General features: G+C 38.1%; 47 protein-coding genes, 2 rRNA genes and 2 riboswitches (1 of these 51 running past the window's edge). Of the genes, 36 read left to right on the plus strand and 13 right to left on the minus strand.

Annotated features, from left to right (window positions below; genetic code table 11):
* The 4 genes from F3D3_RS19515 to F3D3_RS19530 form a co-directional block, all read left to right on the plus strand.
* Nucleotides 1-305 (plus strand): 23S ribosomal RNA (locus F3D3_RS19515); the annotation flags it as partial.
* Nucleotides 306-552: 247 nt separating this feature from the next.
* A 5S ribosomal RNA gene (gene rrf, locus F3D3_RS19520) occupies nucleotides 553-669 on the plus strand.
* A gap of 1,237 nt (nucleotides 670-1,906) precedes the next feature.
* Nucleotides 1,907-3,037, plus strand: coding sequence for an ISAs1 family transposase (locus F3D3_RS19525; RefSeq protein WP_069872581.1), 1,131 nt, complete (start codon nucleotides 1,907-1,909; stop codon nucleotides 3,035-3,037).
* Nucleotides 3,038-3,334: 297 nt separating this feature from the next.
* On the plus strand, nucleotides 3,335-6,634 hold the full coding sequence (locus F3D3_RS19530) for a DEAD/DEAH box helicase (protein ID WP_069876120.1): 3,300 nt from the start codon (nucleotides 3,335-3,337) through the stop codon (nucleotides 6,632-6,634).
* Nucleotides 6,635-6,658: 24 nt separating this feature from the next.
* Here the strand turns inward: F3D3_RS19530 and F3D3_RS19535 are convergent, their stop codons facing one another.
* A complete protein-coding gene (locus F3D3_RS19535; RefSeq protein ID WP_069876121.1) occupies nucleotides 6,659-7,909 on the minus strand; it encodes an HD-GYP domain-containing protein in 1,251 nt (416 codons plus the stop codon).
* 195 nt (nucleotides 7,910-8,104) lie between these two features.
* Here F3D3_RS19535 and F3D3_RS19540 point away from each other — a divergent pair, with 195 nt between their 5' ends.
* The 8 genes from F3D3_RS19540 to F3D3_RS19575 all read left to right on the plus strand — a co-directional run bounded on the left by F3D3_RS19540 (nucleotide 8,105) and on the right by F3D3_RS19575 (nucleotide 19,073).
* The gene (locus F3D3_RS19540; RefSeq protein WP_069876122.1) at nucleotides 8,105-9,826 is read left to right on the plus strand and encodes a M3 family oligoendopeptidase; all 1,722 of its coding nucleotides are present in this window, start codon (nucleotides 8,105-8,107) and stop codon (nucleotides 9,824-9,826) included.
* Between the two features lie 206 nt (nucleotides 9,827-10,032).
* Nucleotides 10,033-10,141: riboswitch (glycine riboswitch) on the plus strand.
* Between the two features lie 169 nt (nucleotides 10,142-10,310).
* The gene (gcvT, locus tag F3D3_RS19545; RefSeq protein WP_069876123.1) at nucleotides 10,311-11,414 is read left to right on the plus strand and encodes a glycine cleavage system aminomethyltransferase GcvT; all 1,104 of its coding nucleotides are present in this window, start codon (nucleotides 10,311-10,313) and stop codon (nucleotides 11,412-11,414) included.
* An 86-nt stretch (nucleotides 11,415-11,500) separates the two neighbouring features.
* On the plus strand, nucleotides 11,501-11,884 hold the full coding sequence (gene gcvH / locus F3D3_RS19550) for a glycine cleavage system protein GcvH (RefSeq protein WP_069876124.1): 384 nt from the start codon (nucleotides 11,501-11,503) through the stop codon (nucleotides 11,882-11,884).
* Nucleotides 11,885-11,886: 2 nt separating this feature from the next.
* Nucleotides 11,887-13,233 (plus strand): aminomethyl-transferring glycine dehydrogenase subunit GcvPA, encoded by a 1,347-nt coding sequence (gene gcvPA, locus F3D3_RS19555; protein ID WP_069876125.1) that lies wholly within the window; start codon nucleotides 11,887-11,889, stop codon nucleotides 13,231-13,233.
* Nucleotides 13,227-14,687, plus strand: a complete 1,461-nt coding sequence (gene gcvPB, locus F3D3_RS19560; protein WP_069876126.1) for an aminomethyl-transferring glycine dehydrogenase subunit GcvPB — start codon at nucleotides 13,227-13,229, stop codon at nucleotides 14,685-14,687. Before gcvPA ends, gcvPB begins: the two co-directional genes overlap by 7 nt.
* Nucleotides 14,688-14,695: 8 nt before the next feature.
* On the plus strand, nucleotides 14,696-16,099 hold the full coding sequence (gene lpdA, locus F3D3_RS19565) for a dihydrolipoyl dehydrogenase (RefSeq protein ID WP_069876127.1): 1,404 nt from the start codon (nucleotides 14,696-14,698) through the stop codon (nucleotides 16,097-16,099).
* 19 nt (nucleotides 16,100-16,118) lie between these two features.
* A complete protein-coding gene (gene glyA / locus F3D3_RS19570; RefSeq protein WP_069876128.1) occupies nucleotides 16,119-17,354 on the plus strand; it encodes a serine hydroxymethyltransferase in 1,236 nt (411 codons plus the stop codon).
* Nucleotides 17,355-17,831: 477 nt separating this feature from the next.
* Nucleotides 17,832-19,073, plus strand: a complete 1,242-nt coding sequence (locus tag F3D3_RS19575; protein ID WP_069876129.1) for an MFS transporter — start codon at nucleotides 17,832-17,834, stop codon at nucleotides 19,071-19,073.
* A 114-nt stretch (nucleotides 19,074-19,187) separates the two neighbouring features.
* Here F3D3_RS19575 and F3D3_RS19580 read toward each other — a convergent pair whose 3' ends face one another.
* The 5 genes from F3D3_RS19580 to F3D3_RS19600 are packed head-to-tail and all read right to left on the minus strand — an operon-like array spanning nucleotide 19,188 to nucleotide 23,085.
* The gene (locus F3D3_RS19580) at nucleotides 19,188-20,297 is read right to left on the minus strand and encodes an NADH:ubiquinone reductase (Na(+)-transporting) subunit F (RefSeq protein WP_069876130.1); all 1,110 of its coding nucleotides are present in this window, start codon (nucleotides 20,295-20,297) and stop codon (nucleotides 19,188-19,190) included.
* Between the two features lie 11 nt (nucleotides 20,298-20,308).
* Nucleotides 20,309-20,899 (minus strand): NADH:ubiquinone reductase (Na(+)-transporting) subunit E, encoded by a 591-nt coding sequence (locus F3D3_RS19585; protein WP_175438433.1) that lies wholly within the window; start codon nucleotides 20,897-20,899, stop codon nucleotides 20,309-20,311.
* Nucleotides 20,896-21,513, minus strand: coding sequence for an NADH:ubiquinone reductase (Na(+)-transporting) subunit D (locus F3D3_RS19590; RefSeq protein ID WP_069876131.1), 618 nt, complete (start codon nucleotides 21,511-21,513; stop codon nucleotides 20,896-20,898). The genes F3D3_RS19585 and F3D3_RS19590 overlap by 4 nt, the downstream gene beginning before the upstream one ends.
* Nucleotides 21,506-22,114: an FMN-binding protein gene (locus tag F3D3_RS19595; protein ID WP_069876132.1), complete on the minus strand. Its 609-nt coding sequence runs from the start codon at nucleotides 22,112-22,114 to the stop codon at nucleotides 21,506-21,508. Before F3D3_RS19595 ends, F3D3_RS19590 begins: the two co-directional genes overlap by 8 nt.
* A complete protein-coding gene (locus tag F3D3_RS19600; RefSeq protein WP_242877175.1) occupies nucleotides 22,114-23,085 on the minus strand; it encodes an RnfABCDGE type electron transport complex subunit D in 972 nt (323 codons plus the stop codon). Before F3D3_RS19600 ends, F3D3_RS19595 begins: the two co-directional genes overlap by 1 nt.
* A 160-nt stretch (nucleotides 23,086-23,245) precedes the next feature.
* On the opposite strand from F3D3_RS19600, the gene F3D3_RS19605 reads away from it, so the two are divergent.
* The 5 genes from F3D3_RS19605 to F3D3_RS19625 all read left to right on the plus strand — a co-directional run bounded on the left by F3D3_RS19605 (nucleotide 23,246) and on the right by F3D3_RS19625 (nucleotide 27,564).
* The gene (locus F3D3_RS19605) at nucleotides 23,246-23,824 is read left to right on the plus strand and encodes a hypothetical protein (RefSeq protein ID WP_069876133.1); all 579 of its coding nucleotides are present in this window, start codon (nucleotides 23,246-23,248) and stop codon (nucleotides 23,822-23,824) included.
* Between the two features lie 117 nt (nucleotides 23,825-23,941).
* The gene (locus F3D3_RS19610; protein ID WP_069876134.1) at nucleotides 23,942-24,724 is read left to right on the plus strand and encodes a methyl-accepting chemotaxis protein; all 783 of its coding nucleotides are present in this window, start codon (nucleotides 23,942-23,944) and stop codon (nucleotides 24,722-24,724) included.
* 180 nt (nucleotides 24,725-24,904) lie between these two features.
* Nucleotides 24,905-26,137 (plus strand): aldo/keto reductase, encoded by a 1,233-nt coding sequence (locus F3D3_RS19615; protein WP_069876135.1) that lies wholly within the window; start codon nucleotides 24,905-24,907, stop codon nucleotides 26,135-26,137.
* Nucleotides 26,138-26,164: 27 nt separating this feature from the next.
* Entirely contained in the window at nucleotides 26,165-27,124 is a 960-nt protein-coding gene (locus F3D3_RS19620; RefSeq protein WP_069876136.1) for an aromatic acid exporter family protein, read from the plus strand.
* Nucleotides 27,125-27,150: 26 nt separating this feature from the next.
* On the plus strand, nucleotides 27,151-27,564 hold the full coding sequence (locus tag F3D3_RS19625) for a bacteriohemerythrin (protein ID WP_069876137.1): 414 nt from the start codon (nucleotides 27,151-27,153) through the stop codon (nucleotides 27,562-27,564).
* A gap of 2 nt (nucleotides 27,565-27,566) precedes the next feature.
* Here F3D3_RS19625 and F3D3_RS19630 read toward each other — a convergent pair whose 3' ends face one another.
* The 6 genes from F3D3_RS19630 to F3D3_RS19655 all read right to left on the minus strand — a co-directional run bounded on the left by F3D3_RS19630 (nucleotide 27,567) and on the right by F3D3_RS19655 (nucleotide 36,477).
* Nucleotides 27,567-29,765, minus strand: a complete 2,199-nt coding sequence (locus tag F3D3_RS19630) for an alpha-galactosidase (protein WP_069876138.1) — start codon at nucleotides 29,763-29,765, stop codon at nucleotides 27,567-27,569.
* Between the two features lie 35 nt (nucleotides 29,766-29,800).
* On the minus strand, nucleotides 29,801-30,667 hold the full coding sequence (locus tag F3D3_RS19635) for a carbohydrate ABC transporter permease (protein WP_242877176.1): 867 nt from the start codon (nucleotides 30,665-30,667) through the stop codon (nucleotides 29,801-29,803).
* A gap of 14 nt (nucleotides 30,668-30,681) precedes the next feature.
* Nucleotides 30,682-31,563, minus strand: coding sequence for a carbohydrate ABC transporter permease (locus tag F3D3_RS19640; RefSeq protein ID WP_069876139.1), 882 nt, complete (start codon nucleotides 31,561-31,563; stop codon nucleotides 30,682-30,684).
* 74 nt (nucleotides 31,564-31,637) lie between these two features.
* The gene (locus tag F3D3_RS19645) at nucleotides 31,638-32,990 is read right to left on the minus strand and encodes an ABC transporter substrate-binding protein (protein ID WP_069876140.1); all 1,353 of its coding nucleotides are present in this window, start codon (nucleotides 32,988-32,990) and stop codon (nucleotides 31,638-31,640) included.
* Between the two features lie 158 nt (nucleotides 32,991-33,148).
* The gene (locus F3D3_RS19650; RefSeq protein WP_069876141.1) at nucleotides 33,149-34,714 is read right to left on the minus strand and encodes a response regulator; all 1,566 of its coding nucleotides are present in this window, start codon (nucleotides 34,712-34,714) and stop codon (nucleotides 33,149-33,151) included.
* 14 nt (nucleotides 34,715-34,728) lie between these two features.
* Nucleotides 34,729-36,477: a sensor histidine kinase gene (locus F3D3_RS19655; protein ID WP_069876142.1), complete on the minus strand. Its 1,749-nt coding sequence runs from the start codon at nucleotides 36,475-36,477 to the stop codon at nucleotides 34,729-34,731.
* 42 nt (nucleotides 36,478-36,519) lie between these two features.
* Between F3D3_RS19655 and F3D3_RS19660 the strand changes: the two genes are divergently transcribed.
* Together F3D3_RS19660 and F3D3_RS19665 are read left to right on the plus strand one after the other, a co-directional pair.
* Entirely contained in the window at nucleotides 36,520-37,161 is a 642-nt protein-coding gene (locus tag F3D3_RS19660) for a YesL family protein (protein ID WP_069876143.1), read from the plus strand.
* Nucleotides 37,162-37,314: 153 nt separating this feature from the next.
* Nucleotides 37,315-38,646 (plus strand): FAD-dependent oxidoreductase, encoded by a 1,332-nt coding sequence (locus F3D3_RS19665; RefSeq protein ID WP_069876144.1) that lies wholly within the window; start codon nucleotides 37,315-37,317, stop codon nucleotides 38,644-38,646.
* A gap of 1 nt (nucleotide 38,647) precedes the next feature.
* Here the strand turns inward: F3D3_RS19665 and F3D3_RS19670 are convergent, their stop codons facing one another.
* Nucleotides 38,648-39,025, minus strand: a complete 378-nt coding sequence (locus F3D3_RS19670; RefSeq protein ID WP_069876145.1) for a hypothetical protein — start codon at nucleotides 39,023-39,025, stop codon at nucleotides 38,648-38,650.
* Between the two features lie 115 nt (nucleotides 39,026-39,140).
* Between F3D3_RS19670 and F3D3_RS19675 the strand changes: the two genes are divergently transcribed.
* The 17 genes from F3D3_RS19675 to F3D3_RS19755 form a co-directional block, all read left to right on the plus strand.
* Nucleotides 39,141-40,382, plus strand: coding sequence for a helix-turn-helix domain-containing protein (locus tag F3D3_RS19675; protein WP_069876146.1), 1,242 nt, complete (start codon nucleotides 39,141-39,143; stop codon nucleotides 40,380-40,382).
* Between the two features lie 93 nt (nucleotides 40,383-40,475).
* Nucleotides 40,476-41,267 (plus strand): A24 family peptidase, encoded by a 792-nt coding sequence (locus F3D3_RS19680; protein ID WP_069876147.1) that lies wholly within the window; start codon nucleotides 40,476-40,478, stop codon nucleotides 41,265-41,267.
* 129 nt (nucleotides 41,268-41,396) lie between these two features.
* Nucleotides 41,397-41,481, plus strand: a riboswitch (cyclic di-GMP riboswitch).
* A gap of 50 nt (nucleotides 41,482-41,531) precedes the next feature.
* On the plus strand, nucleotides 41,532-43,220 hold the full coding sequence (locus F3D3_RS19685) for a GspE/PulE family protein (protein WP_069876148.1): 1,689 nt from the start codon (nucleotides 41,532-41,534) through the stop codon (nucleotides 43,218-43,220).
* Between the two features lie 19 nt (nucleotides 43,221-43,239).
* Complete coding sequence (locus tag F3D3_RS19690; RefSeq protein WP_069876149.1) at nucleotides 43,240-44,298, plus strand: type IV pilus twitching motility protein PilT; 1,059 nt, start codon at nucleotides 43,240-43,242, stop codon at nucleotides 44,296-44,298.
* 11 nt (nucleotides 44,299-44,309) lie between these two features.
* Nucleotides 44,310-45,524, plus strand: a complete 1,215-nt coding sequence (locus tag F3D3_RS19695; RefSeq protein WP_069876150.1) for a type II secretion system F family protein — start codon at nucleotides 44,310-44,312, stop codon at nucleotides 45,522-45,524.
* Nucleotides 45,525-45,576: 52 nt separating this feature from the next.
* On the plus strand, nucleotides 45,577-45,963 hold the full coding sequence (locus tag F3D3_RS24765; protein ID WP_069876151.1) for a competence type IV pilus major pilin ComGC: 387 nt from the start codon (nucleotides 45,577-45,579) through the stop codon (nucleotides 45,961-45,963).
* Nucleotides 45,964-46,078: 115 nt separating this feature from the next.
* Entirely contained in the window at nucleotides 46,079-46,474 is a 396-nt protein-coding gene (locus tag F3D3_RS19705; protein WP_069876152.1) for a type II secretion system protein, read from the plus strand.
* A gap of 25 nt (nucleotides 46,475-46,499) precedes the next feature.
* Entirely contained in the window at nucleotides 46,500-46,952 is a 453-nt protein-coding gene (locus F3D3_RS19710) for a hypothetical protein (protein ID WP_069876153.1), read from the plus strand.
* Nucleotides 46,906-48,549 (plus strand): prepilin-type N-terminal cleavage/methylation domain-containing protein, encoded by a 1,644-nt coding sequence (locus F3D3_RS19715; protein ID WP_084389185.1) that lies wholly within the window; start codon nucleotides 46,906-46,908, stop codon nucleotides 48,547-48,549. Before F3D3_RS19710 ends, F3D3_RS19715 begins: the two co-directional genes overlap by 47 nt.
* A 21-nt stretch (nucleotides 48,550-48,570) precedes the next feature.
* On the plus strand, nucleotides 48,571-50,964 hold the full coding sequence (locus F3D3_RS19720) for a prepilin-type N-terminal cleavage/methylation domain-containing protein (RefSeq protein WP_069876155.1): 2,394 nt from the start codon (nucleotides 48,571-48,573) through the stop codon (nucleotides 50,962-50,964).
* Nucleotides 50,965-50,991: 27 nt separating this feature from the next.
* Nucleotides 50,992-52,092 (plus strand): type IV pilus assembly protein PilM, encoded by a 1,101-nt coding sequence (pilM, locus tag F3D3_RS19725; RefSeq protein WP_069876156.1) that lies wholly within the window; start codon nucleotides 50,992-50,994, stop codon nucleotides 52,090-52,092.
* A 9-nt stretch (nucleotides 52,093-52,101) separates the two neighbouring features.
* Nucleotides 52,102-52,665, plus strand: a complete 564-nt coding sequence (locus F3D3_RS19730; RefSeq protein WP_069876157.1) for a PilN domain-containing protein — start codon at nucleotides 52,102-52,104, stop codon at nucleotides 52,663-52,665.
* A complete protein-coding gene (locus tag F3D3_RS19735) occupies nucleotides 52,652-53,827 on the plus strand; it encodes a hypothetical protein (protein ID WP_069876158.1) in 1,176 nt (391 codons plus the stop codon). The genes F3D3_RS19730 and F3D3_RS19735 overlap by 14 nt, the downstream gene beginning before the upstream one ends.
* 8 nt (nucleotides 53,828-53,835) lie before the next feature.
* On the plus strand, nucleotides 53,836-55,425 hold the full coding sequence (locus F3D3_RS19740) for an S-layer homology domain-containing protein (RefSeq protein ID WP_069876159.1): 1,590 nt from the start codon (nucleotides 53,836-53,838) through the stop codon (nucleotides 55,423-55,425).
* Nucleotides 55,426-55,563: 138 nt separating this feature from the next.
* On the plus strand, nucleotides 55,564-56,199 hold the full coding sequence (locus F3D3_RS19745) for a prepilin peptidase (RefSeq protein ID WP_069876160.1): 636 nt from the start codon (nucleotides 55,564-55,566) through the stop codon (nucleotides 56,197-56,199).
* A 61-nt stretch (nucleotides 56,200-56,260) separates the two neighbouring features.
* Complete coding sequence (locus tag F3D3_RS19750) at nucleotides 56,261-57,325, plus strand: HD-GYP domain-containing protein (RefSeq protein WP_069876161.1); 1,065 nt, start codon at nucleotides 56,261-56,263, stop codon at nucleotides 57,323-57,325.
* An 18-nt stretch (nucleotides 57,326-57,343) separates the two neighbouring features.
* Nucleotides 57,344-57,671, plus strand: partial view of a PAS domain S-box protein gene (locus F3D3_RS19755; RefSeq protein WP_069876162.1) — the 5' end (the start) only. It continues 4,697 nt past the right edge of the window; 328 of the gene's 5,025 nt are visible here — the first part of the coding sequence; it begins with the start codon at nucleotides 57,344-57,346; the stop codon falls past the right edge of the window.

The raw sequence follows: 57,671 nt of genomic DNA on the forward strand, positions 1-57,671 counted from the left end.
TCGTGAGACAGTTCGGTCCCTATCTGCTGTGGGCGTAGGAAATTTGAGAGGAGCTGTCCTTAGTACGAGAGGACCGGGATGGACAAACCTCTGGTGTATCAGTTGWTCTGCCAAGAGCACTGCTGAGTAGCTAAGTTTGGAAGGGATAAGCGCTGAAGGCATCTAAGCGCGAAGCCCCCCTCAAGATGAGATTTCCCATCCTTTATGGAGTAAGATCCCATGTAGATAATATGGTAATAGGCCTGAGGTGTAAGTACAGTAATGTATTCAGCTGACAGGTACTAATAGATCGAGGACTTGACCAATGACAAGTTTTCACTTGTGAAAACGAGCAAGGTTTAAGACCACAAAAGAACAAATCGGTTAATCTGATATATGCAATTTTGAGTGTGCAAACATTGAGTTCTTGCTTGCAAGAATCTCAAGCCGACATAGCCTTTACGCAGTAAATGCAGGAGGCATGTCGGAGTGCTTAAACTCAATTAAATATCTGTTGACATAARCAAAGATATGTGATAAYATTATTCTTGCTTATGTAAATGAAAACATAAATCCAGTGATGAAGGCGGAGGGGCTACACCTGTTCCCATACCGAACACAGAAGTAAAGTCCTCCAGCGTCGATGGTACTTGGCGGGCAGCTGCCTGGGAGAGTAGAACGTTGCTGGTTACAAAGAGATCTGATTATCTAATAATCAGGTCTTTTTGCTTTTTTGCAGATAGTATGAGAGTAGAAGAAACATGAAAATGTAAGCTTTCTGTTAAACACAGCCTTCAAAATCATTTCTCACCACCCCATATAGCGTAATCTAGGCATCCGAGGACCAATCCGCAGGCATAGCCGAGGACTCTTGGTCTAAGGTTGCCTAGATGGAGCGAAACGTTGCTGGTTACAAAGAGATCTGATTATCTAATAATCAGGTCTTTTTGCTTTTTTGCAGATAGTATGAGAGTAGAAGAAACATGAAAATGTAAGCYTTCTGTTAAACACAGCCTTCAAAATCATTTCTCACCACCCTATATAGCGTAATCTAGGCATCCGAGGACCAATCCGCAGGCATAGCCGAGGACTCTTGGTCTAAGGTTGCCTAGATGGAGCGAAACGTTGCTGGTTACAAAGAGATCTGATTATCTAATAATCAGGTCTCTTTGCTTTTTTGCAGATAGTATGAGAGTAGAAGAAACATGAAAATGTAAGCCTTCTGTTAAACACAGCCTTCAAAATCWTTTCTCACCACCCYATATAGCGTAATCTAGGCATCCGAGGACCAATCCGCAGGCATAGCCGAGGACTCTTGGTCTAAGGTTGCCTAGATGGAGCGAAACGTTGCTGGTTACAAAGAGATCTGATTATCTAATAATCAGGTCTTTTTGCTTTTTTGCAGATAGTATGAGAGTAGAAGAAACATGAAAATGTAAGCCTTCTGTTAAACACAGCCTTCAAAATCATTTCTCACCACCCCTATATAGCGTAATCTAGGCATCCGAGGACCAATCCGCAGGCATAGCCGAGGACTCTTGGTCTAAGGTTGCCTAGATGGAGCGAAACGTTGCTGGTTACAAAGAGATCTGATTATCTAATAATCAGATCTCTTTGCTTTTTTGCAGATATAGGAGAATAGAAGAAACATGAAAATGTAAGCCTTCTGTTAAACACAGCCTTCAAAATCWTTTCTCACCACCCCATATAGCGTAATCTAGGCATCCGAGGACCAATCCGCAGGCACAGCCGAGGACTCTTGGTCTAAGGTTGCCTACACGGCTATCGCATGAAAAAAATGTAGAGTATTTTAGGAAAAGTGAATGCGAAAATGCAGAAGGAATAAATGGTAATAATTACAAAAAGGAATTAAAGAAGTAATGTCGAATTCAATACTAGAGGAAAAAAACTCTGGAGGAGAATTCATATGGACAAAACAATGTTTAAAAGTGCATTTGAAAATGTAAGCGATTTTAGACAAGAGTGGAAAGTAAAACATAAGCTGATAGAAATAATCTTTACAACAGTGATTGCAACGATTGCAAATGCGAATACCTGGATAGAAGTAGAATCCTTTGTAGAGGCAAAAAAAGAATGGTTTAAAAAATATGTGGATTTAGAGAATGGCGTACCTTCTCATGATACGTATAAACGCGTATTTGAAAATTTGGATAGTGATTCTTTTAATAGAGCCTTTATAAGCTGGACAAGCAAGCTATCGAATGAATCCGCTGGCAGAATAATCGCTGTAGATGGAAAAACATCAAGGGGATCACATACAGAAGATAGAAAGGCAATCCATCTGGTAAATGCGTGGGTAGAAGAAAATGATCTTTTGCTAGGACAATTGAAAACAGAAGAAAAGAGTAATGAAATTACAGCAATCCCCGAACTGTTGGATTTGCTATTTATAAAGGATAGCATAATCACAATAGACGCTATGGGTACACAAAAAAAGATAGTCGAAAAAATAATAGGAAAAGAAGCAGATTATGTACTCTCATTAAAAGGGAATCAAGGTAATTTTAATGAAGAAGTAAAAAGTTATTTTGAAGATGCAATTGAATCCAATTTTAGAGATTACCCAGTAAGTAGAAAAACAACTCTAGAAAAAGGTCATGGAAGAATTGAAAAAAGAGAGTATTATCAGACAAACGATATAGAATGGTATGTAGAAAAAGACAAATGGAAAAACTTATCAAGCATAGGTATGGTAAGGCGCACAGTGACCACAAAAGGAAAAGAAAGCGTAGAAGTGAGCTATTTCATATCCAGTTTAAAAACACCAGAAGAAGGACCATGTGAAGTGTTTGCAAAGGCCGTGAGATCACATTGGGGTGTAGAAAGTTGTCATTGGATACTTGATGTTGTTTTTAGAGAAGATCATAGCCGAGTAAGAATGAATAACGGTGCTGCAAATCAATCCATGTTGAAGAAGATAGCCATGAATATTTTAAAACAAGAGACCATCACGAAAAAGAAGACCAGTTTAAAGTTGAAGCGTTATAAAGCATCAATAGATGAGTCTTTTCTAACGAAAGTMGTATCTGAGCTGTAGAAAAAAGGCTGAGTTATACCATTCGTAGGGTAAGTCGGCTGTAGTGATACAAACGGTTTATTAGTTGTGCCCTCAAAACTGTAAAAAGGATTGAGCTCTGCATTAAAACATAAGTCATGCCACATAATCCAATAGCGCAATGCTATTTTTTTAAGACTTTGAATAAAAGCCTTGATTATGGTAGATTTTCATGCGATAGCCGTGGGACTCTTATCAGAGTCCTTTTTTAATTTGCATAAATAGGGTATAATTAATAGGTTAAGGGTGAGTAAGTTTAGTAATACACGAGGAGGCATCATGAAGTATAACTTAAGTCGATCTATCATTTTGAATTTAACAGGGAAGCCTCAGGTGTTTTCTGCGGGTTTGACTTTATATCAAAAAGAAAAGGTGTATATAACAGAAGGCGTTGGCGCTCAATCCATCGTCAGTATTGTTATGGAAGATCAGTCCTATGATGTAAAGCTCAAGTTTTCTAAACTCGGAGATCTATTGACTTCTAAATGCAGTTGTCATAAGACGTTAAAACCTTGTCGGCATATAGTGGCTTCTCTTTTACAACTCATGGATGATGGGGATTTGCTTGAACGTGTAGATACGATGGAGTTACCATGGCCGTTTAATGACAGTACAATTTATGATCAATCCAAAATAAAAATAAAGCGAGCGGATCCGACAGAAACAGCTGTTGTCAATGAAAGAAAATTTGACCAAACTCAGAATAAAGCAGAAATAAAAGTGATACACAGTGATTTTGATGGGATCATCAAGCGTTTTAGACAAAAAGGCAGCACCTCAAAAGCAGAAATTCAATTGATACCCTATCTTGAATTTACAGCGACGCATCACTCTAATGAATATCCTGTGAGAATGTCGTTTAAAATTGGTTCAGAATACCTTTATGTGATTAAAGATATTTTGCATTTTATGGAGGCTTATAATTCAGGAGAAAGCTTAAAATTTGGATCCCAGTTTACTTTGCAATCACAAGAAATGAAACTGTCCAGTGAGGGTCAGAATCTCATGGATTTGCTAGAACAATTTCATGAAGAACAAAAATTCTATGGCATTCCGGTCATAAAACATAGCGTGGTTCAACTCACACATCAAAATTTTATTAGAATTTTAGAAAACTGTAAATTGGATTATCACGATAAAAAATCGAATAAAAAGATCAAGATCAGAACACAATCGGATCTGTTTCAATTTGAACTTATTCAGAATGCATCGCATTTAGAGTGCAATATACTCAATCATGTGGATTTTAAACTTTTAGGGCATCATATAAACTATGTTCTAGTCCATCGAGAAAAACCGATTTTAATAAAGACCACAATAGAGCAACAAACCATTTTGAATACACTTTTTCCACAGAAAGTTGTCGTTCCTAAAATTGTATTCAACAGAACTCAACTTCAAAAATATGTGGACTTTATATTGCCTAATCTTGAAAAGATCGGTGTGGTTGAAATACATCCAGAACTTGAAAAACTTTTTATTCAAGGCGAGCTTGAGTTTGAAGTCTACTTGGATTATAATGGTGGCGCTATCCAAATTGAAGTTTTATTTAGGTATGGGGCGGTTAAAATCAATGGCTTAACAGAAGATAATCATCAATCAGACTGGATTGTTGGCCATAGAGATTATGCAAAAGAAACGGCTTTTATGGAACGCTTTGAGCGCTATCCCTATCATAGATTAGGCGATCACATCAAAGTCCTCAGAGATCACGAAATCTTTGAATTTTTAAAGACCGAGATTGTAGACCTTGAACAGAGTGCCACACTTTACAGAACCGAAAGATTTTCAAGGCGCCGGATCATAACAGGAGATAAAATTAAACAGAGTATCAAGACAAATGAATCCAGCAATTTGCTTGAATATGAAATTGAAATTGAAGGTTTTGAAAAAGAAGATGCCCTTAAGTTGCTCAGAGCGTATAGAGAAAAAAAGAAATATTATAAGCTCAGAAATGGCGATTTTTTAGCGCTTGAAGCAGGTCAATTTGAAACCATTGAGGAATTGACTCATTTATTCCAAACTAAAATGAACAAAAGCACTCAGATAATTGATTTGCCAAAGGCTTCCGTGTACTATCTTTCTCAACTTATGGATGAAGGTCGATTGGCCTTAATTGATGTGCCTGAGGACGTCTTGAGGCTTAACCATGAAAAAGCAACAGAGCCACTTGAAATCCCAGAACATTTGGTCAACATCTTGAGGCCTTATCAGAGCAAAGGTGTTTATTGGCTAAACCAATTGACCATGTACGGTTTTGGTGGCATTTTAGCAGACGATATGGGGCTTGGGAAAACACTTCAGATGTTGACTTTTATAAGGATTAGAAAAACCTTGGGATTTGGTAGAATTCTCATTGTGGCACCGACCTCGCTCATTTATAACTGGGCAAATGAAATCGTCAAGTTTACCGATTCGTTGACCTACGAAATTGTGGAAGGTGCAAAAGAAAATAGGGAAAAAATCATCAAAAGTAGCGATGCGCATATACTGATCACTTCCTATGGGGTGCTCAGAAAAGACCAAGAATTATACGGGCAATGCAATTTTGACATGATCGTACTCGATGAGGCACAACACATTAAAAACGAAGGCTCTTTAACTTCTAAAGTCGTGAAGCAAATTCCAGCAAAACATAAATTTGCACTGACAGGCACACCACTTGAAAATCACTTAGGAGAGCTTTGGTCTATTTTTGACTTTGTTATGCCGAGCTATTTGGGCACGAGATATCACTTTAGAGAAGAATTTGAAAAGAAATCAGAGTCCGAGGAAGATCAGATTCAAATGCATAAACTGAGACATCTGATTGAACCTTTTATGATGAGAAGAATCAAAAAAGATGTGCTTAAAGAATTGCCAGATAAGTTAGAAACGAACTTGATCGTGGGCATGACGGATGATCAGAAAAAGCTTTATACAGCCATGGTGGCTGAAATTAAAGGGGAATTTTTAGAGGATCAAGCTGAAAAACCCCTCGATGCGGACAAACGCATGCGGTTGTTGGTGGGTCTCATGAGACTTAGACAGATTTGTGCACACCCAAGTGCTTATCTTACCAATTATGAAGGGGGTAGTGGCAAACTTGAAGCCTTAGTGGAACTGCTCAGCGAACTTGAAGAGAGTGGACACAGAACCCTTGTTTTTTCACAATTTACATCTGTACTCAAATTGATTCAGAAGACAATCGGCACCAATTGTTTTTACTTGGATGGTGGTATGCCTGCTAAAGAGAGGATGCAAACTGTTGAACGCTTCAATCAAGGAGAGAAATCTGTTTTTCTCATATCCCTTAAAGCCGGTGGTAGTGGTCTCAATTTAACAGGTGCAGATACGGTGATTCACTTTGATCCTTGGTGGAATCCTGCAGTGGAAGATCAAGCCACAGATCGAGCACATCGCATTGGGCAAGAAAAACGCGTACATGTAATCAAGCTCATCACTCAAAACTCAATTGAAGAGAAAATTCTAGCACTTCAAGGGCGAAAAAAAGCCCTGTTTGATCAAATCATTCAACCAGGGGAAACTTTCTTAAACAAATTGACGATAGATGAAATTAAATCTTTATTTACCCTGTGATTTAAATCTCTCTTTGCAATCTGGTCAGGCACCTTTTGAAATGGCCTCTTGAAGATCAGAATATTGTTTTGCAGCAAGCGCTTGATAGTGATGATTAATCTGCGAGAGCTGTTCCATATGATCGATGACGATTTGAATGAGATTGAGATCCAATTTGCCATCGTTGCCTTCTGAGAGTAAAATTTCTTTTGCAAAAGCAATATTAGTATGACTGCGATAAGGACGTTCCTCTGTCAATGCAGAAAAAATATCTGCGATGCAGAGGATCATTTCTTTTTCGGTGAGATTAGAGCGCTTAAAAGGGTAACCCTTACCGTTGAGTTTTTCATGGTGACTTGATGCAATGGATTTTATTTCTTCAAAGCCTTTAATTTTGGACAGAATTTCCATCGTATAAAATGAATGTGATTTAATTTGAAGCATTTCATTTTTACTTAGGATACTTTTTTTGTCGAGCAATTCTTTGGAAAGTGCGAGCTTGCCAATGTCGTGAAAGTAGCCTGAAATCTCTAGAATATCTAAATTATCGTGATCGTATCCGAGGAGCTGCCCAATAGCGCGCGCGACTTTTGAAACGCCTATACTATGAGATGCCGTGTAAGATGATCTGAAATCAATAGCCAAGATAAAGAGTTTTGAAATGTCAAAGAGTGCATTGATATCTCTAATAAAGGCATCTGGTTTTAAAACGGTCATGATGATTTCTTTATGTCTGTCCGTTGTTAAATTGAGCCAAAATTCCTCTTGCCTTGAAAGAGACAAAAAGGCGTTTACATATTCTCCCATGTATTTTACATCTTGATCAGAAGTGATTCTGTATTTAATCTGATCGACCTGGTTGAGTATAAATTCGGATTTGTCTATTAAAACGGCAATGCGATCTGCTAAAAAAATCAAATTGGAGTAGAGGTTGTATTCTGGTTTTTCAATGAGGTTTGGATAATCATCGTGATGATAGCGCACCAATAGTGCGATTTTGTCAAAACCTGTAAGCGACATCAACAGTTGATAGCCAATTTCGCCATGATTTGTGATATCTTCAAAGGCATAATCCGTTAATTTCACACGATCATCAGCAGTGAAGACCCCAATATCGTGAATCAATGAAGCAATGGTGATTTCTTTTATATCTTTCTGACTTAAATCTAGGGCAGATGCAAGCTTCAATGCTATATAGGCAACGTCATTGTGATGATTGTAAATGCGACGATCAATTAAATCAAGGGATTCGCTAAAAGCGTGAAAGATTTCATTTTGTGATACTTGAATGGACATAAGACCCTCCTAAGTTTAATTTATTGCGACTTCAATAAGATGTATAGTTTATTTACCCACCGTTTTAAAAATGACACAGAATACTATTTAAATTTTGTTTACCCCGTATAAAAATAATTATACGGGATTGTTTTTTTGTGATACACTTATAAAAAGAACATGCGCCAATCAATAAGCACACAGTAGGAGGCAGCTATGAAGTTTACAGAATTTAAATATGAACGCCCTCAAATGGACGTTTTTAAAACCAATATGGATGCACTGATTGAAAGGTTCAAAAGAGCACATTCAGGACAAGAACAAATTGAAATACTACATGAAATATCGGGGCTCAGAAATCATATTGAAACAGCAGCGACTCTTGTGAATATTAGACACACCATAAACACAGAGGATGCTTTTTATGATGCCGAAAATGATTTTATAGATGATGCAATGCCGTCATACGAAGAAATGATCGATAGACTTTATAATGCACTGGATCAATCTCAATTTAAGACCGCATTAATGGCAGAATTTGGAGCGCATTTATTTAATATTGTGAGTGTCAAAATGAAGACTTTCAAGCCCGAAATTTTAGAGGATTTGAAACGTGAAAATAGCCTATCCTCTCAGTATACCAAACTCAGAACCTCTGCTAAAATTATGTTCGCAGGTGAAGAGCGCAATTTGGCTCAGATGGTGCCTTTTTACGAATCCACAGATCGAGCGGTTAGAAAAAGTGCCCAAGAAGCTGCGACAGAATTCTTTGAAGCGCATGAAAAGGCATTTGACGACCTTTACGACGAACTCGTTAAAGTGCGTCATGGGATTGCTAAAAAATTAGGCTTCGATAACTTTGTAGAACTGGGTTATTTAAGACTTACTAGAACCGATTATGATCACAGAATGGTGAAGACGTATAGAGATCAAGTCCTAAATGATCTGGTACCTATTGCGACTAAATTAAGAGAAAGACAGAAAAAAAGATTGGGTTTAGAAACTTTAACATATTATGATGAGCCAATCGCATTTATATCTGGTAATGCAACGCCTAAAGGAACGCCTGAGTGGATACTCCAAAAGGGCAAACAAATGTATGAGGCATTATCCAAAGAAACAGGTGAATTCTTTAACTTTATGCTAGAGAATGCACTTTTAGATTTAGAAGCTAAAAAAGGCAAAGCGGGCGGTGGCTATTGCACATTCATAAACGATTACAAATCACCGTTTATCTTTTCCAATTTCAATGGAACTTCTGGCGATATCGATGTTTTAACCCATGAAGCGGGTCATGCCTTCCAAGTCTATCAGAGCCGAAATTATGAGATTCCAGAATACATTTGGCCGACGTATGAAGCTTGTGAGATTCACTCTATGAGCATGGAATTTTTAACATGGCCATGGATGAAAAACTTCTTTAATGAAGATACTGAGAAATATCACTTTAATCATTTAAGTGAAGCATTACTCTTTATTCCATACGGTGTCCTCGTGGATGAATTTCAGCACTATGTCTATGAAAATCCAGACGTAACGCCTACAGAGCGCAAATCCAAATGGGCAGAACTGGAATCCAAATATTTACCCCATAGAATCTATGAAGACAACGATTTCCTTAAAAGAGGTGGCTACTGGTTTAGACAAGGGCATATTTTTAATGATCCGTTTTATTATATTGATTACACCCTTGCACAAGTTTGTGCATTTCAATTCTTTGTCAAGGCAGAGGCGAATCGTGAAAGCGCATGGGCGGATTATATCAGACTATGTAATAAAGGGGGAAGCTTACCATTTTTAGAATTGTTAAAGGTGGCTCATTTGGAAAATCCGTTTGAATTGGGCTCTTTAAAACGCATATTACCTGCTATTGAATCGTGGTTAGAGGGCGTGGACGATCGTAAACTGGATACTCAAATTGTTAAGAAAATAAAATAATTTAGAAGATTTAAAAAAAAGGTTGAAATTGACGTTCATATGCAATAAAATTATTTTGAGCGTGGGACGTTTTTTGAGACCACATCATCTGTTTATATGGATCCCAGTTGAAGATAATGCGAGATACCTTAAGAGGGTAGCCGAAGGAGCAATGATTAAAAATAGCCGTTTTTAATTTGAAACTCTCAGGCAACAGAAGTGTTATTGGATGGATCTCTGGAGAGACCGAAAGGCACCGAAGGAGGAAGTGTTAAAGTGAGGTTACTTAATCTCCTTTGGCGAGAAACTCTCAGGTAAAAATACAGAGGTATATAATGGCGACTAGCATTGCTACGTCCATTATATACCTCTTTTTGTCTTTAAAAAAAACAAATTCAAAGTGTGCATAAAAATGTGCATAAAAGGTATAACTATAAAAGAGAGCGCCTGGTGAGGCACTTAAGTTAAAGCAAATCACTGGGCGATACACGAAGGAGGAAGCAGGATGGATTCAGTTAAAAAAACAGCACTTTTTGATGTTCACGAAAAACTTGGAGGGAAGGTCATTGACTTTGCGGGTTGGGCATTACCGGTTCAATACGAAGGCATTATTGAAGAGCATGAAGCTGTGAGAAATGCAGCGGGTATGTTCGATGTTTCACACATGGGTGAAGTTGAAGTAAAGGGCAAAGATGCTTTTGCTTTTGTTCAAAATCTGGTGACAAATGATGTGGCAACGCTTGAAGATCATCAAATTCTTTACGGCATGATGTGCTATGAAGAGGGGGGTGTCGTGGATGATCTCTTGGTGTATAAATTGAATTCAGAATCCTTCTACCTCGTGATCAATGCAAGTAATGTCGATAAGGATTATGCTTGGATGGTTGAACAGTCAAAGGGCTATCATTTAACCCTTGAAAATGTTTCGGATCGCATTTCAGAAGTGGCATTGCAAGGCCCTGTTGCACAAGAAATCCTTCAAAAGGTAGTGGATGTCGATTTAGCGGAAATTAAATTTTTCTACTGTAATCCAAATGTGACCATCGCAGGTGCAAAATGCTTGGTGTCCAGAACCGGTTATACGGGCGAAGATGGCTTTGAAGTGTACACCGAGAATGAAAATATCGTCAAAGTATGGGAAACCATTATGGAAGCAGGTAAGGGCAAAGGGTTAAAACCAGCGGGATTAGGCTGTAGAGATACCTTGAGATTCGAAGCAGCATTACCGCTTTACGGTAATGAAATTTCTAAGGAGATTACACCTCTTGAAGCAGGACTGGGTTTCTTTGTAAAATTGGGTAAAGATAACTTTATTGGGAAAGATGCACTTGTGACTCAAAAAGAAGCTGGACTTCCAAGAAAAACAGTCGGTTTTGAAATGGAAAAGGGAATCCCAAGACATGGTTATGACGTCGTTGTTGACGATAAAGTGGTGGGCGTAGTAACCACAGGGTATTTCTCACCAACACTCAAAAAAAATATAGGACTTGCACTTGTTGAATCGGCCTATGCGGAAATGGGTGGGGCGCTTGGCATACAAGTTAGAAAAAAAGTTTTTCCTGCTACAATTTGCAGTAAAAGATTTTATCAAAAGAATTATAAAAAATAGTGAAAGTAAGGTATAATTTATTCAAAGAACCAAAGGGTTCACAGCAATAGGCTGAAATTAGGATGAATATTCAGGAGGTAATGAAGATGAAAGTTTTAAGCGGTTTGTATTATACAAAAGATCATGAGTGGGTAAAAGTTAAAGGTAATGTTGCATCTGTTGGTGTGACAGATTTTGCACAAAATTCGTTAGGATCAATCGTTTATGTTGAATTACCAGAAATTGATGAAGCATTCGAAGCTGAAGATAGTTTTGGCACAATTGAATCTGTAAAAGCAGCGTCAGATATGCTCATGCCTGTATCAGGTACAATTACAGAAGTAAATGATGAACTTGAAAATGATCCTTCACTTGTCAACTCTGAACCTTATGAAAATTGGATCATTAAAGTAACGCTTTCTGATGCAAGTGAATTAGAGGAACTCATGAATGCAGAAGAGTATGAAGCATATTGCAACGAGGAGGCATAATGATGTTTCCATACATTCCAAATACTAAGCAAGATGAAGCGAAAATGCTTGAAGTTCTTGGTATTGATTCAGTAGACAGATTATTTGATGACATCCCAGAGCAAGTTAAACTCAAAAGAAGATTGAATTTATGTGCGCCACTTTCTGAAGCAGAAGTGTCTAAACATATTAGAGGTCTTGCAGATAAAAACACATCTACAAACGCGCTCATATGCTTTTTAGGCGCAGGGGCTTATGATCATGCGATCCCATCTGTGATTCATCATTTGGTATCCAGATCTGAATTTAACACAGCCTATACCCCTTATCAACCCGAGATCAGCCAAGGCACGTTACAGGCGATCTTTGAATATCAAACGATGATTGCAAATGTCACTGGCATGGAAGTATCCAATGCGTCGATGTATGATGGTGCATCTGCCACGGCAGAAGCGGCTATGCTTGCCATGGCCAATCAAAAAGGGGATACCCTTCTCATTTCTGAAACGGTTCACCCAGAAGTCAGAGAAGTGGTTAAGACCTATATGAGATTTAACCATGTAAATGTCATTGAAATTCCATCAGTAAACGGTGTAACTGACATTGAACAACTCAAAAACGTCATCTCAAAAGAGACTGTTGGTGTAATCGTTCAATCTCCGAACTTCTTTGGTAACATTGAAGACTATACAGAAGCTGTAGAAGTGACGCATGAAAATAAAGCGCTCTTCATCATGAACGTCGATCCAATTGCCATGGGGATTCTCAAAACACCGGGCGAATATGGTGCGGATTTAGCAGTAGGTGAAGGTCAAGTTCTCGGCAATGGCTTAAATTATGGCGGCCCATACCTTGGGTTTATGGCAGCTTCTACAAAACAAATGAGAAAATTGCCTGGCCGTATTGTGGGTCAGACATTAGACTTAGATGGTAAGAGAGCTTTTACGCTCACACTTCAAGCGAGAGAGCAACATATCAGACGCGAAAAAGCAACTTCAAATATTTGTTCAAATCAAGCTTTAAATGCACTTTGTGCAACGATTTACCTCAGTGCTCTTGGTAAAGAGGGTTTAAAAGAAGTGGCGACGCAATGCGTTAAAAAGGCGCATTATGCACAGAGAAAGCTGATTGAGACCGGTAAGTTTAGAGCTGTATACGATGCGCCATTCTTTAAAGAATTTGTTCTTGAAACGGATATGAAAATCGAGTTACTTAATGAGAAATTAGCTGAAAAAGGCTTCCTTGGCGGATTTGATTTAGGCAAAGCATATCCCACAAATCAAAACAGAGTACTGTTCTGTGTAACTGAAAAGAGAACTAAAGAAGAAATTGATGCACTTGTAGAGGCAATGGAGGCAATCACATGGTAAAATACGATCAACTTATTTTTGAAATTTCAAAAGAAGGCAGAAGAGGGTATAAAATTCCTGGATGCAAAGTTGATGATGTAGAGATCAATGATGTCATTCCAGCAGAATTACAACGTAAGACAGTGCTTGAGTTACCAGAGGTGAGTGAGCCTCAACTCGTTAGACATTACACCTTATTGAGCAATAAAAACTTCGGCGTGGACACAGGATTTTATCCACTGGGTTCGTGTACGATGAAATACAATCCAAAAATCAATGAAGATATGGCGGCTTTAGACGGTTTCGTAAACCTCCATCCTTACCAAAATGCAAAGCAAACGCAAGGTGCACTTGAGCTCATGTACGATTTAGAGAGCATGTTGTCAGAAATTGGTGGCATGGATGCCTTTACGCTTCAACCAGCAGCGGGTGCACATGGTGAACTTGCTGGTCTGATGATCATTAAAGCTTATCACGAAAAACAAGGCGCAACCAAGAGAAATAAAATCATCGTTCCAGACTCTGCGCATGGAACAAACCCTGCGAGTGCTAATGTGGCAGGCTTTGAAGTTGTGGAGATCAAATCCACAAAAGAAGGCGCTGTTGATCTTGAAAATTTAAAAGCAGTATTGGGCGATGACATTGCAGGTTTGATGTTAACGAATCCGAGTACATTGGGTTTATTTGAACAAAATATCGTTGAAATTGCGGCGCTGGTACATGAAGCAGGCGGTTTGCTCTATTATGATGGTGCCAATTTAAATGCGATTTTAGGTCAAGCTAGACCTGGAGATATGGGTTTTGATGTGGTGCATTATAATCTTCATAAGACCTTTTCGACGCCTCATGGTGGTGGCGGTCCTGGTTCGGGTCCAGTAGGCGTCAAAGCCTTTTTGAAACCCTTTTTACCGGCACCAATTGTCTCTAAGGTCGAAGATCAGTTTGTTCTAGATTATAATAGACCGGACACGATTGGTAGAATGAAAGGCTTTAATGGCAACTTTGGAATCCTTGTGAGAGCTTATACCTACATCTTATCCATGGGCAGCGAAGGCTTAAAACGTGCAAGTGAGATGGCGGTACTCAATGCGAATTACATGCAAGCTAAATTAAAGGATTACTACAATTTACCAGTGGATACCATTTGCAAACATGAATTTGTGCTTGCGGGTCTCAAAGGTGAGCTCAATCAGTGTAGTACACTAGATGTGGCAAAACGGCTTTTAGACCATGGTTATCATCCACCGACCATCTATTTCCCGTTGATTGTACATGATGCCATCATGATTGAGCCTACTGAAACGGAGAGCCTTGAAACACTTGATGCATTCATCGATATTATGATTCAAATCAGTAAAGAAGCGGATGAAACACCAGAATTATTGAAACAAGCACCGACAACAACTCAAATTAGAAGAGTTGACGAAGTGCTTGCAGCGAGATCCCCAGTGCTCAAGTGGGAAAAACAAGTCTAGGAGGCCATATGCAAAAGGAAATCGTCGTTATAGGTGGTGGGCCAGGAGGTTATGTGGCAGCCATTCGTGGTGCACAATTAGGGGCTAAGGTCACTTTGATTGAGCGTCATAAAATTGGAGGCACTTGCTTGAACTATGGCTGTATCCCTACAAAGACGCTTTATAGAAATGCAGAGCTTCTAAACACATTGATGCATATAGAAGATTTCGGTATAAAGACGGGACCCGTTACTTTTGATATCCCTAAAATTCAATCGAGAAAAAAAGAGGTCGTCGATCAACTGGTCGGCGGGATTGAGCAGTTGATCCAAATAAACGGCATTGAACTCATTTATGGCAGTGCTGAATTTTTAAGCGCAACAGATCTGAAAATTACCACTGAAACGCATGAGGTCCGTACGATTTCATGTGAAAATATCATTATTGCATCGGGGTCAAAACCTCAGATGCCACCAATAGAGGGCATAGACCTTGACGGTGTTATGACCAGTAAGGAAATTTTAGAATTTAAGGATGTTCCAGAGAAACTGGTGGTAATCGGTGGCGGTGTGATCGGGATGGAATTTGCAGGTATCTTTGCTGCCATGGGCAGTACCGTTACGGTGGTAGAATATGCAGATCAAATACTTGGCCTGGTGGATACAGAAATATCAAAACGGTTTGCCGTAAGTGTTAAGAAAAAAGGCATCGATGTTCATAAATCGACAAAAGTCACTAAAATTGTCAAGACAGATAGCGGCTTAGCCGTAATAGGAGAGACTAAAAAAGGCGAAGTGACATTTGATGCTACCAGCGTTTTAGTCTCAACAGGAAGATCTCCAGTTATTGAAGGTTTAAATTTATCAAATGCTGGTGTAGAATATAATCGTAGTGGTATTATTGTAGATGCGCATTTTAGAACTAATGTTCAAAATGTGTATGCAATAGGCGATGTCAATGGTAAGCTTATGCTAGCACATGCTGCATCTCATCAAGGTATTGCTGCAGTGGACCACATTATGGGTGTATTACATCATGGCAATCATGAAGTGGTGCCAAGTTGTATCTTCGTTTTTCCAGAGATTTCTTGTGTTGGACTTACTGAAGATCAAGCAAAAGCAGAAGGCATTGAAATCAAAAAAAGTAAATTTATGTTTGGAGCCAATGGCAAGGCACTTTCTATTGGAGAGCCCGAAGGTTTTGTAAAAGTGATTTCTGATATGGACGATATCATACTTGGCGTCCATATCATGGGACCTCATGCGTCAGATTTAATTCATGAGGGGACACTTGCAGTGAGCCAAAAAATGCATGTGGATGCTATTGCAGGGACAATTCATGCACATCCAACACTTGCAGAAGCTTTTGCAGAAGCTACTATGGGACTCAAAGGTGAAGCGATTCACATGGCGCCAATCAAAACTAAAAAGTAACGTGAGAGGGGACCGATCCATGAATTTAGAAATCATTAAAAAAAATGATCCAGAGCTCTATGAATCAATGGCACTTGAACTTGAAAGACAATCAAATAATATTGAGTTAATTGCCTCTGAAAATTTTACAAGCAAAACGGTAATGGCAGCTATGGGTTCACACTTAACAAACAAATATGCAGAAGGCTATCCAGGTAAAAGATATTATGGTGGTTGTGAATTCGTAGATCTATCTGAAGATTTAGCACGTGATAGATTGAAAGCCTTATTTGGTGCTGAACATGCCAATGTTCAACCCCATTCTGGTTCCCAAGCGAACATGGGCGTCTATATGGCAGTTCTTGAGCCAGGCGACAAAATCCTTGGTATGAATTTATCGGATGGCGGGCACTTAACACATGGTAGCCCCGTTAATTTTTCAGGCAAACTTTATAACTTTGTTTCTTACGGCGTAAACGCTGAGGGTTTCATTGATTATGAAAATCTTAGAGCAATGGCAATTGCAGAAAAACCTAAAATGATTGTTTCGGGTGCGAGTGCTTATTCAAGAATTATTGACTTCGCTAAAATCAAAGCAATTTGCGATGAAGTGGGTGCTTTAATGATGGTGGATATGGCGCATATCGCAGGTCTTGTGGCTGCTGATCTTCATCCAAATCCAGTACCTTATGCAGATTTTGTGACAACGACAACGCATAAGACATTAAGAGGACCAAGAGGCGGTGCCATTCTCTGTAAAGAAGAGTTTGCAAAAGCAGTAGATAAGACGATTTTCCCTGGGATTCAAGGTGGACCTTTAATGCATATTATCGCCGCTAAAGCGGTTTGCTTTAAAGAAGCCATGTCTGATGAGTTTAAAGCTTATCAAAGACAGGTGGTTGAAAACGCAAGTACATTAGCAGATGCTTTAAAAGCAAAAGGCTTTAATATCGTATCGGGTGGTACAGATAATCACTTAATGCTTGTTGATCTTAGAAACAAAGAGATCACAGGTAAAGTTGCTGAAAAATTACTCGATGAAATCGGGATTACGACTAATAAAAATACAGTGCCAAATGAAACAGCGAGTCCATTTGTGACAAGCGGTATTCGAATTGGAACACCAGCTTCAACCACACGTGGCTTTGGAAGAGCAGAAATGCTTGAAATTGCAGATATCATCAGCTGGACAATAGACAACAGAGACGCTGATCTAGCGCCTGCAAGAGCACGTGTCAAAACCTTATGTGATCAATTCCCTTTATATAGGGATTAATCAAAATTACCGACCCCACAAAAAAAGCTGCCCTCTCCTCACAATTTGGGCAGCTTTTTCCGTTTTTTACTTTTCGTCTGTTATTTTTGCTTGACGCATTCAAAAGATCATTTTATAATGAGGAGAGGCAATTTAATTATTTTAGAAAGCGAGCATTACAATGAACTTCAGACTTTCATACTTTGCAGTAGCACATAATATTATAGCAAATTTTAGATTAGACGCTAGGAGTCTCACTAAAATTTAATATTATGTTAACCCGCAAGTGTCTGAAGAAGACTTAATTTTATATAATCTAAGATTGAGAACTCTAAGTGAATACCACTTGGAGTTTTTTGTGTTATCATGAGCTTTCGTTTGAATCAAAGCAGGCATATTAAGCCAGCTCTGAGTGTTTAGACGAGAATGAACTGACAAAAAAATGAACTTCCAAGGACCTTGCTGACACAATGAGTCTATTTACTTTGGAGGTAAACAATGAACAGAAAACAGAGATTGAAAAGCAATATCGGAAAGAATTATTTATTTACACTGATGTACAATTTAGATTTGACAAGAGGGATCTGGATGATTTATTTGGCAAGCAAAGGGATGTCATTAACGCAACTTGGATTACTAGAGACTATTTTTCACTTGACTTCCTTTACTATGGAGGTGCCAACAGGTGCTGTGGCGGATCTCTTTGGTCGGAAGACCAGTCGAGTAGGCGGTAGAATTTTAGCATTAGTAAGCGTGGTAATGCTACTCCTATCCAATCAGTTTTGGGGATTTGCAATAGCCTTTATTTTCTCAGCACTCTCTTATAATTTGGAATCAGGTGCGGGGGATGCACTTATATACGATTCTCTAAAAGAATTAGATCGAGAAACTGAATTTATGAGAATCAATGGCACAAAAGAAGTTTTTTATCAGACGGCAAGTGTGATTTCATTTTTTATAGGCGGTTATCTTGCAACCAAAAGTTATCCAATGGCCTTTTATATCACAATTGTGATAGGCATATTGACAATTCTACAGTCAACGTGCTTTATAGAACCTAAAATTGAAAAGACAAAAGTGGATGAGCGTGAATCCAAAAGAGAGGCTCTAAGTATTTGGCAAAAAGGCTTTTGTAGTTTTAAAGATCAGCTTGCGGACAGCGTAAAAGTGGTTAGACAAAACCCTAAAATTGCCTCATTGATGATGCTCGGTCAATTGATTGGTACCTTTTGTACTTGTATTTTTTACTATAATCAAAATTATCTAATATCATTACATTACAGCGAAGCTATTATCGGGCTGATTCTGGCGACTTCTTCAGTGGCTGCTGCAATCATATCGGCTCAAGTGCATCGGATTGAAAGCGTGATTAAAGAACGCGGGATTCTTTTAGGCGTCCCATGGATTACTGTAGCGTGTATATGGGGAATTGCACTGACACCTTATCATTATATATTCTTTATCATCATGATGATGACGGAAAGTGTGACCTACATTGCCATGACAGATTATATCAACAAGTTGATTCCAAGTGAGAACAGAGCGACGATTTTATCTTTCGCAAGTATGGTTTTTAGTTTCTTTATGATCATACTTTTCCCATTAGTGGGTGTGATTGGGGATCTATTTGATTTAAGATTCGCTTTTATTGTCATGGGGACCTTGGGGATTCTATTTGTGCTCATCAACAGTATTCTGATCTTAAAGAGTAAGCGTAAAGAACCCGTGCAAAACGATTAAGCGTTTCAATACCAAAGATAAAAACGATATTAACGGCTTATGGCAAGACTCAGCTGCGAGCGGAGTTTTGTCCACAAAAGAAGGCGTCAATATCGTTTTTGACATTCTAATCCTTTACTCAAATTTGTCGTATAAAATTTGTGTTTCGGGCATCCCTTTAGCCATCAAAATCGGCATCACCGAATCGATCATAACAGGGCTGCCACATAGATAAGCTTCTTGATCCGCGCAGTTTTCTAAGAACTTTTCAAGCAGATCGGTCACTCTACCTTTTTCACCAGTCCACTGACACTGTTCTGTGGGACGTGAGAGGCAGGTGATCAATCTAAAGTTAGGCAGTTCTTTTTCAAGTTGTTCAAGTGTATCTATTTCAAATAAATCTTCTTTTGTTCGAGCACCAAAATAGAACGTGACTTTACGCTTGATATGACTGTCTCGCATAAACTTTAAGATGGACATTATAGGTGCCATCCCAGTACCGATGGCCACCATGACCATTTCTCTATCTGTCTCTTGGTAGAAAAAATCACCATAAGGTCCAACCACCGTCAGTTTGGCACCGGGTTTGAGATAATCGTGAACAAAAGTAGTTGCAACGCCATTTTTAACAAGTCCAATGTAGAGTTCAATGGCCTTTTTGTCCAGTGGTGAAGAGGCGAGCGAATACGCCCTATAAACCTCTTCATCGTTGCCTTTGTATTTTGGCGCTAATATCTGAATGTATTGACCTGCTTTAAATTGAAGTTCTTCACCTTCAGGGAGCATTAATCTGAGATGTTTAATCGTAGGCGTCACTTCTTTTATAAATTCAACGCGATATTCAAATTGCTGGACGCTAAACAGCTCTTCAGGAATTTGAATTTTCATGTCGGTTTTAATTTTGAGTTGACAAGAAAGCCTGATCCCTTCTTTTTGTTCGTCAGGCGTCACATATCCCAGTTCTGTGGGGAGAATTTGACCGCCACCTTCAATAACCGTAACTTTACAATAGCCGCAACTCCCTTTGCCGCCACAAGCGGATGGAATGAAGACTTTTTGATCGACTAAAGAGGAGAGCAATGTTTCACCACCGTCTACTGTAAAGTCTTTGCTGTCGTTAATGGTGAGTTTCATTTCGCCGTAGTTCGCAATGGTTTTATTGGCAAGCGATAATAAAAAAGCCAATGCACCTGTGATCCCGCTAATCGTGGCGACGGTAATTGCAATAGTGCCCAAAGTTGTCATAGTATTCCTCCCTATTGTATTTGGACTATTCCTGAAAAGCCTAAAAAGGCAAGGGCCATAATACCCGTAATGATTAAGGTAATCCCTGGACCTTCAAGGCCTTTAGGCAGTTTCGCATTTTTTATTTTTTTGCGTATCCCTGCCATTGAAACGATCGCCAGTGTCCAACCTAAACCTGAACCCATGCCAAATGCGAAGGATTGAAATAAGTTGTATTCTCTGATGGTCATAAAAAGGGAAACCCCTAGGATGGCACAGTTTACAGTAATGAGGGGTAAAAAGATGCCAAGGGAGTAATATAAGGTTTCAAAATAGCGTTCAATAATCATTTCTACAAGCTGAACGAATGCTGCGATGACGATGATAAATACGATGAATCTCAAGTATTCAAATCCCAAAGGTACTAAAATGTAATGGTAGATGAAGTAATTGAGCACTGTGGTACAGGCAAGGACAAAGGTGACTGCTTGCCCTAAGCTCAGTGAAGTTTTGATTTCATTAGAGACTGCTATAAAAGAGCACATGCCAAGAAAATTGGATAGGATCATGTTGTTCGTAAAAATAGAAGCAAAGAATATGACAAGGGGATTGATTTCGATCATACCTGAGCACCTCCTTTTTCATCATTGTTGGGAAAGACATTTCTTGTGATCCAGATGACGATCCCCAGCATAAAAAATGCGCCAGGAGGCATAATCATCAATGTCCACTTCACCCAGCCTTCACCTAGTATTTGAACGCCAAAGAGAGAACCAAATCCAAGGAGTTCTCTGAAAAAAGCGATAAAGAGCAGAACGATGGTATAGCCAAGGCCCATGGTAAAACCGTCGAAGAATGAAATGAGAGGTTTGTTCTTCTGTGCAAAGGCTTCACAGCGGCCCATTATAATACAGTTTGTGATGATTAAACCCACATAGGGGCCGAGCGCTTTAGACATGGATGGCCAGTAAGCTTTTAAAAAAATATCCAAAATGATAACATAAGCAGATATAATAAGCGTTTGAACCATCATGCGGATATGTTTAGGGGTTTGCTGACGCAAAAGAGAGACTGTAAAACTTGAAAAACCCGTCACAAACATGAGACCAATGCCCATGACTAGTGAATTGAGCAGTAAATTCGTCACTGCGAGCGACGAACAGATGCCAAGTATTTGTCTGAAAACAGGATTGTCTTTGATCATACCTTCTTTAAAGACGCGTTTTAACTCATTCATTGAGGTTCACCTCCTTTTCAATGCTTTTAAGGTCGGTTACAAATTGATTGACCATGTCACGTACCGAGTTGGAGGTCAATGTAGCACCTGTAACGGCGTCCGCAGAACCCCCCTCAGCGGGTTTGAAGATCACGGGAGGCTCTGTTTTAATGGACATGTTTCGAAACTGCTCTTTAAACCATGATTCGTCTATACGCCCCCCAAGTCCCGGCGTTTCAGAATGCGAAATAAAATTAATCCCAAGAATGGTATCAAATTCTGGAGAAATGGCAATGTTACCTGTAATCGTACCCCATAGCCCTCGGCCAGAAAATTGAAAAGCATAACCTTGAAGTTCTTGATCGAGCTTGTAAACATAATAGGTTCTTTCATTGAGCGTTTGAGTGGTAACATGCTCATCAAAAGTTTTTTGAATGGACAAATCTTGTGATTCAAAGGGGATATTGAATACATATAAGATCGATTTTTGGATTTGAAGGGCTTCTTGTGCTTTAATAAGATCAATGGAACTTGCATTTATAAAAGCGAGCACAAATGTAAAGACAGCCGTTAAAACCACCATAAAGAAAACGGGATATAGAATTCTTTTTTTCTTAACCATTATTGCCCCTCCTTTGCAGGAAGCTTTTTACGATTTTTGATTGCGATGACAGCCTCATCTAAGATCGGTGCAAAAGTATTGCCTATCAGAATGGCAAACATAATACCGCCAGCAAATAAAGCAAATCCTCTTATGATCACAGTGATGCAGCCAATCATTAAGCCATAGATGATCCGGCCTTGAAATGTTTTTGGAGATGAAATGGGATCGGTGGCCATGAAGACCGCCCCGAAGAGGATACCACCAGCCATAAGCCCGTATATTGGACTCGGCACTTGTTGAAAACCTGAGAAATAAAAGGCAGAATCCATTATTAAAAAACCGATGATGACACTGAAAATAGTTTCTTTAGCAGCGGCTTTTGTGTAGATGAGGTAGATGCCCATCAAGAGGATTAAAAGCGCACTGGTCTCACCGATTGAACCCGCTATATTCCCAAGTAATAGATCCTTTAGGGGTGCTGTTTCACCAGTGGCTCTATAAATCAACATGGGCGTTGATTGTGTGATGGCGTCAATGGGCTTGCCTAAATAAGAAGTAAAGCCCCCAAAAAAGCCGTCTACTGGTTGGGTCCATTGTACGGTCATAAATTTGGGAAAATTGACGTAGATAAAAGCTCTCCCCACCAAAGCGGGATTGAATGGATTTTTACCAAAGCCGCCAAAGACCATTTTGCCAAAGAGTACGCCGAAGATAATCCCTATAATAGCGATCCAATATGGCGTTTGAGGTGGCAAGGTCATGGTGAATAAAATAGCGGTGACAAAGACTGCTTCAGTTATCTTTTGCGCTTTATTTCTAACAAAAACCCATTCGGTTAAGCAGGCGAATAAGGTGACAACGATCAGTAATATGAGTACGCGCAAGCCGAAAAAATAGATACCTGCACATACAATGGGTAAAAGTGAATAGACCACTTTTCTCATCATTGCTTGCTTCATAAATTTAATATTTTTGAGTGATAGCTTCAAATGTCTTCCCTCCCTTTAAAGTTCTTTAAAGTTCTTTAGAGTATCTCATCTCTATATATATCCAAAAGTTATTGAGCTATATCTATTTTCAAAAACTTTATTATTTTTTTTTTTTAAGTTATAATTTATGAGGACCCTATTTATAATTTGGAGGCGTAAATTGAGAAAAATTTATTTGTTAATATTGATGTTGCTGGGTATATTTTATTGGATAGTTGTATTAGATCATGTGAGTGGTACAGGCAAAACGGTCTCCCTTTTGATGATACTCATCTGCTTACTGATTGAAATTTTACTCATCAAGTACTTGAGAAAAGAGCCAAACGACATTCCTTTACGCTTTCGCTTCTTAATAGATTTGCCAAGTGGTATCGAGTGGTTTATTTTTTTCTGTTTTATTATAAAAGCACTCTCTGGCAGGGGGGCGTTTTTTGAAGCTCAAATTGAGATGCAAACGCTTTTATTTATACTGACGATTTCACTTTTGGTGGTGCCAAGCGCAGTGCGGCGTAAAAAGAGCCATCGAGCCATCGAGCTTAAGAGTATATTGCCCGTTTTAGTGGGCTTTATCGCGTTGGATAGAGGTCTAACTTATCTGGAGTTACAACATTATATACCACCGTTTTATACAGCGACAACCGTTCGTTTTGCAACGTCAAACCTGACGATGCTCATGTACGTCACTTGGATTGTAAACGTCGAATTTGTTAAAAAACAATTCTTACTTTTCAAGGATTAAATGATATAATAGAGTGATCTCATAAAGGTTAAAATGAAACTGGATAAGGGGTAGGGAGATAGCAAATAGGCACGTGAAATCCAATAAAATTTGTCTGAGGCATGGGAGGCTTAATATATGAAAATTGCAATAGTAGGTGCTGGCACTGGTGGTTCAAAACTCATCGCGTTATTTCATGAAATGGATCAAACTGAAATCACGACGGTTGTCGATAGAAACCAGCAATCTCAAGGGGTTTTGCTTGCAAAGCGCTTGGGGATAAAATGTGTAGCCGATATGTCTCAAATTTCAACAGAAGTGGATGTGATCATAGAAGCAACTGGTAATGCAAGTGTTTTAAGTGAATTGATGGCGCAATACGGCGGGAAAAAACGCATTATTCAGTCAGACGTTGCGGCACTTTTGATGACGGTTGTAGATCAACAAACGGAAACGACTAATAGATTGAATTATCAATTGGAACAGATCACTGAAACCAGTGATAAGCTGCACAAGGACATGGATTATATCGTATCTGTTACAAAAGAGCTCTTAGGCATTAATCAGCAGCTGATTAATGCGTCAGAAGAATCTAAAAAATTTATTTTACAAACGGATGAAATGATCAAGGCGGTTAATAAGATCACACAGCAGATTAAGATATTGGGACTTAATGCCAACATTGAAGCGGCAAGAGCTGGAGAACATGGAAAAGGGTTTTCAGTCGTTGCAACAGAAGTTCAAAAGATGTCAGACACCACCAGTACTTTTGCTGGACAAATTGCAGAGCTGCTTCAATCTCTTGGGCAGGAAAATGAACGGATTACCAAAGAGGTTTTTAAACTCAACCACATTGCTTCAGAACAAGAAAAAACAACGGGTCATATGAAAGAAATTGTCAATATCTTAAAGCAGATTTAACGAGAAATTGTGTTAAATAGGGTAAGGCTGTTATACTCGGCTTATTCATTCGAACGCGATCAAAACCTAGGGATCTTTATTATAGAACGCTATATGAAGAGCGCTAGGTTTGTTTTTTTACTGGCAAATAGGGTTAGAGTGTCAAATCCAATATGGTTTTTTGACGAAAGGAAGTTTGCGATGCAATATCGAAAAGTAAAGGCCACCGGCGATCCAGTTTCAATATTGGGTTATGGGGGTATGCGGTTTCCAGTGACTGCAGGCAAAATTGACGAAGAAAAAGCAACGGAACTGCTTAAAAAGGCCATCGAAGCCGGTGTTAACTATATTGACACGGCTTATTTTTATCACAATGGACAGAGTGAATTGTTTTTAGGCAAGTTTCTAAGTGCCGGCTACAGAGATCAAGTGAAGATTGCGACGAAAATGCCACCTTGGTCTGTCCATAAAAAGTCAGACTTGTCACTTATATTTGAAGACCAGATCAGAAAACTAAAAGTAGATGTGATTGACTATTATTTACTACATGCGCTCAACCGTGAAACTTGGGCGAAATTCAATGCTTTTGAGACTTTGCCTTTTTTGACAAATTTAAAGAAAGAACAAAAAATTGCACATGTGGGATTCTCTTTTCATGGAGATCGTGCACTGTTCAAAGAAGTCATTGACGCATACCCTTGGGACTTTTGTCAGATTCAATATAATATATTGGATGAGTTGAATCAAGCGGGTAAGGAAGGCTTAGAGTACGCAGCTTCAAAGGGGGTCGCAGTATTCGTGATGGAACCTCTTAGAGGGGGCAGTCTTGTAAAAAATTTACCTCAGCAAGTGCAGGATGCGTATCAGACATTCGATGCTGAACGGTCCCCAGCAGAATGGGCTTTGAGGTGGATTTGGAATCATCCTGGCGTGACGATGATCCTTTCGGGAATGACTGAGGATCAGCATTTGCAAGATAATTTATTATATGCTCAAAGATCGGGTATGAATGTCATGTCTCATGAGGAACTTCAGGTGGTTTCCAGTGTGAAGGCTATTTATCAAAGTTTGCAAAAAGTGCCTTGTACAGGTTGTCAGTATTGTATGCCTTGTCCTTTTGGCGTGGATATGCCTAGGTGCTTTGATCTTTATAATTCTGTATTTCTGTTAAATCAAAAAAATATGAAGGGGTTTTATTGGTTACAGCTTGGGGGCGCTAATGGCACACCTTCTTATGCTTCTCTTTGTAAAAATTGTGGGAAATGTCTGGAGCATTGTCCGCAATCCATTGACATTCCAAAAGAGTTGCTTAAAGTTAAAGCTTATATGGAGACGCCCTTGATGAAACCTGTCATAGCGGGCACAAAAGTATTATTGAAAGCGCAAAAACTGTTCGCAAGACCAAAAAAGAACGGATCAAGGGATAGCGTATAAACGAATATCGATAGAGGCGAGGCAAAAATGGACAGCATTAAAAAAAGAATATTATTGAGTAGAGAAGCGATGCTTTTCGATTCTCCGCTATATATTTTAAAGAGTTTCATGAGCGTGATGACAGCTTACCTTTTATTTCACAATCATTCTATTATTGGGAAAGATATGATTTCTCTATTGTTTGGGATGATGCTCACGCTTGAACCCGTGACCGTGTCTGGTCTTAGAAGTGGTATTTCTCAGCTTAAAGCATCGTGGCTTGGTGGCGTGACCAGCGCAGTTGTTTTAGCCATATTTGGTGTGAACTGGATCACGATACCACTGGCGGTGGCCATAACCATTTATGTTTCACTGATTGGAAACTGGAAAGAAGTCTCCGCAGTGGCCATATTTACGGCCATTTACATGACACAATATATACAATACAATGCGAGTGGCATGCCAAGTGTTTTGTTGACGTTGAGATTGAGATTATTGGCATTGACAGCGGGCATTATAATCGCTGTGTTTTATAACTTTGTTTTCTCTAAGTTTTTCTATAAAAAGATGCTGCATAAACGATTGACTTATGTACTTGAGAAAATGCATTACTTCCTCACGACTTATCAGAGCGTTTCTGATTTCAATACCCTAAATAGAATTAAAAATGAAGCCATGAGCCTTTTTAAAGACATTGATGTCATTTTTAGTCATACACCAGATCTTAGAATGAACGCGAATAGCCAAGTTCGGTTAATTTCAGAGCTTAAGAATTTAAATCATTATATTATTGAGATCATTTTGTATTCGATGACGCCTCAAAATGAAAGGGTGGCTATTGATGAAGTGGTTGTTGCCTATGAAAATTTAATGAAACTGCATGAAAATTTGAGGGTAGAGGAACTACCTGATCATATGAGTCCAGAAACACACAATGAAAGAGCTGTTTATTATAGCGCAGTATTGCTTTTGACAATTGAAAAAATAGAGAGCGTTATTAAAGCATAACGCAAGATTGATGAGGAGGTTCTAAAATGATTTGGGATGAAAGTTTAGCAGTTGGCAATGAGATTATCGATCATCAACATCAGCAGTTGTTTAGCATTGCGACTCAACTGGAGACCTTGTTTGAAGCTTATTCAGAAACAGATGATAACTATGATGAAATTATACGTATTTTGATCAAATTGCATCTGTATACGATGAAGCATTTTGAAGCGGAAGAAAAAATTTTAGAGGCAGTAGATTTTCCAGGACTTGCGATGCATAAAAAAGAGCATCAGAGATTTATTCTTTTTCTTGAACGCATAAAAGTGGAAGCCATAGAGACGGATCGTTACCAGACTTTACTGGATCTATTGGCATATGTTGTAAATTGGATTATGTCACATGTAAAAGGCACGGATTCCGCGTATGTGCCTTATTTACCATGTGAAGTGAAGCTGTAGATTTAAAATGATTTTAGGTACCAATAACAGCTCTTAAAATCGCCTTGTGCATGTGGCATATACAGACCATCGTATTTGAGCTGTGAGCCGTGAATATCGGAGAATGCTTCTGGTTTCGTATCCTCAAAAGAGGTGGAAACAAGTCCGTAATTGAGATTTTCATCCGCATAAGGACATTTAATCTTTTTCAAAGGCATGTTAGCGATTTTAAAAGGTCTAAATGCAAAGAGTAGGATTTCTCTTGCATCGCTGCTCAGAAAGCACCAAGCGGTAAGGGTGTTTTCAAAAGGGCTGCTGATCCGATAAAAAGAGCCGTTTTGAATCAGTTGTCGATGTGATTTATAAAGTTTTATGAATTCACTGAGCGCCGTTAAATCGTTTTCAGTAAGCGCAGTAGGATCGAGTTCCACGCCCAGATTACCGCTCATGGCGACATGTGCTCGAAAAGAAAATGGGGTTACTCTACCAGTTTGATGGTTTGGAACCGCTGAAATATGAGCCCCCATGGTGATGATAGGATAAGCGAGTGATGTGGCGTATTGGATTTTAAGGCGTGCCACCGCATCGGTATTATCGCTGGTCCAGTTTTGTGGCATAAAGTGTAAAATTCCGAGATCAAAACGCCCTCCACCCCCTGAACAGCCTTCAAAGAGAACAGATGGAAAAGCCGTTGTGAGCCGCTTTATTAAAGCGTAGAGGCCCAAATAGTAACGGTGTTCAACTTCGCCTTGATTGAACCTTTCAGAATAAACCTCAGTCATATTTCGATTCATATCCCACTTTACATACGATATAGGTGCTTTTTTCAAAAGTGTGGCTAAATTATCAAAAAGCATATCGCAGACCTCACTATTGGATAAATCTAAAATCAATTGATTTCGACCTTCGGTTTGGGGCCTTGAAGGGGTTTGAAGGCAGTATTCGGGATGTGCCCTGTAGAGATGCGAATTTTTAGAAACCATCTCTGGCTCTACCCACAGTCCGAAATTCACATGATGATTCACCGCAAATTGTGCGATGGCTTTAATCCCATTTGGCAATTTTTTTGGATTTTCAAACCAATCGCCAAGACTTGACGTGTCATCATTGCGGTTTCCAAACCAGCCGTCATCTAAGACAAAGAGTTCAGCACCCATTTCTTCAGCGCTACAGATAAGGGCTTTAAGTTTATCTTCGTCGAAATCAAAATATGTGGCTTCCCAATTATTAATAAGCACAGGCCTTTCTAGGTAAGCAAAGCTAGGGCTTAAGACATGCTGTTTAATGAAATGATGAAAATTTTGGCTCATTTGATTTAATCCATTAGCGCTATACGTTAAGATCATTTCAGGTGATTCGAAGGATTCGTCTGGGAGTAAGACCCATGAGAAGTTAAAGGGATTAAGCCCTGAGACGACTCTGAACTGATCATAAGGGCTCACTTCAAGTTGATGTTTAAAACTGCCACTGTAGATGAGATTGAATCCGTAGCAATCCCCGTGAAACTCAGTGGTGTTTGGATCCACTAAGGCCATAAAAGGATTCTGATGATGACCAGACGCACCTCTTTTGCTCTCAATGGCGTGAGCCGTTTTATGAACGGATGTCCTGACGAGATCTCTTTCTCGAGCCCATGCCCCGCACAGGTGAATGAGATCGAAATTTGAGTGATGGAAGTCTATTTGACCACTGGCAAGTGCGAGGACTTTAAGGGTTTCTTGGCTTGAATTGAGGATTTTCGTTGACTTTGTGATGACATCTGTATGTGGAAAAACAGAATAGTAGAGTTCTATCTTACAGCCTGAAATGAGATCCTTAAGGGTTAAAATCAGGGTTTCAGCTTCATCCTTTTCATGACTAAAAGAGGCGGGGAGAGTTTTTAGGGGTGCCTTAAAAGGCACGATTTCAAACCCTTCATAGATAAAATCCGTAATTTTACTGCCGTTTTCAAATTCAATTTGAACAGAGGGTGTTCTGTAATCACTGTTGCCAAAACTTGAAAATTCCAGTGGCAGTGTATCTAAGGAGTAAGATTTGTTGTTGAAATTTGGATTTGGGGAAAAACTGTTAAAGTCCTCTGGTTTAAAACCATGAGTAATAACCGCTTTGGGGCCATAGTAGAGATGAACGGGATAGAGATTATCCCAAATCTCGAACGCATATGTGGTATGCGCTGTATTTAAGGTGAATCTTTTTTTTGGGGCATTGTATGAGATGTTCATGAAACCTCCACAGCATAAAAGTCTAAAAGTCTATATTATTTGATTGCGCCACCGATGGTCATTGCTTTTTCAACTTGATTTGAGAAGAAAATATAGAGTACAACAGTTGGAAAGCTGGCGATGATCATAGCGGCCCCCATAGCACCCCAGTCTGTCGTAAATTGACCCTGAAAGAACAGAAGACCAAGTGGTAACGTCTTTAAAGCGTTATCTGTAATGAGAATTAGTGCGATCGGAAATTCATTCCAAGCTTGCAAGAAAGTAAAAATGATCAGTGTGGAGATTGCAGGCTTGAGATTGGGCACAATAATTTTAAAAAAGGTCGTAAATATCCCTGCGCCATCTAAAAATGCCGCTTCTTCAAGTTCAATGGGAATGCTTCTTAGAAAGCCGTAAAATACCATACTTGAAAAGGCGATGTTAAATGCCGTATAGGGTAGAATTAACGTTAAATAATTATTGGAAAGATGCAAGTTTTTAACCAGTACAGCAAGTGGAATTAAGATGGATTGTACTGGAATGAACATCCCGAGAGATACGAACAGTCTAGCGAAGTGTTGCCCTCTCCAATGCATTCTCGAGGTTGCATATGAAAACATGAGTGAGATTAAAATTGTAAGTGACACTGTACCCAGTGAAACGATGACGCTGTTAAAAAAATATTTGGGCACATTGTACTCAGAGAGAGCACGCGCATAGTTAACCCACTGAAAGCTCGTCGGAAAGCCAAAGGGATTACTGACAAAAATCTCTTCGTTTGTCTTTAACGAATAAAAGAGCATCCATATAATCGGATAAAGCGAAATCATGGCGTATAGCCAAAGGCCCATTTTAAAGAGGATATTACCTGTTGTGTTCTTTCTGGGTTTGCGCAATTGTAGGGTCGTATTTTGCATGGTCATATTTTTAAGCCCTCCTAATAGGTAATGCGTTCACGCGCAACTAATTTGTTGATCACCAATGTGGCAATGAGACATTCGATCACCAGAAAGGCGGCTGCAGACATACCATAGCCGTATTCATAAGCTCTAAAAGCCGATGAATACATCATATAGGTCAAGGTGTAAGTAGACGTTCCAGGACCGCCACCCGTCATAATATACATATTCGTAAACGCGTTTAGCCCTCCGGTAACGGATAAAATTAAACAGAATTTATAAGTTTCTGAAAGCAGAGGGAGCGTTACTTTGCGGTGTGCTTCCACAGTGGATGCCCCATCAATTTGAGCGGCTTCATAATAATCTTTTGGTATGGATTTTATGCCAGCAAGGAGCAGTGCAAAGTGATATCCCATATACTGCCAAGCATTGACAAATGCGATGACGTAGATGGACTTATGACGGTCGCTAAGCCAATCTTGAGCATAATCCATGTGAAGCAGTTCAAAGAGCCTGTTGAGCATCCCGTATTCTGAATTGAACACAGATAGCCATAATTGGCATACGACTGTTATAGAGAGTACAACTGGGAGAAAGTAAGCAATTCTAAAAAAATTTCTGCCCTTGATTTTAATGTTGGATACTGCAATGGCAAGCACTGTTGCGATGCTGATTTGAAATACAGTTATAAAGAGTGAGAAGATGAGCCCATTCTTAATAGACGTTTGAAAAACAGTATCGTCAAATAATCGAATATAGTTGTCTAAACCTATAAATTTGCCTGTTGATAAGCCGTTCCAAGCGTAAAAGCTCTTGACGAACATTTGCGTTAAAGGGTAAAAAACCATAATAAGAAATAAGAGCAGTGCAGGTGCAACAAAAACAGCAATTGCCTTTTTGTTCGCAAAATAGCGTTTCATAAAGCCTCCTTAGAACTAATGCTCTAGAATAACAGGCGCCTCAATGGGCGCCTGTTGAAGTAATCGCTGTAATTTTATTGACCATGGATTCTTTCAAGTGATTTATTCATTTCAGTGATAAATTCTTCTGCAGAATAATCTGGTGTTAAAAGGAATTGTGATTGATCTTCGATTAACACTTTGAATTGTGGATTGGATAATCCCCATGCAAACGCAGTTGTACTTGTGATGTCAGGTAAAACTTCAGAAAGTCTTTCCATCATTGGTGGATATGGGTTAACCGGTTCAAGTGATGGATCGATTTTGACAGCGAGTAGGGGGTTGGCACGGTATAAATGTTTTGCTTCACAGTATTTTTCAGATAAAAAGGCTGCGACTTCTGCGGCTAAATCTTGATGCTCAGAGTATGGTGATACGGCATAGCCCCCTGCAGAGCCCCCACCAGCAAAAGCCATTTTGGCATCTTGATTTTCACTGAAAGTAGGATAGAACATCCAGTCTACAGTGTCACCTAATTTTTCAGTTGAAGCAGCGATTTCCCATTGACCGTTGATGAACATAGCGGCTTTGCCTTCGTAGAAAAGCGCTGCGGCTTGATCATAGTTCATATTCGTTGCCCCATCTGCTAAAAGTCCGATTTCAACCAAGTGATGCAGTCTTTCAGCGGCTTTTACAAATGCCTCTTCTGTTGCTTTACCTTCACCACTGTCCAATTTTTTTATCCCCTGTGGCTCAAGTCTTGTTGCGAACACATCGAAAAGTGAAGTTGTGATCCATTTTTCTTTTGCAAAGGCAGCAAGGGGTACGATATCATTTTCATTAAAAGTATGGATGGCGGTTTCAAGTTCTTCATAGGTCTCAGGCACTTTTACATTATACTGTTTAAAGAGTGCCTTATTGTAATAAATCAAAACGAGTTCATTGCCTGCATACGGGAAAGCATAAGCATGACCATCTTTGTTCCAAAGTAAGTTTTGTGCGCTTTGGAAAACTTTGTCGCCAAATCCAGTGCTTTTCACATAATCATCTAAAACGAGAATATTGCCCGATTCTTTAAAGGTTTCGATTTGTGCAGCACCAATTTGAAATATATCTGGCAAATTGCCTGTCGCCGCGTATGATTGTAATTTTTGACCATCATCTTGTGCTTGAATATCGAGTTCAAGTTTAACGTTTGGATAAACTTTCGCAAGTTCTTCAATTGCATAGTCATATGGAACTTTGGTATCTTCATCCGCATATTGTGCATAGATTTTTAGTGTAATGACTTCGTCAGAAGCAGTTGCTGGTTCATTGGATGCATTTGTATTGTTTTCAGCGGATGCCGTTGGTGTTTCCTTAGCCTCAGCACATCCTGCAAGCATAAAAGTCATCAGCACCAAAACCAGCAACAACGACAATGCTTTTTTAAAATTTTGAGTAAACATCTTAATCCCCCTAAGTCATAAATTCGGTAAAGATTTAAACATACCGTATCTTTAGTGTAGACAAAAAACGTCCCATAGAGAATGCAATATTCGACACAAATTTGTACTTTTCAAAATAATTTAGTAAAAGTTTACTCAAATCAAATCAAATATGGGTTTTACTTTTTAAATTGACTTGGAGAGGTTCCGTAATATTTTTTAAAAGCGCGACTAAAGTAGCCGGCATCATTGAAACCAATCTGTTCAGTGATTTCGCTCAATTTTAACGCACTATTTTGAAGCAGTATTTTAGCATGTGTCATACGCACCCTAGTGATGTATTCCGTAATGGTTATAGTCGTTTCAAGTTTGAACATTTTTCTCAGATAGGTTTCGTTGATGTACTGATTTGTTGCGATATCGGACACGGTTAATGTATTTTCAGAATAATGCATATCAATGTATTGTTTTGCCTTTTGAGCAACTTTAAAGGATCGAGATACCTTGTATATAGAGAAATGTGAAATGGTCGATGCGAATAAGCGCTTGATGATTTCTCTTTGCTCGTAAATTGTCTCATAACGCGTGATGTTCATGACGATTTCCATATCCTCTTTTAAAACAATTTCAATGCGCTTTCCAGATTGAGTTATAAAGGACAGAATCAATGAGATAAAGCCCATAAATACAATCAGTGCATAATTGGAAGAAATGTTTTCTGAAATGAAATTGTCATAGATTGCATCAATTTGCTTGAGGGCACCCTCAAGATCATTTTCGCGACATTTTCGGATGAGCTGTTCATTGATTTCCACAGAATAAAAGATGTGCTTCTTATTTTCTTCTGGGATTGTGGCAAAATCAATAACGTCAATTTGAGCGTCGTGAATCGTCATCTTAATGGCGCTTAAGGCTTCCAAATAGCATAGCTTAAGGGTTTTTAATCCCTTGTGAACACTGCTGATTCCCGTGGCTATTTCATAAGTTAAATATTTATTGAGCAGCGTCGTGATTTTTTGATACTCTGTTTTGACTTTCAGATGAAAAACGTCTTGATTTAAAGCATCGGTAGTTGCACCGATGAGGATAACGATTCGACCTTCGGCGTCTTTGATAATATGGTGAAAAAGATCAAGCTCAAACATTTGCTTCATCAGTTGAGTCACCGCAGAACGCCAAAAGATAAAATCTTCAGGACGGTTCTGATCCTTAAAGGTAGAGATGATGCACAGATATTGATATGAAATGAGTTCTGGATGATGTATAAGCGATGAAATGTCGTCAGAAGGCGAGGTATGAATGGCAGACTTCAGAATCTCATGGATTTCATCTTCATCTTTATTTTTTATGCGGAGCCTACTTTCGTATGAAACTTGTAAATTGTCCTTTATCTTCAAAAGTGTCAGAATCAGTTCTTCTTTATCAAAGGGTTTAAGGATATAGTCGCTTACCCCTAATTTGATAGCCTTCCGCGCATATTCGAATTCACTATAACCCGTGATGAGGACGATGCTCACCTCGGGATATTGATTGACCAATGCTTCTGATAATTCAAGACCATTCATAAGGGGCATGTTGATATCGGTCAAAACAATGTCGGGGTAGTGATGACTTGCAAGGTCAAGTGCTTCCTTACCATTTTTGGCTTCACAGCAAATTTCAAATCCATATTGATTCCAGTCTATAGAGGCTTTTAAATAAGCTCTAAAAACGGGGCGATCTTCGACGATCATGATTTTAATCATAGATAATTTCCTTTCTACTTTGGAGATTGAAGCGGTAATGTCAATCTGACATGAGTCCCGAGGCCAACTTGAGAGTGGATCTCTAAACGTGCAGAATCACCGTAGCAGAGCTTGAGGCGATCCACTATAGAATAAATGCCAAAGTGGTCCTTATGCGTTTGATGCGCATAGGTGAGCAGTTCTTTTAAGGTATCACTTTGTATGCCGATGCCGTTGTCTATAATCTCAAAGACAATGTTTTGGGTCTCTTTAAACGCCGTTATTTTTAAATGCCCTTTAGCTTGTAGAGGTTTTAAACCATGGTAGATAGCATTCTCAACAAGGGGTTGCAAAAGGAGTTTGATCATTTCTTCAGAGGCAATTTCATCTGAAAGTTCAATGCTGTAATCAAATGCATCTTCGTATTGGAGCTTAAGTAAAAAGAGATACTCTCTTAAAGCCTCTAGTTCTTCTTTTACAGTGACCGTTTCAGAACCATTGCTTAAAGTTTTTCGGTAGAAATCCGCAAGTGCTTTGATGCCTTTGCGCGTCTCGTTTTTTAATCCGAGTTCATTCATCGCATAGATCGTGTCCAGTGTGTTGTATAAAAAATGAGGTTTGACCTGCTCTTGCAGTAAAGCGAGCTCGTAAGTTCTTTTTTTCTGTTCTTTTTCTTCGACTTCTATAAGCAATCGCTGAATCTTTTTCGACATTTTATTAAAGGTTTTAGCAAAAACACCGATCTCGTCTTTTGAATCAATCTCTATTTCAATGTCGAAATTACCGTTGCCAATTGACTTCATCTGTGTAATCATATAATCAAAAGGTTTTATTATAGTTGTTGAAAAAACATTTGCAATGAGTAATTCGATGAAGATACAGAGGAGCACGATGGATGCCAAAAGAATCAGTGTCGATCGCAAATCTGAGTTCAAATCGTCAAGGGGTGTACGTGCCATTAAGAACCATTGATCTAGGTGAGGTGCTTTTTCTAAGTGAATGGGAGAAAAGGCGTAAATATAATTTTTACCCTCGATCTGCTTTTTCGAGTAACTTTTGCTCAAGGCGGGTGTAAACGTTAAATCAGTAAGCACTTTACGGTTATCGTAAGAGGCTATGATCTGTTTGTTTTTTATGATCTCGTACTGTATTTTTTGATGATTAAAAGCATTACTGAGCGTATCTTCTTTGACGTTGATTAAGAGATACCCCAGTGTTTTACCACTTTTAATGTGAATGATTTTTTTCCCAAGTGTTAAAACAGGGACTTCGCTATCTAAGGTGAGATAGTCTCTTTTGCTGATGTCGAACCAGATGCTTTTACCCGTGGTGATGGCCAGTTCTTTTAGTATGCTTGAAGTATAGAGCTTGGTAAAATTATCATCCATTTGAGCATCTGTGAAGAAGAGTTGGTCATTTTGATTTAGAAAAGCAATGGCATCCGCTTCGGGATAGACGATCTTAGAACTGTACAGGACTCTGTTCAGATCCATTTCATATTGTATGGGCGTGTAAAGCTCTTTAGAAGCGTAATCGTCATAAACCGAATTGATATTAAAAGTGATTGCATTCGAACAATTAACCATGTTATTGATGATGGTTTCGATTTGATTTGAAATCAGTGCACTGTTGTCAAAAATATTTTCAGCAGTTCTTTTTTCTAGAGTTTGTTCGTACATGGAAGCGACAAAAAAAGAAAATAGAACCATTGGAATGATGCTAATGGGTAAAAAAAAGTAGAGTAATTTTGTTTTTAAAGGTAGATTTTTAAATTTAGAGTTCATAATACCTCATTCTAAAATATAAAGTTATATAAGGAGCAAGACATGAAAATATTTGATCTGGATAGTCCTTTTTCACAATTTATGACATTGCTGTATGAGTTAATTTTACTCAATATTTATTTTTTAGCAACCACTTTTTTTACTTTGGGACTTGGAACAGGTGCGGCCATCACGGCGATGATCTACGCCATATACCATGGACTAAGACGTGAAGAGGGGAGTCTTAGACAGCTTTACTTTAAAAGTTTAAAAATGAATTTTAAACAAGTGACCTTCTACTGGGGGGGCGTTCTGATTATAGCCGCTATTTCTTATTTCAATCTTTTAAATATGGAGGTGCTCAAGCAACTCAGCTTTGTCTTTGTGGTTTTTCAGTATATCGTTCTCTATGAGCTTATTGTCATCAGTTTGTATTACTTTGGCATACAATCCAAATTGACGATGAGCAACAAAGATGCTGTAAAAAGTGCATTTATTATGTCGCATAAGCATGTCATGACTTCGATTACCATGATTCTAACACTTTTATTACTCTACATTTTGGGGCACTATATATCAAGCTTTTTTATTTTGATTATGTTTAGTGCTTGGGCTTATATACTGGAACGCGTTATTTTAGAGCATGTGATCATTGAAAAGTATGTCAGTGATGAAGTGAGAACAGAACTGAGCATAAAAAAATAAGCATCATGTAAATACTTTTTTAAGGTCATGTAAATGTTATGAAATTATGAACGTTAAAAAAATATCAAAATAGGACTTGAAAAAGGAAGTCAAATCCGATAGAATTAATTTGTAATCATTACAAATTAGAATTCAGTTCAATTGGAGGGCATTATGAAAGTAATCGTAATAGGATGTACTCATGCAGGTACGGCGTCAATTTTAAATATTAAAAAATTACATCCAGAAACAGAAGTAACCGTTTATGAACGCAATAATAATATTTCGTTTTTATCTTGTGGGATTGCACTTTATGTAGCTGGCGTTGTGAAGGATCAGAACGGTCTCTTTTATGCTTCACCAGATCAGCTAAAATCAATGGGTGTGTCCACTAATATGGAACATGATGTCACTGCAATAGATTTTGATTTAAAGCAAGTCACTGTGAAGAACTTGGTCACAGGAGAAATGTTTATAGATTCATATGATAAGTTGGTTTTGACCATGGGGTCTTGGCCGATAGTACCTAAGATTGAGGGTATTGATTTAGAGGGAATTCTGCTTTCTAAAAATTATGATCATTCTAATGTCATTATAGAACGTGCTAAAGATGCAAATCACATCACTGTAATTGGAGCAGGCTATATAGGTGTCGAACTTGTAGAGGCATTTGAAATGTTAGGAAAGAAAGTGACTTTAATAGATGCAATGGATCGCATTATGAGTAAGTACTTGGACCCAGCGTTCACAGATCAAGCTGAAAAGGCATTTACAGATCACGGTATAAGACTTGCTCTTGGACAATCTGTGGTCAAATTTGAGGGTGAATGTGGCAAAGTGACTAAAGTTGTAACAGATCAAGAGACACATCAAACAGATTTAGTCATTCTTTGTATTGGCTTTAAACCGAATACTGGACTTGTGGCGGATAAACTTGAAATGCTTCCAAGTGGTGCGATAAAGATTGATGAATACATGAATACCAGTCGTGAAGATGTTTTTGCTGCTGGAGATTGTTGTTCTGTGATCTATAATCCTACAGGTGAACATTGTTACATTCCACTTGCAACAAATGCAGTGAGAATGGGAACACTTGTGGCGAGAAATCTTTTAAAACCAACGACAAAATATCTTGGCACTCAAGGCACGTCTGGCATTAAAATCTATGATTTGGATATTGCTTCTACAGGAATGACTGAAACAGCTTGTGATACACTTGGAATAGTGGTGAAATCAGTCACCATTAAAGAAAATAACAGACCTGAATTTATGCCATCATATGACGAAGCACAGCTCAAATTGGTATACGATGCAACGACACATCGTGTGTTAGGTGGACAGATTCTAGCGCATTCTGATTTGACTCAACAGATGAATACGTTATCGGTATGCATTCAGAATAAAATGACCATAGAGGAACTTGCTTTTGTGGACTTTTTTTTCCAACCGCATTACAACAAACCTTGGAATTTACTCAATCAAGCAGCTTTAGCAGCACTAGAGTAATTTATGACTTTGAGATCAATTTAATATTTTCAAGCATGCCCAAAAGATAGTTCGAATTGCCGATCTGTATTCGGTTAAGATTTACAGTACAAAATATAGAATTAGAAAAAACATCTGTATGGATCCAGTTGAAATCCACATGCCCAGTTTGATAGGCCGTATTGATGTATTCATGAGCTAATGGGGCGGACAGTAGATTGTTTTCTTGATATTCAGGCGAGAAATCAAGAATGGTCTTCCCTATGAGCACATGACCTTCCACTGAAAAAATTTCTGCCAAAATAGTGTTTATAGCAACAACTCGATGCCTATCCAAAATGACTATGGGTTTATTCAACTGGGAAAATAATGAAACAACATCATCTATTTTTTTAAACATGTCAAACTCCTTTGGCCTACATAAAACGCATGAAATCTGGTTATTTAGACCCGCTTTATTTATGCCCTTTTTTTATAAAAATAATCTCGTTATGCCACAAAATAATGGAGGACGTATGAAAATTCAAAGCATTTTAAATATTTTAGAGTCCTACGAAAAAGAGAATATACGTGTTGAACTTAAAGAAAGTTCAAAGTTTTTAACAGGAGAAGGCAAGTTCGATGGTAAAGAGATGGGTTCCATCATCGTTTCGTTTGCAAATCGAGAGGGGGGCATGTTGATCGTTGGCATTAAAGATAATGGGCTATTTGAGGGTAGCCATATCTTTGATAAGTTTTCTGATCCGGGTAAAGATGGATTCGATAAATTTAAGGAACACATCGAAAATATTTGTAAGGATATCATAAGTCCACAAATATTTGTGGAATCACATCTTTTTAAGTGGGATGATCAAGAATTCGGTGTTATCCGTATACCCAAACGGCTCACAATCCCTCATGCACTTGTTTCGAAGCATGAAGGCAGTATTGTAAGAACACGAGAATATTACATCAGAACAACGCATGGGAAAGGGTTGGTAAGTGATCGACACCTTGAATGGTTGTTTAATCACACGGATTTGCCAAAAGTTGCTTCTGAAAATATTCTGGAGATAACACTTATAAAAGAGAAGCTTAAAATTCCAGAGACACTTGGATATTTTGAGCGGTTTTCCACGCAACCTGAAATTTATCAATCTCTTAGTGCCTATTTCAACTTGATATCGAGTAGCAATCAGGAGACTCTACAAAGAGAACTTGCCGATAAAGAAAAACTGCTGAGAGAAATTTTAATCTACGCGATTATTCAATCCGTTGAATATAAATCCGATCATTACAAATCATTGCCTTTGCCCACTGAGAAAATGGCCATGCAAAATTACATCGGTGAAGCAATCCGAACGATTATCCACCAAAAAAACAAGCTATGGTCTGTACCTTATGGCACAAGTATGAAGATAAAGTCTGGAAAAGAGACCACGGCTTTAAAATTTGGAAACAAGAATATCCTTGGGACGCTCTCAATTCAACTTACAGATAGGGTTCGTGGTTTAAGTGATTTAAATCCTTATGCGCAAATTTTAATGTCTACGAATACCTTTGAGACTTATACCTTTAAATGTCATTATCATGTAGATATCAAGTATCCAGAAGATTTTGATGAGTCATATGATATGATGATTGAATTTGCAAATGCACTTCAAGAAACCATTGAATCAAAATGGGATATTGTGGCCCATTTTAATCGGCTACCGCATTATAAGTTATTGTATGAAATGAATTATAAATTAGATCGACTATTAAAAAAATCAAAATAACATAAATTTTACACTTATGTCCTTGTGAACTCCGCTGCAATATGGTTTAATAGATGAAGAAATGTGTAAGGAAATGTAAAGCTAGGAGGCTGTATGTCTTTTGCACTCGCTGTCTTTGTGTTCGCTTTGGGACTGTGCATAGGTTCCTTTCTCAACGTTTGTATTTATAGAATTCCAGCAGGGCTGAGCATTATCTCGCCACGCTCACGATGTGGAAATTGTCATACGGATTTAAGGCCTTATGATATGATTCCCGTTTTAAGTTATTTTTTATTAGGTGGTAAGTGTCGGTTTTGTAAAACACCATTTTCTATTCGGTATGCCATGATAGAGCTGTTAACAGGTTTACTCTATATGGCTTGTTTTTTGAAATTTGGTTATACGGGAACGCTGTTTATTCTTTTTTTCTTCATTGCCCTTATGGTGGTTGTCTTTTTTATCGATCTTGATCACATGATTATTCCTAACCAAGTTGTGCTCGCCGGATTTATAGCGGGCCTCCTCGTAACGCTCTATCAATTTTTTGGAAGTTATGCTGTATATGAGTCGCCATCTTATCTGAATGCCATCTTGGGCATGTCCATAGGGAGCGGTATTATGTTTGCAATTGCTGAAATTTCAGCGCGTTTCTATGGTGGTTCTGCGGGACTTGGCATGGGTGATGTGAAAATATTTCTAGTAATTGGTTTGTTTTTAGGTTGGAAGTTGACACTACTGACGCTATGGTTGTCTTTCGTTTTAGGCGGGCTCATAGGTATTGTATTATTAGTGGTCCTAAAAAAGGATCGAAAGATGGCAATTCCGTTTGGACCCTTTATAGTCCTTGGGACTTTTATTTCTTTGTTTTTTGGCACTGAAATCATAGAATTTGTGCTGAAAGGGTAAAGTACTTACTGGAAAACAACAATGATCTCATAAGCCTAATTTAAATAGGACTTAAGAACTATAAAATCCCAAAAAAAATTATAAAATGGTTTACATTACATCAGCAATCATGTATAATTGGAGAATAATAATTAGAGTTGGCAAACTGCTTGAAAAAGTAGGACGCAAAGCTTGGAGTCTAAGGTGTTTCTACTATGACGGTTCAGCTGCAGTTTATGTAAACTGCAGCTTATATTTTTTGTATGAAAAGGGGCGCATTCTATTATGATGAAATTGAAGAAAAGACTCGGAGATGTCCTAGTTGAAGATGGCATCATTACAAGTGAACAACTCCATGCTGCTCTTGATGCACAAAAGATAACGGGTGGGAAATTAGGCGATACACTCATCAAAAATAGGGCTTTAACGGAAGAAATATTATATAAAGTTTTAGAATCTCAGTATAGCATTCCCTATGTAGATTTAAATAGCGTTTACATTGATCCCAAAATTCCAAAACTCATTCCAGAGGCAGTTGCTTCTAAACATCTTTTGATCCCAATTAAGTTGGAGATGGGAAAGTTGATTGTTGCCATGTCTGATCCTCTGGATATGTTTGCAAAAGATGATATTCGAATTATTACGGGACTTCAGATTGAATCTGTTATTGCATCACCCCACGATATTCACAGATGTATAAAGCGGTTTTACGATGTCACTGAAACGGCTGAAAATGCGGTTAAAGAATACAACATGCAAGATAAGACAGACTACGATGACATTTATGAAGAGGATGCAGATGTCACCAATGCACCAATGGTAAGACTGGTGAATTCCATCATAACCCAAGCCGTTCGTTCGAAAGCGAGTGATATTCATATTGAACCTTTTGAAAAGTTTGTCAGAATCCGATACCGGATAGATGGGGACCTAAGAGAAGCGATGAAGCCTTCTAAAAATACCCATTCTGCAATTGTAACGCGTATTAAAATTATGGGTAAAATGAACATCTCTGAAAAGAGAACCCCTCAAGATGGGCGCGTTGAAACGACCATCGAAGGCATCCCAATTGATATGAGAATTTCGGTTCTCCCAACAGTCTATGGCGAAAAAATTGTTATCAGATTACTCGATCAGAGCAATTTGGTTGTGAGAAAAGAAGACCTTGGGTTTACGCCGACTAATTTAGCCCTTTTTGAAAAAATACTCAAAATTCCAGAAGGTATCATATTGGTAACAGGCCCAACGGGTAGTGGAAAAACGACTACATTATATTCGGTGCTTAAAGAAATGAATTCTATTCAAAAAAATATTATAACAGTTGAGGACCCTGTCGAATATAAAATCGAAGGGGTCAATCAAGTTCAAGTTAACAATAAAGCAGGGTTGACCTTTGCCTCAGGGCTCAGATCTATACTAAGACAGGATCCTGACATCGTTATGGTCGGCGAGATAAGAGATGCAGAGACTGCACAAATTGCCATCAGAGCCGCTATTACAGGGCATGTGGTCTTATCCACACTGCATACAAACGATACCGTGAGCACGATTTCTAGATTAGAAGATATGGAAGTTGAAAAATACCTAGTATCTTCAGCAGTTAAAGGGATAGTCTCCCAAAGATTGGTCAAAAAGATCTGTGCTAAGTGTAAAACGACGTATACCCCCACAGTGAATGATCAGAAAATTTTGAAAATAGAACCTTCCAGTTCTGTGATGCTCTCTAAAGGAAACGGTTGCAATGCTTGTAATCATACAGGATATTCTGGCAGAATTGCGATTCATGAAGTTCTCGTGGTGGATAAAGAGATTAGAAAATGTATTGCAATGGAAGCGTCAGCAGATGAAATTGAAAAAGTGGCAAAACAAAATGGTTTGGTGCCGCTTAGTGAAACGTGTAAAGAATTGGTAATATCGGGTGTTACCACGATTGATGAGATGATGAGGATGACTTTCAATTTTGATGATAATTAAGCGCAAAGGAGAGTGAAAAATGGAGATCATACAGATCTTAAAGACCGCTATAGATGCTGGCGCATCCGATATACACATAACCGTTGCATCCCCTCCTATTATGCGTGTCAATGGGAAATTAATTCGCATCAATGATGAACGCTTGATGCCAAATGATACCATGCGCATTATTAAAGAAATGTTGACTTTAGAGCAGATTAATGCTTTTGAATCCAAAGGTGAACTTGATTTTTCTTTTTCAAATCCAGGGTTAGGGCGTTTTAGAGTTAATATTTATAAACAAAGAGGCAGTTATTGTATGGCACTTCGTGTGGTGGCTCTGACCATCCCCACTATGGAAGCTTTAAAACTGCCAGCAATTCTAAAAGAACTTTCCCAAAATCAAAGAGGATTAATCCTAGTGACTGGGCCTACAGGCAGTGGAAAATCCACAACATTGGCTTCAATGGTGGATTTTATGAATAAAAATCGAAACGATCACATCATGACGATAGAGGATCCTATTGAATACCTTCATAAGCATGATCAGAGCATTGTCAATCAAAGGGAAATAGGGCATGACTCAAACAGTTTTGCGAATGCGCTTAGAGCTGCATTGAGACAAGATCCTGATATCATATTGGTTGGCGAGATGAGAGATTTAGAGACTATCGCAACAGCTATAACAGCAGCTGAGACGGGCCACTTGGTTTTATCTACACTTCATACCATTGGCGCGGCTAAAACAATAGATAGAATCATAGATGTCTTTCCACCGCATCAACAACAACAGATCAGGATTCAATTAGCCTCTGTGCTTGTGGCGGTAATCTCACAGCAGATTATGCCAAAAGCAGATGGAAATGGCAGAGTTGCTGCTTTTGAGGTGATGATCGCCAATCCTGCGATTCGAAATCTCATAAGGGAGGGCAAAACGCATCAAATGCAAACCGTGATTCAAACCAGTAGTAATCAAGGGATGCAAACCATGGACGGCTCTTTAATGACGCTGTTTAAAAATAGAGAAATAACGCAAGCTACTCTAAAGAAATATGCTGTTGATACTGATATGGTTATGAAACAAATAGGCTATTATTAGGAGGCTAACGGGTGGCGGCGACTTATAAATGCAAAGAACTGGACTTAAAAGGTCAAATAAGTGAAGTTTTCTATAAAGCAGAATCTAGGGAAGAAGTGGTTCAGCTTGTAAGGGCAAAGGGCAACTCACCTCTAAAGATCACAAAGGAAGAGGAAAGTTCTAAAGATTTATCAGAGATCAAGCTCTTCGCGACAAAAGTAAAGCTAAAAGATATCGCGATATTTTGTAAACAGCTCAGCACCATGCTCAGTGCGGGTATGCCGCTACTGAATTCTTTAGAAGTTCTGGTATATCAATCAGATAATGCCACGCTTAAGATGACCACAAAAGAAGTGGCGACACAGGTTCAAAAGGGCGATGTACTTTCAGCGGCCATGGGAAAGTTTCCAAAGGTGTTCCCTGTACTTCTGATCAGAATGATAGAAGCGGGTGAGATGACGGGAAATTTAGATGGTGTTTTAATAAGGATGACGGAGCATTATACGAAGGAGAATAAGATTAATTCCAAGATCAAAGGTGCGATGATTTATCCGATGGTTTTGGGGGTTTTAGTAATTGTTGTTGTTGTTGGTTTGTTAGTGTTTGTTATGCCGACTTTTGTTGATATGTTTCTTTCTGCAGGTGTTAAATTACCATTGCCAACTCAAGTTTTATTAGGAATAAGCGACATGATAAAACATTTTTGGTATTTATTCATAATTGGTATAGGTGCATCGTTCTTTACTATACGTACCCTTTTAAAGACAGACAATGGAAAGCGTTTTTTCGATAGACTTAAGCTTAAAACACCAGTGATCAAAGTCAACATCGCCAAAATTGCAACTTCAAGATTTACGAGGACGCTTTCAACGCTTCTTGGAAGTGGGATTCCCATCATACAGGCACTTGATTCAGCGGGAAGAGTTACCAATAACATGGTGGTGATTGACGGTATCGAAAAAGTGTCAGAAGATATCAAAAAAGGCGTTAAGTTGAGTGCACTTTTAAAAGATATTGGCGTCTTTCCACCGATGATGATCTCAATGGTGAACATTGGTGAAGAATCGGGTGCACTTGAAGATATGCTTGAAAAGACCGCAGAGTATTATGATGAAGAGCTGGATGCTGCCATTCAAAAGATGATTGCGATCATCGAACCTGTCATGATTATCGTCATGGCGCTTGTTGTAGGTTTTATTGTAATTGCAATGATGTTACCAATGTTTGATATGATCAAAACAGTTTGATAACAGAGTGAATTACGTAAACATAGAGAATAATAAATTTTAGGAGGGTAACATGAATAAAAATTTGAGAAAAAAGAAAAAAGGATTTACGTTAATTGAGCTTATTGTTGTAATTGCGATTTTAGGAATTTTAGCAGGAATAGCGGTACCAAAATTAGGTAGTGCAAGAACAGATGCTGCTAATGCGACTCATAATGCAAATATTAGAACGATTGAAAGTGCTGCGATGATGTACTTGGCAGAGAATGGGTCTGGTACTGCTCTAGACGCAGCGACATCAGAAACTGCAGTCACAAAATATTTACAAGATTGGCCAGCAATTCCAAAAGGTGCGCAAGCAGGGACAACACCAATTGCTGCTGATACAAAGTACACAGTAACAATAGCTGCAGATGGAACTGTAACAGTTCTTCCAGCGAAGGCGACAATAACAAAATAGAAGCCCTTGTATGGAAATTTTATTGAATCTTAAATTCCAATATACGACTACTTTCTCAATTGATAACTGAGGAAGTAGTCACATACATAGCTAAATATGTTTTCATGGAGGCACAATGAGTGTTAAAAAAACTAAAATTAAAAAAAATAGTGGCTTCACACTTATTGAACTCGTTGTTGTTTTTGCGATTTTAAGCATTTTGGCACTTCTGGTAATCCCTAAATTTATGGATGTTTTAAATAATACACGAACGGCACATGATTTAAGTGAAGCAAGAGAATTGAGTGATGCAGTTGGCAGATCTGTAGCAAGCGGAGATTATCGTCTTTCAGCTTTAGCGCTTGAAAAATACAATTCTGGTAGTTGGGAGGCTGTCACAGACATCATCACAGAAATGGAAACACATTACATTTCTCCTGTAGGCTCACCCAAAACAGGTGACAAATACGTGGTAAAAATAACAGACGGGAAAGTAATGATCCTCGTAGATGACACACAGATTTATCCTTGATTTTATAAACTTACGGGAGGACGCTATGGCATTTAAAAGAAAAGCTCAAAATGAAAAAGGCTTTGCATTGATTGCAGTTTTAATTGTCATGGTGGCACTTTCTATTCTTTTTTTAGGCGTTATAAACTTAACGAATAGCAATTCAAAGCAGCTCGACATGCAAGAAGATCATATGAGAGCATATTATTTATCCAAATCGGGGATTGATATTGCCTATGCAGCTTTGATGATGAATGATAAAAATGGGGTTCAAAACATTCGAGGTATCATTGACGGTAAAACAGCGAAACTGGAATCCACTTTGGACTTGCCTAATACGACCAATTCCGTTGGAAAAGTAACTATTAATGTCAAGTTAGTAGATCAAGAAGTTCGAATATCATCATTTGCAGAGTTAGATAAAAGCAAATCAACTGCTACATTAGTCCTTTATGTCCATAAAGATGATTTCAATAAAACCCGTTGGGAAAGAGAGTAATGAAATTATGAAAAACAAAAAAGGGTTTACACTAATTGAATTAATTTTAGCACTCTCTATTGGCCTTATGGTGATTGGTATGGCATATACCATGTATTTTAGTGCTTTTAAAGGTTTTAGCGGTGCAAGTGAATCGTTTGAAAATCAATCAGACATCAGAAATGCAATTGAAATTACCAATAATAGTATTCGGTTTTCAACGGTTGGTTTTGCAGTGAGTGAAATTGATTATAAACCACAAATAAGTGCGGATAATAAAGTGACAGGTTTGGTTAAACCATGGGATTATGTGGGGTTATCACCAGACAAAACAATACTATACCATTATATCTATGTGCCAGATACCCCTATCACGGGTCATTATAAGGCTGAGGCGCTTATTGAGGCTAAGCCAGGTGTTGTATACGATTTGAAACTCAATAAAGTAAAGTCAGATAATTCGGAGAAATTGCTTCGATATATCCTTGAGATCACTAAGGACGGAAAAGTTCAGGCGAATATCGTAACAGAAGTTGAGGCAATTAATGCGCTTCAAGTGGTCGACTGGGGGGATGCGAAAAATCCTGCAGTTGCACTTGCGTATAGAACAGAAAAAACGCCTATCATAGACGAAAGACCTGCTGCCGCAGTGGCAGTCGTTTTGGATACTTCTGGGAGCATGGCTTGGGGAATGGATGGGAATGGTACAAGTATAACAGAGAGTAATCCTCAACGCCTGAATCTCTTGAAAAATACACTTACAGATTCAAATTATGGGCTTCTCAAACTATTGGAAGATACGGTGTCTTTTGTTTCTTTAGTGCCTTTTTCAACAAATGCAAATATCCCCAACAGCAATTACAGTCCTATATGGGGGATAGATGTATCCAAATTTTATAAAGTTTCTGAATCATCAGAAAAGAAAAAATTAGTCGACATGATTAATGCATTAGGTGCAGTAGGTGCAACAAATACAGGTGATGGATTAAGACGTGCATATGGTCAATTGCTTAAATTTGAAAATAATAAAGGGACCTACGGTTTAAAGAATGATCAAGAACTTCGAAAGTATATGATTGTTCTTATAGATGGGGTTACAACTGTTGGGAGCGCAGATTATGATTATGGTAAAAAATGGATAGATTGGTTGTGGGGCTATCGCAATCGGTATGCAAAAAAGAGTTTTACCACATCGCCTAACGTTCAAAGCAGTGGAGAATTCAACCATAATAATCAATTAGTGAATTATCTCGATTCGGTAACGGAGACTCTGTCTTTTAGTATTGGAAATGGTTCAAGCCTTGACCAATTTGGTGAAGATTACGTAGCAGAAATGGGGCGAATAATTCAAGCTTCGAAGGAAGTAGATCAGTGTTTTGTTATTGGTTATTCAAATTATGTTGAAAATGGTGTTTATACAGAACTTGAAAGTCTTGCAGATGTTGCAAAATCATTAGGGATTACAGTTGGAGCTGGAGAAGTAGCAGCGCAGTTTGTCAATAATGAGTTTGTCTTTATGGCCACAGATAAAGACAGTTTGAAGGATGCATTTGATAACATAGGTGGACTGATATCGAATGACCTTTGGCAGATAGAAGGCCCTAAATTGAATCCATAATTAAGAAAATAAAGGTGATTTATGAAACCTAAAAAAGCGTTTACACTTGTTGAAGTCATATTAGCAGTTGCACTACTCGGAGTGGTTGTAGTCGTTTATTTGAATGGTATTGGTCAAGGCTTTTTATTGATGCGTTCAGGTGTGGATTATACCATTTCAACTTTTGATGCTCAAAAAGAAATGGAAGAACTTGTTGTAGAGTCTAAATCGAATTTTGAAGCTTCTCCAGAAAATAAAGATTTTACTGTAAATGTATTTTCAGGGGCTAATGAGGTAACGGTTGACTTAAAGACAGTTGTGACAACTAATACTAAGAATCCGATATACACAGCTTTTGTGACAAGTTATAAGCTGCCAGAGGCACTTGCGCCATCTGTGGCAAAATTTGATGTAGGGGTGTATACACAGGGGACGATGACACCAGCTTTTCCATGGTTTGAAGATCCAATTGAACTGAGAGGAGAGTGCAGTTTTAGTGCAGTGCCAGTGATTTATCAGAATAGGAACAGATGGTATATCTCAAATGATGCTGAGGCAGAACCTGCTTTTCCTTCAGGCTATCTGGTTTATTTTGAAGAGCTTAAGGATATGCCGGGAGTTCTCGCTTCTGGGAAAACATTGGTTAAAAATTCAGCCCTTGAGCCTTTGGAAGCCGCACATTTTTATTATTTTGAATCAAGGCCATTTACAGCGGAAGGGAAGATTGCCACATTTATAAATGAAGATCGCATTTTAGTGCTTAACAGAAATGGAAGTGCGTTATGGCAGTCGTTTATTGAAGATGTTTATTTTAATCGTGAGAATATACTGAAAACAGATACGGATGTAGATGTTATGCAGAATACGGATTGGCCTACTCTGGATTTAGGCTGGAAAGAAACTGAAGACCCAGAAGGTGCTATGGTAGCCACAAGAATTCCTGCTTCCCTTAGGGGCAAATCCATCAAGGCGGATGTGAATTTTGAGATAGATAAGAAAGCACTCGCAGAATACAATTCGCTTCTGGGAACAGGTATTTCTTTTGTAAATGCAGAAAATTCTGGTTATATGTTCACTTTTGATGTGATTGAAAATAAAGTGATGCTAAATAAGCTCAACAAGGGACGTTACGATGGTACCACACCACTTAAAGAAATAGATCTATTAACAGATCCTGCATTTGAAAAATTGAGGACAACGGTCGATGGCGTTAAAACATTCTACTGGACGAAGTCCCTCAACAGCACTTTATCCTATCGACCTGCTTCGTCAAGCATGGATTTTCAACTGCATTTTTTAAACGAAGCGGGTGAAATCGTATCCAGCGACATTGTATCTGTCGATCTTGGAACTTCTCCAATCACACCAGAATTTATTGGGTTCAAGTCTTATTCTGAACTGCCATATAAGCCTGATAGTCGATATGAGATCACTGATAAATATCAGAGAAATTATGCAGCACATTTTTATAATCTATCGTTAACTCAAGCAAGTGCTGAACCAGAAGAAGACGAGATTGTGAATTTAATTCTGAATAACAATATCTTTGTTTATGGGAGTGACCTTTATTTCAAAGGAAATGAAATAATAGGGAATGAATCTGCGATATTTATAAGCAATAAAGAGGGCGCTTTGGAAAATTCTAATTTTAACTATGGTGCTAAGATCAATGTAAGTAACATCTATGTTCAGGGAAGGATAAATACCAATAATGGAAGTGTACTCTGGGGATCAGAGGAATTTCCAGGGCAAATTCATGTGGATAATGATGTGAACTTTGGTTCGGGAGACCGTCATATTTATGGTGATATGTATATCAATGGGGACTTTAGGATAGGACACGCTATCATACATGGCAAGGTCTATGTAGATGGTGATTTTGGGCTTGGTGAGGACATTGGTAGAAATTATTTTGATTTTTTATCAATGGAAGGGCATGTCTACTACACGGGGAAGCTTATAGAATTCCCCAAAAAAGCGTTTAGCACAGCACATCCCGATTTCCCAGCTACAAAAGTAACGTATGTTCCTCCTGTTGTTATACCCAAGTTAACCATGCCGACTTATCAAGAAGATAAGTGGTATCAAGATAGAGGCTATATAACTGATAAAAATACGATCTTATCGGATGATCTGAAATTATTTGTCGATGGCTATAGCGGAAGTTCAGATTCTAGTAAGCTAGCGCCTAAAAATGTTATAATAGTAGCTAAAACAGGCGATATTGAAATTATAAACATGTGGAAGGATGATGCGATGACAGGCATTCTTTTTGCACCGAATGGGAAAGTGACATTTTCAGGGGGCAGATTTGAAGGATTAGTTATTGCAAAAAATGGATTTTTCGTACCGTCAGGTGGTTCCTATGTAAAGTTCCTGCCAGCCATTGACTTCACCACGAAAATTAATATGCCTTTTAGAGCGCCAGTCAAATAAAATAAATGAATCACAAATGGGGAAATTATGCAAAAAAACAGTCGAAAAAAGGGTGTGCTGGCGATGGACTTTGGGAGTCACAGTCTAAAGCTAGTGGTTTGTCAGCAAAACAATCAAAAGATAAAAGTACTTCAGATGTTCTCAATTGATTTTGAACCCGATTTTTATGAAAATGGGCATATCAAAGCGTTTGATGAAATGAAAACCTTGATTGTAGATAATTTAAAAAAGCACAAAATTAAGCTGAAAAATGTCGTTGTCTCTATGGAAAGTACGGATATCATAAAGAGAGAAATTACGATTCCGCACGTTGCACAAGAGGATCAAATGGATCTGATTAATTATGAGGTCAATCAATATTTGCCCATTGATCTTGAGACCTATATTTTGCAATACAAAATTCTGAGAGCATTCGAAGAAGATGAACGTGCATTTTTGGAAGTAAAATTGGGTGCAATGCCAAAGGAAATGGCAAAAAAACACTATGATCTGCTAACACAATGCGGGTTATTGCCTCAAGTCTTAGATATCCATAGTCACACGATTGAAGCTTTTGTGAAATGGAATTTCGAAGGTATGGATGTTTTGGAAAAGAATACGATTGCCTTTATTGATTTCGGTTACTCGATGATCAGTATTAATTTAATTGAAAAAGGTTCATTTGTCTTCAACCGAATTATCAGTATTAATGGCCGCGAAATTATGCAAATGGTTTCAGAAAAATTGGAAATACCGCAAAGTGAAGTCAATAAAAAATTGGAAGAAATAAATATATTTGAACTTCAAGATGCTAGGAGACAACTTTTAGCCCAAAACAGAGCAACAGAAGAGTATCGGCCTCTAGAGCTCGTTGTCGATCAATTTGGTGCGTATTTAGAGGACTGGTTAGAGGAACTGTCTAAAGTATTTAAATATTATACAAGCAGAAGTATTGAAAACAGTATAGATCAGATTTATATCTATGGTGGAAATTCTAATTTAGAGGGATTATCTGATTACATGCAGCAGAAGCTTGAAAGCAACGTACAGATATTAAGACCCCTTAATAAGATTGAATTTACTCCCAAAATAACAGACCATCGCTTTCAAAAGTATATACATGCTTTTGGAAGCTATTTGAGTCGGTAGGAGTAAATTATGCCAGAATTTAATTTTTTTAAACCCTTTATTCCCACTAAAAAACCTAGAAATTATAAAAAATTGTTTCTGTTCGTTTTAATCCTTGTCTTTATCATTCCGATTGGGTACTATCATTGGGATATGCTTTTGCAGTTAAATGCTGCGAATGAAAAGAGCAAAGAGATCAATGCTTTTTTAACAGATCCAAGTAATTTGAAAACAGTTGAAGAAGTTGTGAGAAAACAAGATATGGTAGATCATTATTTGCTGATTAGAGATCAGCTTCTAAATTCAAAAGCTCAACTCAATTCGGAGTTTCAGGTTGCGGTCTACTTGCTGGATTTGATAAATGATCAGATTCCAAATGAATTGTTTTTAACTCAGATGGCCTTAGATAATGGGACTTTGAGCATTGAAGGTTATTGCGATTCCTTCGATACCATTGCGCAATACGCGTATAATCTAAGGGTAACGGGTATGTTTCGTGACGTTATGATCCCAGTTGTCACAAAGGAAGAGACCTTCACTTATTTTACGGTTGAGTGTAGCATAAAATGGGAGGGTATGGATGAAGCTGAATAAAAGAGAAAAGAAAATGCTAACCGTACTCGGTATCATTATTGTTTTATTTTCATATTATTATTTCTCATTTAGAATATTAGAGATTAATTTAAGATCTGCAAAAGAGAATTTACTTGAGTTAGAAGATCAAAAGCAAATTTTGCTCGCAAAGATGTCTACCAATAAACGTCTAGATGAGGATATCTTAAATTTAAATGAAGAAATAATTGCTGAAAGTGCTCAATACTATGATAAAATTGATCAAGAAGAAGCTATGATGATTTTAGTCAATTATGCTAAAAAAGCTTCATTGGATTTATTGAGATTTGAATTTATACCTGAAAATGCGGATGATGGCTTTAGACAAAAAGTAGTTGCAAGTGTATCTTTTAACTCTAATTACAAAGCCATCAAGATTTTTATGAAGTCAATAGAGCATCATAGTAAATTCATCAAAATAAGCAATGTCTCTTTTAGTGGCAATGAAGATGGCACCATAAAAGGCGATTTGAATTTGGAGTTTAATAAACTCAATCAAATTACACCTTTTGCTTCATATAAGAATACGGAAGTGACACTACAAGATAATTACAAGGCATCTGGTATCGATCCCTTCTTACCGTTTGATGGGTTTATCATACCAAATCAAGAACAAGATATCCTTATCGAGGGTGAAGAACCACAAGAGATTGATCCAGACTATAAACCTAAGACTTTGCTCTATGGCTTTGAAGAGGGCAATACTTTCTTTGTAGGCAATGATGATAAAATATTTGGTGCAGTGGGAAGAAGCGAAACGCGGAAAGAAAACACTTATTCAGCCTACTTGGAATTTGATTTTGTGAATGCGAGAAGATTCAATGAGGCGAATGTTGTCTTTGATGCCGCCCCAGTGATACTGCAAAAGCAAGCGGAGACCATCAGCATGTGGGTATATGCTTACGAACCATCAGATCATAACATTGGACTTCAAATTCTCGATTCTGCAGGTAGAGATTATCGTTTGGAATTGACAAAAGGGGTAGAATGGACGCAATGGGAGGAAATAGAAGCCAATATGCCTATTGAGATAACCTACCCATGCATTATTCAAAGAATTTATGTGGAAGGCGTAGGCTATGAACACAAGCTTAAAGGCCGATATTTATTTGATCAATTACAAGTCACTTATCCAATACAATAGGAGGCATTATGCATCATTCTGTTTTTAATAAAGTGTTTATAATAGCTCTATGTATGAGCCTAAGTTTTGGATGCACTTTTGCTGCGGACACAACAACTGATACAACTACAGATACAACTAAAATAGAGACAAAGGCTGCTACGCCAGAGGAGATGAATGTCAAAGAAGGCCTTGAATATGGTAAAATGTTTGGAATTCTGGATGGTTCAGTGGATGGTAGAGCACATCAAGAAACGGGTATTGATACGGGCTATCATAAGAGTATGCCAGGGGATCTAACGATTTCAACAAAATATAACTTATTAAATGAAGATCTCTTTTATCGGTTAAATTTCATACAAGCGTATAAGGACTATTATGAAATTTCCTATAATTCAGCTTATAGAAGTGCCAATTTATCACAGAAAGCAGTCCCGGTCGGCAATGCTTATAACAATGGGTTGCAAGCTGGTGCAGTGGAAGGCGAAGCTGCAGCCATGAGAGACTTTTATCAAAATAGATTTACAAACTGGCAAAGAGCATTAGAAGAATTTTTGATATCGGGATCGCTAAATGTGCGATATGCCTTAGATGGTGAAGCTTCAGACTATGGGTTGAGTTTTAGAACGGGTTTTAATCAAGGATTTTTCACATCGTATACTGAAGCTTTTCAACAGGTTAAATTGGATGCAGCGATTAGAAATCGCACATCAAAACTCGTCACGGCTAAGCGCAGTATTCTATTTTTCGATGATGTGTTAATAGATTTTAATGGTGGCTCTTCAAGTTCTAATACAGAGTCCCCTGTCATGATCGATATACCGGATGCAGCGGTTTACACGCCTACTTATTTAAGCCTTTATAAAGATACGAATATCAACTTACAAAATATAGACCTTGAAGTGGTGAGCTCAAAATATATAGTGGAAGTAGATAATACGGCTAAAAGTTTATATCTCAATAAGCCCCTTCGTCTTATTTTTGAATTTTATGGATCTGAAGACGCTGGAATTTATAAATTAGAGAACAACAAATGGTTTTATCAGATTACCAACTTTACAGACAAGGCCATCTACACTGATATTCCAATAGGTAATTTTTCGCGTGGAGAGTACATGATTTTAATCGATCCCGAAAACAGTGCTTTTACAGATATGGGTTTTAACTGGGCGAAGAATGAGATCAACGCACTTAAGCGTAGAGGCTACTTAGAGGATGAATCTCCATTTCGACCGACTCACTTCATTACGCGACTTGAAATGGCTAAAATGCTCTATAATGTCTATGGAAACGGCACTACGGACACGATTGCATGGAACTATAGCATAAAGGATGATCCAATCAGTTCAGATGACATGAAATATATGAATTATGTGCTTGAAAGAGGCTATATGAAATTAGGTGCAGACGGAAAGTTTAATCCGAATGATACGGTGACTTACAAAGAAGTCGAATCCATTATGTCCTCTATACTGGCAATTGATTTTAAATGGAAGGATATTGCAAGTAAGATGTTGCTTGAAAAATACAAGAGATCAAGAGGCACAGAAAGTCTATTGCGACCTATCTTTAGAGATGAATTTGCGTATGTGCTGTATCTCTATGATGATTTAAAATAGAAAAGCGTCAAGTGGAAATCTAGGAACTTACTGAAAAGTTATTGTATTTTAACAAGCGACCAGCAGATAAGCGGTACGAGATATTAAGAGATCTCGTACCGCTTTTAACAAATGAAAAAGTAAAAAAAGAGGTGTTTAATGATGATTATAAATAGAGTTCTCATGCTGCTCATCACTTTTATCATGCCCTTTGTCATCAGTAAGCATGTGGACAGAGCAGTGTCTAAAGTGCCTATTATAGCGGCAACTTTATGCTACTGGTGTGGTGTGCTCCTTTTTTCTGAAAATGAGAAAGCCATTTTAATCGCAATTATTTTTGGCAGTATGATTATTGTTGAAATCTTCATAGATTATTGGACTCAGGACATCATTCCAGTCTATATATATGGGGCTATGATCTTATCAGGAATACTGCATCTCCTCTTTAATGAAGACCTATTAGGGCATCTTTTCAATTCGGTTTTAGTTTTTTTAGGATATTATGTTTTATATATTTTGGCGAGGTGGTATTATAAAGAGGAAGCTTTTGGTTTTGGAGATGTTTTGCTTATTTTGGGAATCGGCTTTTTCATGCCAAAAGACTTCTTAATACTGGCTTCGCTATTGCCATTTTATTTAGCATTAATCCATTTGATATTTTTAAAAATATTGGGGCATAAATTAGATAGATCTTTGAAAATCCCTTTCGGACCGTATATTGGTGTGTCGGCTATAATCCTTTATTTTGTAGGAGATTTGATTTTAAAGGGTTTTATTTTTGTATTTATGAGGTAGCGGGCTGAGATTGTTAGGATGATATGTCCTCTTTAATAGATTAACTTAGTGGAGGTTTTAAGTGAGGTTAAAAAGTATAGAACGTGTTGAACCGGGGGATTTGTTGGGGAAAGCGGTTTATGATGATAAATGTCAGCTCTTATTAGCAAAAGGTGTAAATTTAACACTGAACTACATAGAGCGTTTGAAACATGCCAGCATTCATTGTGTCTATATAGATGATGCTTTATCAGAGGGACTAGAAGTTGAAAATGTCATATCAGATGAAATAAAAGTTAAATCTATAACAGCTGTAAAAAGTGTTTTTAAAGAGGTCACTGAGCGGAAGGGTGTCTCCTTATCACCTAAAGGGATTGATACAATTAAAGATATTATAGATGAAATGATGGACATGATTTTTCAAAATAGAGAGACACTTTATGTGATGACTGAACTTATGGGAACAGATATGTACACCTATAATCATTCAGCAGAAGTCGCTATTTTGTCTATGCTTGTGGCAAAGAGTTTAGGACTCAATGGGCAGTATATTCAAAAAGTAGGCATCGGTGCGATGCTTCATGATATTGGGAAGATGAAAATACCAAATGAGGTCCTCAACAAAACAGATGCACTCACCGATATCGAGTTAGAAAAACTCAAGGAACATGCGAAACTTGGATATGACTTGCTGAAAGATTCAATGGCAATTTCGCCAATTTCACGTCAAATTGTATTACTTCATCATGAAAAATTAGATGGAAATGGATACCCTATGATGTTGGACTCTGAGGGTATTCCTGTACACGTGCGCATTGTAACGATATGTGATATATTTAATGCGCTGGTCTCAAATCGTTCTTATAGAGAAAAAATGAGTATTGATATGGCGCTTGAGATTATTCGAACTGAAGCGGTTTATCAGTTGGACAGAGAGATATACTATCATCTCATGAAGGTGGTCAATATATATCCAGTGGGTACGATCGTTGAGCTTTCGAACGGTAAAAGTGGGATTGTAATAAAAGAAAACAAGGACGCACAGACTAGACCTATTGTTCAAGTGATTAAAGATAAGCAAAGAGCAGAAGTCTTAAACTTATTGAATGATTTGACTTTGTTCATATCTCAAACGATAGATTTGTAAATTAAATAGGGGGCAACTGTGGTTTATGTAATAGTTGGTGCAAAAATTATTCTGGAAATTGTGATTTTTTATAAACTGATTCTAAATAATTCTAAAAATAGAGGAGATCGGTATTATTTTATCTATATACTGTTATTTTTGATGCTCATTTTTGACATTAAAATATTGGTGAGCAGAGACACTTCACTCCTTGTACTCAACCAATTGTATGTGATGTCTATTTTGTTTTATGCACTTTTTTATTTTTCAAAGAGCAAACTGAGTGTGAGATCTATTGTTAGTAGTTTCATGGAAACTCAAGAATTAGCACATTCAGAAATTATAAATCATATCGATGAAGCTGTAG

It is taken from the genome of Fusibacter sp. 3D3 (assembly GCF_001748365.1).
In the GTDB taxonomy this organism is placed as follows: domain Bacteria; phylum Bacillota; class Clostridia; order Peptostreptococcales; family Acidaminobacteraceae; genus Fusibacter_A.

Excerpts from the sequence above, each read along its gene's own strand:
- F3D3_RS19615 (WP_069876135.1), top strand. The coding sequence starts at position 24,905 with ATGCAATATCGAAAAGTAAAGGCCACCGGCGATCCAGTTTCAATATTG.
- F3D3_RS19660 (WP_069876143.1), top strand. The coding sequence starts at position 36,520 with ATGAAAATATTTGATCTGGATAGTCCTTTTTCACAATTTATGACATTG.
- F3D3_RS19595 (WP_069876132.1), bottom strand. The coding sequence starts at position 22,114 with ATGGTTAAGAAAAAAAGAATTCTATATCCCGTTTTCTTTATGGTGGTT.
- F3D3_RS19540 (WP_069876122.1), top strand. The coding sequence starts at position 8,105 with ATGAAGTTTACAGAATTTAAATATGAACGCCCTCAAATGGACGTTTTT.
- pilM (WP_069876156.1), top strand. The coding sequence starts at position 50,992 with ATGCAAAAAAACAGTCGAAAAAAGGGTGTGCTGGCGATGGACTTTGGG.
- gcvPA (WP_069876125.1), top strand. The coding sequence starts at position 11,887 with ATGTTTCCATACATTCCAAATACTAAGCAAGATGAAGCGAAAATGCTT.
- F3D3_RS19585 (WP_175438433.1), bottom strand. The coding sequence starts at position 20,899 with ATGATCGAAATCAATCCCCTTGTCATATTCTTTGCTTCTATTTTTACG.
- F3D3_RS19675 (WP_069876146.1), top strand. The coding sequence starts at position 39,141 with ATGAAAATTCAAAGCATTTTAAATATTTTAGAGTCCTACGAAAAAGAG.
- F3D3_RS19730 (WP_069876157.1), top strand. The coding sequence starts at position 52,102 with ATGCCAGAATTTAATTTTTTTAAACCCTTTATTCCCACTAAAAAACCT.
- F3D3_RS19690 (WP_069876149.1), top strand. The coding sequence starts at position 43,240 with ATGGAGATCATACAGATCTTAAAGACCGCTATAGATGCTGGCGCATCC.
- F3D3_RS19535 (WP_069876121.1), bottom strand. The coding sequence starts at position 7,909 with ATGTCCATTCAAGTATCACAAAATGAAATCTTTCACGCTTTTAGCGAA.
- F3D3_RS19635 (WP_242877176.1), bottom strand. The coding sequence starts at position 30,667 with ATGACCATGCAAAATACGACCCTACAATTGCGCAAACCCAGAAAGAAC.
- F3D3_RS19625 (WP_069876137.1), top strand. The coding sequence starts at position 27,151 with ATGATTTGGGATGAAAGTTTAGCAGTTGGCAATGAGATTATCGATCAT.
- F3D3_RS19710 (WP_069876153.1), top strand. The coding sequence starts at position 46,500 with ATGGCATTTAAAAGAAAAGCTCAAAATGAAAAAGGCTTTGCATTGATT.
- F3D3_RS19620 (WP_069876136.1), top strand. The coding sequence starts at position 26,165 with ATGGACAGCATTAAAAAAAGAATATTATTGAGTAGAGAAGCGATGCTT.
- F3D3_RS19735 (WP_069876158.1), top strand. The coding sequence starts at position 52,652 with ATGAAGCTGAATAAAAGAGAAAAGAAAATGCTAACCGTACTCGGTATC.
- F3D3_RS19650 (WP_069876141.1), bottom strand. The coding sequence starts at position 34,714 with ATGATTAAAATCATGATCGTCGAAGATCGCCCCGTTTTTAGAGCTTAT.
- F3D3_RS19655 (WP_069876142.1), bottom strand. The coding sequence starts at position 36,477 with ATGAACTCTAAATTTAAAAATCTACCTTTAAAAACAAAATTACTCTAC.
- F3D3_RS19720 (WP_069876155.1), top strand. The coding sequence starts at position 48,571 with ATGAAACCTAAAAAAGCGTTTACACTTGTTGAAGTCATATTAGCAGTT.
- lpdA (WP_069876127.1), top strand. The coding sequence starts at position 14,696 with ATGCAAAAGGAAATCGTCGTTATAGGTGGTGGGCCAGGAGGTTATGTG.
- gcvH (WP_069876124.1), top strand. The coding sequence starts at position 11,501 with ATGAAAGTTTTAAGCGGTTTGTATTATACAAAAGATCATGAGTGGGTA.
- F3D3_RS19590 (WP_069876131.1), bottom strand. The coding sequence starts at position 21,513 with ATGAATGAGTTAAAACGCGTCTTTAAAGAAGGTATGATCAAAGACAAT.
- F3D3_RS19745 (WP_069876160.1), top strand. The coding sequence starts at position 55,564 with ATGATGATTATAAATAGAGTTCTCATGCTGCTCATCACTTTTATCATG.
- gcvPB (WP_069876126.1), top strand. The coding sequence starts at position 13,227 with ATGGTAAAATACGATCAACTTATTTTTGAAATTTCAAAAGAAGGCAGA.
- F3D3_RS19680 (WP_069876147.1), top strand. The coding sequence starts at position 40,476 with ATGTCTTTTGCACTCGCTGTCTTTGTGTTCGCTTTGGGACTGTGCATA.
- F3D3_RS19670 (WP_069876145.1), bottom strand. The coding sequence starts at position 39,025 with ATGTTTAAAAAAATAGATGATGTTGTTTCATTATTTTCCCAGTTGAAT.
- F3D3_RS19530 (WP_069876120.1), top strand. The coding sequence starts at position 3,335 with ATGAAGTATAACTTAAGTCGATCTATCATTTTGAATTTAACAGGGAAG.
- F3D3_RS19665 (WP_069876144.1), top strand. The coding sequence starts at position 37,315 with ATGAAAGTAATCGTAATAGGATGTACTCATGCAGGTACGGCGTCAATT.
- gcvT (WP_069876123.1), top strand. The coding sequence starts at position 10,311 with ATGGATTCAGTTAAAAAAACAGCACTTTTTGATGTTCACGAAAAACTT.
- F3D3_RS19705 (WP_069876152.1), top strand. The coding sequence starts at position 46,079 with ATGAGTGTTAAAAAAACTAAAATTAAAAAAAATAGTGGCTTCACACTT.
- F3D3_RS19640 (WP_069876139.1), bottom strand. The coding sequence starts at position 31,563 with ATGAAACGCTATTTTGCGAACAAAAAGGCAATTGCTGTTTTTGTTGCA.
- F3D3_RS19575 (WP_069876129.1), top strand. The coding sequence starts at position 17,832 with ATGAACAGAAAACAGAGATTGAAAAGCAATATCGGAAAGAATTATTTA.
- glyA (WP_069876128.1), top strand. The coding sequence starts at position 16,119 with ATGAATTTAGAAATCATTAAAAAAAATGATCCAGAGCTCTATGAATCA.
- F3D3_RS19580 (WP_069876130.1), bottom strand. The coding sequence starts at position 20,297 with ATGACAACTTTGGGCACTATTGCAATTACCGTCGCCACGATTAGCGGG.
- F3D3_RS19715 (WP_084389185.1), top strand. The coding sequence starts at position 46,906 with ATGTCCATAAAGATGATTTCAATAAAACCCGTTGGGAAAGAGAGTAAT.
- F3D3_RS19740 (WP_069876159.1), top strand. The coding sequence starts at position 53,836 with ATGCATCATTCTGTTTTTAATAAAGTGTTTATAATAGCTCTATGTATG.
- F3D3_RS24765 (WP_069876151.1), top strand. The coding sequence starts at position 45,577 with ATGAATAAAAATTTGAGAAAAAAGAAAAAAGGATTTACGTTAATTGAG.
- F3D3_RS19645 (WP_069876140.1), bottom strand. The coding sequence starts at position 32,990 with ATGTTTACTCAAAATTTTAAAAAAGCATTGTCGTTGTTGCTGGTTTTG.
- F3D3_RS19685 (WP_069876148.1), top strand. The coding sequence starts at position 41,532 with ATGATGAAATTGAAGAAAAGACTCGGAGATGTCCTAGTTGAAGATGGC.
- F3D3_RS19610 (WP_069876134.1), top strand. The coding sequence starts at position 23,942 with ATGAAAATTGCAATAGTAGGTGCTGGCACTGGTGGTTCAAAACTCATC.
- F3D3_RS19630 (WP_069876138.1), bottom strand. The coding sequence starts at position 29,765 with ATGAACATCTCATACAATGCCCCAAAAAAAAGATTCACCTTAAATACA.